Raw genomic sequence first — 57671 nt, 5'->3', positions numbered from 1 at the left:
AAATTGTGTTGCATGGTTTAGGTAATCATACTCACAGCTCTGCGCGTCGTTAATCAGCACAACTAAACTTTCCTCCCACCTTGCCGATGTTTTTTACCACTGAGTCCGTGCGCTTTGCCCCACGATTTTGGGGCTCTACGATCAACTTCTGGTGTGGAAAAATGTCATGATCGCAACGCCCTTGTCAGGCCCGGCGGCTTCGCCGGTGGAAATGGTTTCGCTCAAACGTATCGCACAGCGCGCGGATAGCCTGGCGGTGTTCCTCAGTTGGGCGCTGTTGCCGATTGCACTTGGCGTTGGCTGGCTAAATGACAGCGTGCTGGTGGCGCTAATTGCGGGTTTGGTATTGGCGCTGCTGGCGACGTTTTTCGGCACCGCGCTGCGCGGTACGCTCACGTCGCGGCTGGTCTTATCCGCGCTGTTAATCGGCTGGGCTGGGCTGCTTATTCAGGTTGGCGGTGGCGCAACCGAATACCACTTCTCGGTGTTTGTGTTGATGTCGGCGCTGCTGGCGTGGCGAGATGTGCGCCCGTTAGTAATGGGCGCTGCGGCGGCAGCCACGCATCATGTGTTATTCAATTATCTGCAGGAAAATGATCTGTTTGGCGTGGTGGTGTTTCATCATCCCGGCTGGGACATGGTGTTTTTCCACGCGCTGTTTGTCGTGGTGCAAACCGCGATGCTGCTGGTGATTGCACGCCAGATGGCAGCGGATGCGAGCTCGGCCAGCGAAGTGGCGCAACTGGCGGCACACATTAATCAGCAAGCCGGTTATCTCACGCTGCGTGCCGATACTCAGCAGAGTGAAACGCCGTTCGCGCGCACCTTCAGTACTACGCTTGGGACCCTACACGGCACTTTGCATCAGGTCAGCGACGGCGTCGGTCAACTGCTGGCGGAATCCGACAGCATTCTGGAGCGCAACGCCGCGCTCTCGACGCGTACCGACGAGCAGGCGCAAGCGCTGGAAGTGGCGGCCAGCGCCATGAGCGAAATCAGTATCGCTGCCAGCTTAACCCGGGACAAAGCGCAAAGCGCGTGCGAACTGGCGAGTGAAACCCGCGCGGTGGCGACGCGCGGTGAAGAGAATATCCAGTCGGCGATTCGCTCGATGGAGAAAATCAGCGAAGAGTCGAGAAGGGTGAAGATCATCCTGGAGCTGATCGACGGCATTGCGTTTCAGACCAACATTCTGTCGCTGAACGCCTCGGTGGAAGCGGCGCGTGCTGGTAATCAGGGACGCGGTTTTGCCGTGGTCGCCAGCGAAGTGCGTAATCTGGCGATGCGCAGCGAAAGTGCGGCACGCGAAATCCGTCAACTGATGGATGCCAGTTCCACCAGCACCGAACACGGCACCGTGCAGGTGGAGCATGCGGCGCAAACCATGCGCGAAATTCACAGCAGTATTAGCGGGTTATCGCAGCTGGTGACGGAACTGTCGGCGATGAGTGAGCAGCAGAATTTGAGCATTGAGCAGATTCAGCAGAGCATCAATAGCATTGATCGCAGCGTGCATCATAACGTGCAGCACGTGGCCGAAACGCTGCAAGTGGCGCAGCAGCAACAGCAGCAGGCCAATGCGCTGAAGCAGGCGATTTCGTTATTTAAGTTGGGGTAAGCGTGACCTTTGCAAAGGTCGCCATGAATGGCGACCTTACGTTAGTTACTCTACGCCATTAACCAGCAGCACGCGGTATTTCGCGCCTTTCAGGCGATGCGCTTTGGCTTCCTGATACGCCGGGCTGAAATACCAGCCTTTCGCCGCCTCAGCATCCGGGAATTCGAGCACCACCACGCCTTCCGCTTCCGGGCCTTCCAGCGTTTCCAGGGCGCCATAAAACGCCAGCGGGTTGATGGGATGGTCGCCGCGCGCCTGTCCGGCTTTCTCGGCATACGTCGTCAGCTCGTCCTGGTCTAAGGTTTCGTCCTTAATAAACACCACATATGCAGCCATTATTTCTCTCCTCGCGCCTGGCGTTTGTCTTCAGTGTTGTTATCGAAATCGGCGGCATCATGGCGCTCCAGCAGCTGATCCTGCGGCTCGGCACCAAAGGCGCGATTCACTTTACGCCCGCGAATCACCGCCGGACGCTCGGCAATCTCTTTTGCCCAGCGCACCACATTTTTGTACGACTGCACATCAAGGAATTCGCTGCCGCCATATTGGTTGTTCAGCACCAGATTGCCGTACCACGGCCAGGTGGCGATATCGGCGATGGTGTATTCGTCACCGGCGAGGAAGCGTTGGTCGGCCAGCTGACGATCCAGCACGTCCAGCTGACGTTTAGCTTCCAGCGTGAAGCGGTTGATGGCATATTCGATTTTTTCTGGCGCGTAGTGATAGAAGTGGCCAAAGCCGCCGCCGAGGTACGGCGCAGAACCTTGCAGCCAGAACAGCCAGTTCAGGGTTTCGGTGCGGCCTGCCAGCGAGGTCGGCAGGAAGTGACCGAACTTCTCGGCCAGATAGAGCAGGATATTGCCGGATTCAAATACGCGCTGCGGTGGCGTGACGGAATGGTCGCTCAGCGCCGGGATTTTCGAGTTCGGGTTTACATCGACAAAACCGCTGGAGAACTGATCGCCATCGCCGATACGGATCAGCCAGGCATCGTACTCGGCGTCTTTGGCACCCACCGCCAGTAACTCTTCCAGCAGGATAGTAATTTTCTGGCCGTTTGGCGTGCCGAGCGAGTATAGCTGCAGCGGATGTTTGCCGATCGGCAAGGTTTTGTCATGCGTCGGCCCGGCGGTTGGACGGTTGGTTTTCGCGCCGTTACCTTTGGCTTCCGGGTCCCAGGTCCAGACTTTCGCGGGCTGATACTGATGTTCCGACATAGTGGTTTCGCCTTGTTGTGATTGTATTTTTGCTGCTACTGAGTGTAGCAGCGCGTGATACAGGCGATTTAACCGCGCTGGCGGTGGGACGCAAAGTCCGATTATGTAAAGTTCTCTTGCGTAAACAGCATAAAGTCCACTCTACCAGGCTGATAGGTGTCGGGGATGTCGCCCTCTTCCAGATGCCGCAGCATCAGCGTTAAGGCAAGCTGAGCATGGCGCAGGGTGTTTTGATCGAGGGTGAGGTTCAGCACGCGATCCTGCAACAGTCGGCGTGTGGTGCTGTACAACTCGTGCGTGACGTACAGCACTTTACCGTCGAGACGATGACGCGCCAGCGCTTCGTGCACCTGTGTGTTGCCAATGCCGGTGTTATACAGCCCGACAATCGGCGGCGAGGCGGCCAGCGTTTTTTCTAACAGGCGGCTGATGCGTTCGCGCTCATCCTGACCGGCAAGAATCTCGCGCAGGCGCAGCTGCGGAAAGCGTTCGGCCAGCACCGCCTGAAAGCCCTCAATGCGCAGGCGGTGGGCTGCGTAATCCGCGCGTCCGCTCATCAACACCACTTCACCCGGCTGCGACAGCATACTACCGAGCATCAAACCGGCGGTGCGCCCGGCTTTGTATTGATCGATACCGACGTGGCACAGCCGCGCGGCATCGGGCAGATCGGCGACCAGCGTGATCACCGGCACGCCGCGCGCTTTACAGGCGGCGAGCGCATCGTAGATTAGCGGGTTTTGATGGGCGAAGACGATCAGCGCATCCATCTTTTTACTGCTGGTGGTGATGTGTGCGGCGAGTTTTTCCGGTGCATTTTCCGGGATCAGCGTGCGATGCAGACGCAGGCGGCGATAACCGAGCTGGTCGGCGAGTTTGGCAAAGTCTTGCGCTAATTGCTGAAAGAAGAAGGAGGCGTTGCCGCTGAGCAGCACTTCGATCTGCCACGGATGGCGATGCTCCTCGGGCAGAATGCGTTTTAAACCGGCGTCACGCGCTGCCTGCAGGATTTTTTTGCTCATGGCGGGCGATACGCCACCGCGATCGTTGAGTACCCGGTCAACCGTGGCGACACCGACGCCCAGTTGTTTTGCCAGCTCGGCCAGCGTCACTGCTTTCATGTTGCGTGCATTCCAATAGAGCGGGCCCTCATCCTAACCTTCTCCCGCCAGCGGGAGAAGGGACCGATCGAGCAAGCCGCACCATCCCGTTCCCTCTCCCAGTGGGAGAGGATTAGGGTGAGGGCATCAGCGCGCACTCAACTATCCCAACAGCTCACGCTCAATCAGTTCGCGGGTTTCCACCGCCTGATACTTCATCTTCTCCGGATAACCGAACAGCGCCGCCGAGATAATCGACTCGCCGCCAACCTTAAAGGTGCGGTTGGCAAAATTCATCTCGCGCAGTGCTTCAAACAGCGCATCGAAATTCACTTCGCCTTCACCGACCGCCACGTGCTGGTGGATGGTGGCATCCACGCCTGGCGGGTTGACGATATAACGGCAGTGCTTGGTGTGGTTCATGGTATCGGCGATCAGCATATGTGAAAGATCATCGCCGGCGTAATGCAGCATGTTCTTCACATCGCCCACACCTTTGTCGTAATAGAAGGTGTGCGGTGCGCTGTAGATGTACTTCACGTTTTCGCTGCGGAATGACTTCACAATGTCTGCAGTTTCGTTGCTCTGCTCGCAGAAATCCCACGGATGCGCCTGAATCTCGACGCGGATGCCTTCACGTTCGATGATCGGCAGCAGCTCTTCCATCGAACGATAGAACATCTCTTCACAAATTTCTGGCTCGTTGGGATTGCCCGACAGCTCGGTGTTGATCACCTGCACGCCCATTTCGACGGCAATCTCGATCATGCGTTTCCAGTTCTTCACCGCCGCCTGACGACGCAGTTCATTCGGGCCGGACCAGCGATATACGGTAATGAACGAGGAGATCTCCAGCCCGGTGGCATTCAGCGCGTTTTTGTATTCGCGCATGATTTCACGGCTGGCTTTCGGATGTTTATAAAACGGGTTGATCTGCGGGTGCGGCGACTGCTCGATGTACTTGTAGCCCCATTCCGCCACCTGATGCACCATGCGCGTGATGCCGAGATCCCTGATTACATCCACATCAAAAGCGATTTTCATTGTTTTCTCCTGAGCGTTAAGCGGTGCGGACTTTGATGATGACCATACTGATCTTTTTACGCGCTTCATCACGTATTCTGATGTGAAACCATCAGCCGGACCGCTTTGAATACGCACATGAATATCAAACATTCATTCTGAATGGTATTAAGATGAAATGAGTTATTTCATTTTTGCGAGAGCGATCAAAATAATGAGAGATTCTCTATCACTCGAAGCCAATTACTGATGATTTCTGTGCGGGATGATTGGTGATTTACCGCAGGTTAGGGCATTATTTTTGATAATTTATTATCATATCATTCAGGAAGTTGCGCATGAGTAAAATCACCATGACCGCGATTGCCGCCGCCGCAGGTGTTGGCGTGGCGACCGTCGATCGCGTGTTAAACCGTCGTGCACCGGTGCGCGCCGCAACGGAGCAGAAGGTGCTGGAAGCCGCTAATCGCCTCGGTTATCGCATCGGCAATGTGCCGCTGCTGAGCGGCACCGTGCCTGCCACCAGCGTGACGCTGCGCATGGGCTTTATCCTGCTGTCAAAATCCTACTCGTTCTATCATTCCCTCACCGATGCGCTGCGCCAGCATACGCAGCCGTTTCATCCGGCAGGCAGCGAACCGCTTTTTACCTGGCACGACATTGATGATGTGGAAGCGGTGGTGGCCTCGCTGTATGCGCTGGCCGGGCAGGTGGATGCGATTGGCTTAGTTGCGCTGGACCATCCGCTGATTCGTCACGCGATTGAAAACATATCGCGTCAGGGCGTGCGGGTTTATGCGCTGTTTTCCAACTTTTCGCCGTGCGGTCACGCCGGTTATGTCGGTCTGGATAACCAGAAAGCCGGACGCACCGCCGCGTGGATTGCCACGCATCTGTTGCATCAGCCGGGTTCGGTCGGCGTGCTGGTGGGCGACCATCGCTTTATCTGTCAGGAGAGCAATGAGATCAGTTTCCGCTCCTATCTGCGTGAACAGGACAGCGCGCGACGCGTGCTGGAGCCGCTGAAGACCAACGAATCGATTGATGGCGGCTACCGTTCCACGCGTCAGTTACTGGAAGAACATGCCGATTTGGCGCTGATCTTCGCGCCTTGCGGCGGCATTGAGGGTGTGATTCATGCGTTGCGCCAGCATCCGCAGCGTAAGGTGGCGTTGATATGTCACGGTCCGGTGAAAGAGGGCGAGCTGGCGCTGATTGATGGCACCATTACGGTGATGATCCGCAACCGCATCGACGAAATGGCCATGCGTCTGGCGCAGATGGTGCAGCAGCATCATGCGCAGCCGGGCGATCATTTCTCCCAGATCATCCTGCCGTTTGATATCGTCACGCGTGAAAACCTGTAGGCCGCGTCGTTGCTGTGTTTGATATATTTTCTATCATTTTTATGATGCGAAATACTATGATCGCTATCAAAAAATGAATGTTTCATGGTTGTTGATGATGAAATATTTATTTGATACTTGCGCCATCCACTACCGCAAGGAACGATCATGACTATCCATATTGCTAACGCGCCCTGTAGCTGGGGCGTTGATGACCCGAAAAATCCCTTCCTGCCGCCGTGGCAGAAAGTCCTGAGTGAAGCGTCGCAGGCCGGTTATAAAAGCATTGAGCTGGGCCCATGGAGCTATCTGCCGGTTGAGCCTGCCGAACTGCGTCAGCAGCTGGAAGCGCACGACTTGTCGCTGGTGGCGGGCACCATTTTTGATGATTTGGTGAGTGAAGCCAATTTTCCGGCGATGGTTGAGCTGACGCACAACATCTGTCGCAACCTGTCTCTGGTACCGACCGCGACCAAAACCCATGCGGACAACAAACCCGCACCTTATCTGGTGATTATCGACTTCGGTAATCCAGAACGCGCCAAATACGCTGGTCAATCCGCCAAGGCGCCGCGCCTGTCAGCTGAAGCGTGGCAGCGCATGATGCAGCACATCACCACGCTGAGCCAGATTGCCTGGAACGAATACGGTGTGCGTGCGGTGATCCATCCGCATGCCGGTGGCTGCATTGAGTTCGCCGACGAGCTGCAACAGCTGGTGGAAGACATTCCGCATGAAGTCGCTGGTTTGTGCCTCGATACCGGCCATCTGTACTACTCCGGCATGGATCCGATTCCTTACCTCAGCCGCTACTGGGATCGCATCGATTATCTGCACTTCAAAGACGTTAACGATGCGGTATGGCGCGACGTGATTGCGCGCGGCGTCGATTTCTTTGCCGCCTGCGCAGAAGGCGTGATGTGCCCGATTGGCAAAGGGGCAATTGATTATCCGGCGGTGCGCGCCTTCCTGGCGGAGCGCAATTATCAGGGCTGGATCACCGTCGAGCAGGAGCGCGATCCGCGTGATGCCGACACCAGCCTGCGTGACGTCACCGCCAGCCTGCACTATTTGCAATCGGTCGGATTCTGAGGAGAACAACATGATCAACGGCATTAAGGCTCTGAATCGCTCGCTGCGCTGGGGCATGGTTGGCGGTGGCGGCACCAGCCAGATTGGTTACATTCACCGTTCGGCGGCCACGCGTGATAACAACTTCACGCTGCTGGCAGGCGCATTCGATATCAACGCCGAGCGCGGCCGCGCCTTTGGCACTTCGCTAGGTATCGAAGCCGATCGCTGCTACGCAGATTACGAAACCCTGTTTGCGGCAGAAGCGGCGCGCGCCGACGGCATCGAAGCGGTGTCGATCGCCACACCCAATAACACGCACTTCGCCATCTGCCGCGCCGCACTGAATGCGGGTCTCCATGTGGTGTGTGAGAAGCCGCTGTGCTTCACCGCTGCCGAGGCCGATGAGCTGGAACAGCTGTGTGCTGAGAAGAAGAAAATCATCGGTGTGACTTATGGTTACGCCGGACATCAGCTGATTCATCAGGCACGTGAAATGATTGCCGCAGGTTTACTGGGTGAGATCCGCATCATCAACATGCAGTTCGCGCACGGCTTCCATAACGAAGCGGTTGAATTGCAGAACGAAAGCACCAAGTGGCGCGTCGATCCGCGCTTCGTCGGGCCGAGCTATGTGCTGGGCGATTTGGCGACGCATCCGCTGTTTATCGCCGAAACCATGGTGCCGCATCTGCAGATCAAACGCCTGCTGTGCAGCCGCCAGAGCTTTGTCAAAACCCGCGCGCCGCTGGAGGATAACGCCTTCGTGATGATGGAGTACGACAACGGCGCAGTCGGCACCATGTGGGCATCGGCGGTGAACTGCGGTTCGATGCACGGTCAGATGGTGCGGGTGATCGGCGAGAAAGCCAGCCTGGAGTGGTGGGATGAGCAGCCGAATCAGCTGCGCTATGAAGTGCAGGGCGAGCCGGTGCAGATTCTCGAGCGCGGCATGGGTTATCTGCATTCGAGTGCGCTGGCTGACGACCGTATTGGCGGCGGACATCCGGAAGGATTGTTTGAAGCCTGGTCCAATCTCTATCGCCGTTTTGCGCTGGCAATGGATGCCACCGATCGTGGCGATCAGGCATTCCTGAAAGACTTCTGGTATCCGGGCGCGCATGCCGGTTTGATGGGCGTGCGTTGGGTGGAGCAGTGCGTGAAGTCTGCGGATGCGGGAGCCATATGGATAGCGTGTTGAATGGGCCTTGCTCATGTGCGGAGCAAGAGGGCGTTAATGACTCAATCTTCCGCGGTCGCTTTTAGACCCTCGAAATTGCAGAATTCACTGCCAATTTAAATAAAAGTTAACTCGATTTTTTGAATGATTTTTCACCCCTCTACGCGCTCTTTATCAAGAGCGCAAATTCATTCTCCCCAGATTAAATAATCACTAAACGTGCAATTAACGCAACGTAATATAACGGTTTTATTTCTGTAATAGTTAAGCCGGCGTTATAAGAAGCGTATAAATAATAACCGTCTTTGTTTTGATGGTGTAAACATCATCTCGCGTTTTTTAGCCTTTCCGGCGGCAATTGCAGACATATCTTGAGGATACTGAGTTTTGTCTTGATCGAACAAAATACTGTCTTAGGTGTTTTTTTAGATCTTTAGATCGTTAAAATACAAATGTTAAGTTTTTTATTCTAAAAAAAGATCTTAAAAAAGATCAAAGATCTGTAAATTTACCCTCGCGCTAATTTTTTTAGGGTTATATTTCAAATTGAGCACGAATAATCAAAAAAACTTTCAATAGGTCGAAAGTTGTCATTTACTTAAAGCGGTCGAAGGGCTCCAACATTACTTCGATTAATGTTTTTTTCTGCTATGGAAATGAAAGTTCATTGCTTTAGCAGAGACATTTTTGATGACGATTTTTGAGGTTTAATCATGAAAAGCAAGTTCGCAGTATTGGTTGCAATTACGGCTTCTCTTGGATTTATTGGCACGACAACTGCTGCTGATGGCACGATTAATTTTACGGGTACAATTACCGATAACGCTTGCACGGTAGATACTGGCTCTGCCAACCAAACCGTGAATCTGGGCACCGTTTCGAGCAAAACCTTCACCGGAGCCGGTGTCACCGCGGCACCGACTCGCTTCAACATTAATCTGACAAGTTGTCCTGCTGCGGTAACCTCGGCCAGCGTACGTTTCGATGGCGCAACCTCTGCGGGAAATAACCAAATCCTCGCTCTGAACTCAGGGCAAACTGCCACCAATGTGGGTGTCGCGCTGTATGAGCAAGACAGTTCCACTCTCATCCCTATCGCCAGCAAATCGGCTGATCGTCCAATCACGGCAGCCGGCCCTAATGTACTGACCTATATAGCGAAATATTACGCTACGGCCACGCCAGTTACTGCGGGTACAGCAAACTCCACGGCGACCTTCACCATTGCTTACAACTAAGTAGTTTCAGAGCCGCGTCATGCGGCTCTTTCTTTCGTCACGGAGAGAGATGGATGTTTAAAAAAAGTCTTTGGCCATTGGCCATGGCACTTTTGTGCCTGTCGCCTATGGCTCAGTCTGGTGTGCAGATTGGCGGCACACGTCTGGTTTATGACGGTAAAAACAAGCTGGCCGCGATAAGTGTGACTAATCCAGACGATCGTCCCTATTTGATTCAATCCTGGGTTAGCAGTCAGGAAGAGAGTGATACCGCTGATGACACTTTCATCACCACGCCCCCGCTCTTCCGCCTTGAGCCTCATAGCCAGAATTCGGTGCGCGTTATCTACAGTGGTCACACGTTGCCAGACGATCAGGAATCCGTGCACTGGTTGAATATCAAGATTATCCCCACGGTCAATCGTCAGGCCACTAACGATCTCGTTATCACCATTAAAAACAAGATGAAGTTATTTTACCGGCCCGCAGAGTTAAGCGGCGATCCCACATTGGCTTTTACCAGGCTCAAATTTCGCCAGCGTGAGGGCAAACTCGCCGTGTTTAATCCCACGCCTTACAGCGTTTCGCTCTACGACCTGACCGTAAACGGTTCAACTATGACCAAACCGCCGATGGTGTTGCCTTCACAGGAAATCGTTCTGGGCCAAAAAGTGCATGTTGGCAATCCGGTGAGCTGGCGAGCGATTAATGATTTCGGCGGCATTACAGCAGAACAAACATTAAAAGTGGGCACCGATTAAAGGAGAGGGCCATGTCGATGAGACAAAATATACCTTTAACGCTGAGGCCTGCTTTTCAGCGCACCTTACTTAACATGTTAATACTGGCTGCAATATCCATTAATGATGTGGTTGCAGAGGATTATTTTGATCCTGACACGGTGGAACGACACAGCGGCCAGCGTGCAAATCTGGATCTTTCCACTTTTAGCCACAGTGGGGGGCAAGCGGCGGGCGTTTACAACGCCGACGTTTACCTGAACGACAATTTTGTTGGATCAAAAAGCATACGCTTTGAACCCGGTGCGAAGGGTCTGCAGCCCCTATTAATGAAAGCCGATTTTATGCGCTGGGGCGTGAAAGAGAATGCGACACCGGCTTTCATGAAAATCTCACCTGCGCAGGAAGTGACGAATATCGCTGCCATCATCCCGCAGGCGCAAACCCGCTTTGATTTAAGCCAGCAACGCTTAAATGTCTCCATTCCACAAGAATATGTGCGACAAAACGCACAAGGGTATGTTGGCCCAGAGGAGTGGGACGATGGTGTCAACGCGCTATTTGTGAATTATGGCTATTCAGGTGCCAATAACTGGAGTGATTATCGTCAGGGAAGTGATAACAACGCGTATCTCAATTTGCGTAGCGGTATCAATCTCGGGGCCTGGCGCGCGCGCAATTACACCACCTATAGCCATAGCCAGGGTGATGATAAGTGGAACAGTATTAATACCTACGTTCAGCGTGACATCAAACCCTGGAAAAGCCAGCTGGTATTGGGAGAGAGCTATACGCCCTCAGAGGTATTCGATAGCTTCCCCTTTCGGGGAGCTCAGCTCTACTCAGACGACAATATGCAGCCCGAAAGCTTACGAGGATTCGCACCCGTTGTACGAGGCATTGCGCAGAGCAATGCGCAAGTTACCATTCGTCAGGACGGTAACATCATTTGGCAAGCCTATGTGCCACCCGGACCTTTCGCCATAAACGATCTTTATCCTACCTCGGCCAGTGGCGATCTTGAGGTGGTAATAAAAGAAGCGAATGGCAGCGTCCGACAGTTTTTTCAGCCATTTTCTGCGGTGCCTATCATGCAGCGTGAAGGGCGTTTCAAATATGCTTTCACGGCCGGGCAATATCGTTCAACCGGGGGATCGGCAAAAAAGCCGGGCTTTATACAAGGCACAGGTATCTATGGTTTGCCTTATAGCTCAACCGTTTATGGTGGATCTATCCTGTCGGGTGATTACACGTCAGCATCGGTTGGTGTGGGGAAAGATCTGGGGTTATTGGGTTCGATTTCGCTGGACGGGACATTCGCCAATGCCCGTTTAATGGAAGAAACTCATCGCGGTGGCTCATTTCGTTTTCAATATGCAAAAGATGTCGCAATGAGCGGCACCACTTTTACTCTGGCAGGCTACCGTTATTCCACCTCTGGATATTACGATTTTAATGAAGCTAATGGCTATTACGCGAATACACTGCCGCCGGGTTTCCGGGGTAATCCCAACAACCGTAATGAAGTTGAACAAGCCCGACGCGAATGGCGAAACTGGCGTTATAGCCATAACAGACGCAGTAAATCCCAACTCAACGTTAATCAATCGTTGGGTGATTATGGCAGCCTTTTTCTCTCCGCTTACCAGCAACAATATTGGGGCGTGACAGACAAGGAGCGCAGTTTGACGCTGGGCTATAACACCAGCTTTAACGCCATCAATTACTCCTTTAACTACAGCTATTCACAGACGCCGTTCTACACCAACCACGATCAAATTTTTTCGCTGGCGGTGCAGATTCCCTTCGACCGATTTTTATCCAAAAGCTGGCTGAACTTCTCGGGCAGCACCGACAATCACGATAAAACCACTGGCGCGGTGGGGTTGTCAGGCACTGCACTGGCAGACAATAACCTGAGCTATAGCGTGCAGCAGGGTTATACCAATCAAGGGGTTGGCGTCAATGGCAATGCGTCAGTTAACTATAAAGCACGCTTTGGCGAATACCAGGCTGGCTATAACTATTCGCGTAATACCCGACAACTGAATTACGGCGCAATGGGCGGCATCGTGGTGCATCCCTATGGTGTGACTCTGAGCCAGCCGTTGGGTGACACCATGGCCTTAGTGCGTGCTGAAGACGCAAAGGCAGTTCGCGTGCTCAACCAAACCGGCGTGCTGACTGATGGCAGAGGTTATGCCGTCGTACCCAACGTAACACCTTATCGCCGCACCTCGCTTTCGCTTGATGCCAATTCGCTCGGCGATAACGTCGATCTGCTGAGTGACAGCCAAACAGTGGTGCCTACGCAGGGGGCCGTAGCATTAGCCAATTATCCCACGGTATCGGGGGCAAAAATGGTCGTCACCTTGCATGGGCGTCAAGTGCCGTTCGGCGCACGTGCCAGCGTTGCCAACGGCGAAACCCTTTCGCATGGCATCGTTGATGACAAACAACATGTTTACCTCAGCGGCGTGCCCGCAGCGGGCGTGGTTAAGGTGAACTGGAAGGGCGGCGAATGTCAGGCTCCGTTTACGTTAGGAAAGGCTCAGTTTGGTGTCAATTCTGTGACGGCACAGTGCCGCTAAAGGAAGCATTTATGCGTTTATTTCTTTTATTACCGAGCATTTTTTTCATTGGGTTGTACGTTAACTTTGCGCAGGCTTATACCTGTACCACCACCACAGCCGCGACGACAGTTTCTCCACCAGCGATAGTGATTCAACGCGATTTACCGGTGGGATCGTTAATTGGCAGCCAGATCACTTCGGGTGCGGTGAACACGTTTAACTGTACTAACACGGCCCCCGCGTTGACTTTTCAAAGTGTGGGCGTAAAAGGCACCGGTAGCTATGTCACGACCATTGGGGGCCGGCGAATTTACAGCACCAATATTGCGGGGATTGGCTTTGCTATCGGTGCCATCTCAGTGAACAATTGCAGTAACTCAAGTGGCTGGGTTGATGGAACCGAAACGGGAGATGGTAATGCGAACAATAGGTTGCTGTGTTCGGTCAATGGATTAATGGGGGGACAACCTCTGCGCGAGCAAGCGTTGCTACAGTTCTATAAAACCGGTCCAACCGGATCGGGGATGGTCACCGCGCAGCAGGCAGGATCGTTTATTTTGCGCAACAACCAGGCGCTCTGGCATTCACCGGAATCGACTATTCTTATGAATGGTTTTAGTGTCACAACGCTGGCGTGTTCAGTCAGTAATACTGCCATCGCCGTGAATATGGGCAATGTGGATAAGCGTGCGTTCAGTGGGACGGGCAGTTCACCCGATGCCAGCTTTACGCGTAATTTTACCCTTCCGCTTAACTGTAATGCCGGCACCCGCATCAATGTGAAGATTGATGGAAATGCCCAAAACTCCGCCAATGGGGTATTAAATCTGACATCAGGTGCCAATACGGCAAGTGGAGTGGGCGTGCAGCTGCTGTTTAACAATGCGCCTGTGCAACTGGGCGCTAATATTGTTGCCGGAACTTCGGCCAGCGCGGGGAATTATAATATTCCGCTTCAGGCGCGTTATTACCAAACGACCGCAACCATTACACCTGGCACAGCTAACAGTTCCGCGACTTTCACTCTGACCTATCAATAAATAATTTTCCCCCTGGCGGGGGAAAATTGTCAGTGATGACTCACCGATAGATCACTTCAACAGCTTTAATATGACCCGATGATTGCACGCTGACATTGCCGAGTTGAAACGGCAGCGTCTGCTGTTGCTTATTGAATCTAATCTGACGCACTTTATCGACACCATTCTGGCTACATTGCACTGCGGCATGCTGGCTATTGGTCGTCGTCGTACAGGCAGGCTCAACTATCGCACCGGTAAAAGAAACGGTACCGCCCTCAGCCAGAACGGCTTGGGCAAATAGCAAACCAGAAAATAATACGAATGCTGTTTTCATCGGTCTTCTCCTGGTGGTGGCATAAAGAAGAACGACAAGTTAGGACCAAACTTTAATTAAAAATGGCGATAGTGAAAAAATATCCCCCTTAATGCGATCGCAGGTCGCTTAGAAAGCGCTGCGCGCGCGGGTGCTGCGGCTGGGTGAAGAACTGTTCTGGTTGTGATTTCTCCAGAATCTGTCCCTGGTCCATAAACCAGATGGTATCCGCCACCTCACGGGCAAAGTTCATTTCGTGGGTCACGCACATCATCGTCATCCCTTCCTGCGCCAGACCGCGCATCACCGACAATACTTCGCCGACCATCTCCGGATCGAGCGCCGAGGTCGGTTCATCGAACAGCATCACCGGCGGCTTCATCGCCAGCGCGCGGGCAATCGCCACGCGCTGCTGCTGGCCGCCGGAAAGCTGCGCCGGATAAGCATCGGCTTTATGCGCTAAGCCCACACGCTCCAGCAATTCACCCGCCTGACGACGCGCTTCGCTGCGCTTCACGCCCAGCACTTTCATCGGCGACATCATGATGTTCTCGGCCACCGTCACATGCGGGAACAGGTTGAAGCTCTGAAACACAAAGCCGATGCGCGTGCGCAGCTGATTGAGGCGCGTGCTGCTGCCGTGAATATCGGTGCCATCAAACACAATCTGGCCGTCATCGATCGGTTCTAAACGGTTAACGGTGCGGATCAGCGTCGATTTGCCCGAGCCGGAAGGGCCGCACACTACCACCACTTCGCCGGGATTAATCTCGGCGCTCAGGTTGGTCAGCGCCTGATACGCGCCGTACCATTTATTAACCTGATTAAACATGATCATCGGTCCCATGCGGTTTCCTTATTGCGAAGAGGTTTTAGTCAGCATCACCGCGGGCGCCACGCTGGACGTTGGCTGCGGTGCTTGACGACGTTTCTGCGCAATGTGCGCTTCGAGTTTATTGGCCAGCCAGGTGAGGCTGAAGCAGATGAGGTAGTAGCTCAGCGCCACAATGGCGAACACCTGAAACGGTTTGGTCAGCAGCTGATTGCTAACCTGATTGGCGGCAAAGGTCAGCTCCGGCACGTTAATCACGTAACCCAGCGTACTGTCTTTGATGATCGACACCAGCTGGCTGACCAGGCTGGGCAAGGTGTTGAACAGCGCTTGAGGCAGGATCACCAGACGCAAAGTTTTCAGGTGGCTCATGCCGAGCGCGCGTGAGGCTTCGTATTGGCCGTGCGGCAGCGCCTGAATGCCACCGCGCACGATCTCGGCGATATAGGCACTCTCATAAATCACCAGCGTACACAGCATGGTGGCGAAGCCGCTGATGTTGTGGCCGATCAGCAGCGGCACACAGAAGTAGGTCCAGAACACCACCATCATCAGCGGGATGCCGCGCAGCAGATAAACCCAGCCAGTGGCGGGCCAGCTCAGCCAGCGCCACGGCGACAGGCGCGCCAGGCCCAGCAGCACACCAATCGGAAACGCCAGCAGCACCGCCAGCACCGAGATCAGCAGCGTACAGAGCACGCCGCCAATCGGACCGTTCGGGTATTGGCCCATCAACAGCAGCATGCCGTTGTCATGCAAAATGGTGAACATCTCAAACATCGCCATTACCTCGCATAGACGCGCTGGAAGCGGCGGGCCAGCAGTGCGCCAAGGCCCATCAGCAGCAGGGAGAAGAACAGATAGCCCACGGTCGCCACGATGTAAGATTCGAAGGTACGGAACGTTTGGTTCTCAATATCGCGCGTTACATAGGTGAGATCCGCCACGCCAATCACCATCGCCAGGCTGGTGTTTTTAAACAGCAGCACCGTGTGGTTGATCATCGCGGGCATCGCATTGCGAATGCCCTGCGGCAGAATCACGCCGTGCATGGCGCGCACGTAGCTCATGCCGAGTGCGCGCGCAGCTTCGTTCTGCCCGTCGGGAATGGCGCGCAGGCCGCTGCGGATATCTTCGGAGAAGTACGCCGCCTGACACAGGCCCAGCGCGGTGAGGGAGAACAGGAACTCGGCGTTGTAGTTGTTGATCCACATCTGCAGCGCTTCCGGCAGCAGCGTGGGAATGGCGAAGTACCACATCATCAACTGGATCAGCGTTGGCACATTGCGGTGATAAGAGACATAGGCTTTGACCAGCCCAACCGCGATGCGGTTTTCAGTCAGGCGAATTACCACCAGCAGCAGCGCCAGCACCATCGCCAGCAGCCAGGCACCCAACGCCAGTTCAAGGGTGATCACCGTTCCGTCAACGATCATCTGGCCGTATTGGCCGGTTATCACACTGCTGAAATCGAGAGCCATTCTGTTACCTCATCATCGCCTGCTACGCGCTGTGGTCGCCCGGTCGCATGGTGGAAAGACCGCCCGGCACCTGCAATGTCGGGGTGATTTCGATGTTGCCGATATTTACCGCCAGCGGTGCCGCGAGCGCGAAAGCGACGCAGTCGGCGATATCTTTGGCCTGCGGCAATTCAAAGCCATCAATGAAGCGGCGGCGCGCCTCTTCGTGATCGCCCGACACGTTGCCGAAGATATCGGTGGCGACGCGGCCCGGACAGATTTCGGTGATGCGCACGCGCGCGCCGTAGCAATCGACGCGTAGCTGGCGCGAAAGGGCATGCACGCCGGCTTTAGTGGCGTGATACACCGAGTTACCGTTGAAGTTGTAGATGGCAGCAATCGAGGTGATGTTGAAGACGTGGCCACGATCGCGCGCCACCATGCCCGGCACCAGCAACCGACACAGATGCAGCACCGCGCGCAGATTGACGTCTACCTGGGTTTCAATCACGTTCTCATCGGCATCGAGGATCGAGCCCGGATGCGACAGGCCAGCGTTATTCACCAGAATGTCGATTTCGAGATCCTGGCATAGCGCGGTCAGCGCCTTTATGTCACTGACATCCACCGCGTGCGGAATACAGCCGGTACGATCGGCCAGCGCTGCCAGCTGCTCTTTACGGCGCGCCACCGCGTGCACGGTGATGCCCTCCTGGCACAGGCGTTCAACGATCGCTTCGCCCATTCCCGCCGATGCGCCGGTCACCAGCGCGGTTTTGTAATCTGAAAATGGCATCTGCCTCTCCTCGTTATGGCGTCTTTTGACTGTATGCAGTTATGCCGCAAGGGCATAAGACATAAAAATTTTGAGGCAATAAGCGCCCCTTATAACCCCGCAGGGCTGCCATTCATGGCGACTGAAACATCAACACGTCCTCGCCATACTCCACCGCAGACAAATGCTCTGCCGCGAACGACTGCACCGTGCCGCTATCCGGGCTGATCACCGGCACATACAGCGGGCCAACCTGCACCAGCGCCACCACCGCACCGGCCTCGATGTGCTGGCCGGGCGCGACAAAATCCTGCGGACTATGCGGATGGCGGCGCAGCAGCGTGCCGGGCATCGGTGCGCCGATGCGTTGCGTGATGGGGGGGATTTCTGCGGCGGGAAGCGTGACAGGCGCGGGCGTGGCTGGCGTGGCGGCGAAGGTCAACCGCACTGACCAGTGCTTGCCATCGAGCGCCAGGCTGTTCAGCCCGGAGGATTGCATCTTGCGCGCCAGCGCACGCAGCGTCGGCAGCGGTATTGCGGTTTTATCCATGGAATTCCCGTCAAAGCGAAACACGCCCGCCGGAGCGGGCAAAATCGTAATCTAGCGCGTTCGCAATACGGGCAGTAAGAGGGTTTCGCTTTGCGGCAATAAGCGGGACTTATCCCACCAACGTCAAAGGATGATTCTCAACGTTGCGGCGCGACATCAGCGACAGCAGGATCGATTTCACCGCTTCGGCCGGCTGTGACAGCGGCAGGTGATCCGACATGCAAAACGACAGCGACACCTGCACATCCGGATCGACGATCTTCGCCATCCACGCATCGCCGCTTTTCAGCATCGCGCGCGCGGCGGATTCCGGCATGATTGTGGTGCCGAGACCGGCGCTCAGAGCGGCATTCAGCGTAGTTTGCGACTCGATCTCGCATTTCACGCGGTACTGCAGATTGTTGTGTACGAAGGCATCGTCGAGCACTTTGCGCATGATGTTGTAGACGCGCGGCAGGAACAGATCGTATTGCGCCACCTGCGCCAGCGGGATCTCTTTCACCGGCTGTGCGAGGCTGAACGGACAGACGAAGTAGAGATCCTCTTTCATCAGCGGCATAAAGCGCAGACCGTGAATGGTGCGGTGATCGTAAATCACCGCCATATCCATGCGGCCATTCATGATCAGTTCGCTTAGCGTGGTGCCGAAGTTCTCATTAAAATAGAGCACGATGCCGGGATGCTGCTGCTGCACTTCCATCATCAGCGGTAATGCGAGGTTTTGTGCCGCGGTGCCCGGCGCTAAGCCCACTGAGACGCTGCCGCTTAGTGACGCGCCGACCAGCTCAATGGCGCTTTGTGCCTGCTCGCACTGGCGTAAAATCGCCTGCGCGTGGGAATAGAGGGTTTTCCCGGCTTCGGTCGGCGTCACGCCGCGCTTGGTACGAATGAGCAGTTGCTGATTCACTTCCCCTTCCAGCGTAGCCAGCTGCTGGCTCAGCGCGGGCTGGGCAATATGCAAAATATCGGCGGCCTGGGTCAGGCTGCCCACATCAACAATTTTAACAAAGTACTTCAGGCGACGAAGATTCATGAACGCTTCCTCCAACAGAACGCATAGCGGGTATCAAGCAAACTTGATGCCAAAATAGGCTTTCGCGAATGAACTCAGACAGGAGGGTAGAGCCACAGTGCCTCCTACGGCAGGTGCTGAGTTGGACAGTTGCCGAGACGGCGAGGGTAAAACAGCGACCTTTGCACTGGTATGGTGCGATTCACTCATTAGATTTGGCGATGATGGGAGTGAGTAAACCGGCGGTGCGCGCTGCTAACCGGCACTCAAAGTAACACTCTATTAACATTGCGTCAGGCGCTGGCGCGTGACCTGCCGCGCATTTCCACATCAGGCTCGCCACCTTTATGGCGAAAGTGTGCGGTCGGTTCAGTCATCGCTTTGTGTTATATCACCACAACAAAGCACTATTAACCGCCGCTTCGGGCAAAAACCTATCCTCTGGTAAACGTCGTGTTTGCAGCTTGCTGCAAGCCTTTCATGCTGACACTGAGCCAGGATTAACCCATGCCCGAGATAGCCGATCGATTAAAGAATGTGACCGTTTCTGCCTCCGTTGCCATGACCCAAAAGGCCCGCGATCTCGCGGCGCAGGGCATTGATGTGGTGGCGCTTTCTACCGGTGAACCCGATTTCCCTACGCCACCTCACGCGATTGAAGCCGCTTATGCCGCTGCGCGCGCCGGGGATACGCGTTATCCGCCCACCGACGGCACGCCGGCGCTGCGCAAAGCGATCCAGCTGAAGTTCAAACGCGATAATCAGCTCGATTACGACGTCAGCCAGATCCTCACCGCCGGCGGCGCTAAGCAGATCATTTTTAACGCGATCCTCGCGACCATCAATCCAGGCGATGAAGTGGTGATCCCTACGCCATCGTGGATCAGCTATGCCGATATCGTCAGATTCGCTGGTGGCGTACCGGTGGCGCTACCCTGCACGCAGGAGAACGGCTTCAAACCGCTGCCGGCCGATTTAGACGCCGCCATCACCGACAAAACCAAATGGTTGTTGCTCAACTACCCGAGCAATCCCACCGGTTCGGTGGCGAGCCAAGCGGAGCTGCACGCGCTGGGCGAGGTGCTACTGCGCCATCCGCAGGTGTGGATCATGACCGACGATATCTATGAACACCTGATTTATGACGATGTGCGTTTTTACACGCTGGCGCAGGTTGAGCCGCGCCTGGTTGACCGCGTGCTGACGGTGAACGGCGTGTCGAAAGCCTGGTCCATGACCGGCTGGCGATTGGGTTTCTGCGGCGGCCCGGCGCCATTGATCAAAGCGATGAGCAACGTGAATACCCAGAACAGCGGCGGTGTTTGCACCTTAACGCAGGCCGCGGCGGTGGCGGTGCTGGAGGGCCCGCAGGATCTGCTGCAGGAGCGCGCGCGCATCTATCGCCAGCGCCGCGATTACGTGCTGGAGCGCCTGACGTCGATTGATGGCCTGCGCTGCCACAAACCGCAGGGCGCATTTTATCTGTTTGTGAATATCGCGGGCTACATCGGTAAAACCAGCGCCGGTGGCCGGCTGATCACCAACGATGCCGATTTTGTGCTGGCGCTGATTGAGGAGCAGCACGTGGTGACGGTGCAGGGCGCGGCGTACGGCATGAGCCCGTTTATCAGGTTGTCGTATGCCACGAGCATGGAGCGGTTAGAGACGGGATGCGATCGCATTGCGGCGTTTTGTGGTGGTTGTGTTTGATTCATTGAAATAATTATCGCGCCGTTGCGGAGAGATGCAAAAACTGTAGCGGCGCAATTTATTGCGCGATAAATCGCGCCGCTACGTATCGGTGCGATGGATAAGCAGGCCGCTAATCAATGACCACCTCCGCCGCCGGGGCGACCTGATGACCGCTGGCTTCGATTTCGCTGCGCACAATGGTGGCGAGCGCCAAGGAACCTGGCGTGTCGCTGTGAACCAGAATCGAGCGCGCACGCACCGCTATCTCTTCACTTTCAATCGTCGTCACCGTGCCGTGCTGCAAAAACTGGCGCACGCGGGCGCGCAGCGCGCTTTCCTCGTTGATCACCGCACCGGCAATGCCGCGCGGCACCAGACGGCCTTGCGCGTCATAGGCGCGGTCGGCCAGGAACAGCGTCAGCGTTTTCAGGCCAGCCGCCTGCGCCGCGACTTCAATGATCGTATCGGGCTGGGCGAAGATGATCAGCTCGCTATTGATGCGCGCCACTAACTCCATCACCTGTTGCGCCAGGTCGGCATCGCGGTTGACGATGTTGCCCATCGCGGCGTGGAAACTGAAGTGGGAAACGTGGGTGCCTTCCGCGCGGGCAATCGCCGTCAGCGCGCCGAGCTGATAGGCCACCTGCTGACAAATCTCTTCGGCGCTAAACGGCAGTTCGCGGCGGCCAAAACCCTGACGATCCGGCAAGCCGGGATGCGCGCCAATGCCCACGCCATGTGCCTTCGCCAGCCGCACCATGTTGGTCATGATCGCCGGATCGCCAGCGTGGAAACCGCAGGCGATATTGGCGGATGACACCACTTTCATTAGTGCGGCGTCATCGCACAGCTGGTAAATGCCGAAGCCTTCGCCCATATCGGAATTCACATCAATCTTCATGTCTGGTTTCCTTGTGCGGATTAAACGGTAAGCGCTTTACGCAGTGGCTGGCAGCTGAAGCGCAAACGGCTCAGCCAGCGCGCCACTTCCTGTTCGATGGCGATCGCTTCATGCACATCGCTGTGGATCAGCTGGATCGATTGGCCCGGCAGCACTTGCCCAAGCCGCCACAGATCCTGCTCGATCACGCCAGCGATCTTCGGATAACCGCCGGCGGTATTGGCATCGCTTAGCTGGATGATCGGTTCACCACCCGGCGGCACCTGCACAATGCCGGGGATCAGCCCGTACGATCGCATCTCAACGGTTTCTGACGGGAAGATAGGATCGCCTGATAGCCGATAGCCGGTGCGATTGCTTTGATTTGATACCTGCCAGGATTGCTGCCAGAAGCGCGCGGCATCGGCGGCAAACAGTGGGTATTCGCCGGAGGGAATGGCGCGCAGCTGAATGTCTCCGGCGCTGTTGCGGGGAAAACTGGCGTGTAATGCGCTGTCTGGCGGTTCAATACCGATGCCGCTGCGCGGAAGTGCCGGGCCGCGATTTTCGCCGAGTGCCAGCCGATCGCCACGCTGCAGCGGACGTCCTTCAACGCCGCCGAAGCCACCGCGCAGCGCGGTACTGCGCGAGCCAAGCACCAGCGGCACATCAATGCCGCCAGCAACACACAGATAGCCACGCGCGCCGCTGCGCGGGTAACGCAGCTCCAGCACTTGCCCGGCACGCACGCTGCAGCCCCACCACGGCGGCAGCGGCGTGCCATCCAGCGTGGCGCGGCAATCCGCGCCGGTCACCGCGATGCTGCTGTTTTGCAGAAAACGTACGCGGAACGGGAACAGCTGCACTTCAATTGCCGCCGCATTTTCGTCGTTGCCGAGGAGTAAATTACCGGCACGCAGCGCCAGCGGATCCATCGCGCCGCTCACCGACACGCCGATGTGGCGATAGTTGAAGCGACCTAAATCCTGCACCGTGTTGAGCGCACCGCTCTGTTCGATCTCAATCACAGCTCAATCCTCTGCGGCAGAAAACGGATGCGATCGCCCGGTGCCATCAGCGCGGGCGATGCGGCCAGCGGGTCAAACACCACCAGCTCGGCAAAACCAATCGCATTCCAGCCGTTCGGGCCGGTCAGCGCCGAAACGCCCGCCTGCGCGCCACCGATGGTGACGGTGCCTTTCAACATGCTAAGCGACGGCACTTTCTTGCGCGGTGTCGCCAGCAGCGGATCCAAGCCGTGCAGATAGCCGAAGCCCGGCGCGCTGCCCAATGCAAACACCGTGTATTCGCTTTGATGGTGCAGACGCACCACCTCGCGTGGGCTCAAACCGGTATGGCGGCACACCGCCTCGAGATCGGTGGCGTGTTCACCGCCGTAATGCACCGGAATTTCAATCAGTTTGCCCTGCGGACTGATCGCCTGCGCCTGATCCCATGCGGCATGCAGCTGCATACGCACGGCGATTTCATCAGCTGGAATATGGCGGAACAGTACCAGCAGATTGGTGACGCCGGGAATCAGCGCTTCAATCGCTTCATCGGCATGCAGCAGGCGCGCCAGCGACCAGATGCGGCGCTGCGCCGGGAGATCGAAACCGCCTGGCGCTTCCACCAGCCACGCGCGTGCGCCGATGGTGGAGAGCTTGATAGCAGAGGAGCAAGCCAGCGCGGGAACGCTGGCAGGCTGGAGAGCAGAGTGCGACGTCACGGGCATGGTTATTCCAGCGGTTCAAATTTCAGACTGGAGAGCGGCTGTACGCGCTCTTCGCGCACCATTTTGTATTCGGTGTTGGGCCCAATCCACGTATCCCAGATTTTGTCGATGGTGCCGTCATCGTCCATCGCCTTCAGGCTGCTGTTGACGCTGGCCAGCAACGCCGGTTCATCACGCTTCATGCCGACACCAATCGGCTCCAGCGCCATCGGTTCTTTGATCATCGCCAGATTGATGCCGTCTTTTTTTGCCTGCGAAATGGTTTTGATGCCGGTCATGGTGTTGGTGACGAAGCCCACCGATTTGTTCTGCTCCAGCGCGAGGAACGCGGAGGCTGAATCCTGGAAGGTCACCGCTTTGCCGCCTTTGATATGGATTGATTGCTCAGAAGTGGTGCCTTTGGTGGCGCTGATGCGTTTGCCCTGGAAATAGCTCAGCGGCTTGTCAGCCAGCGGTGCTTTGACCAGCAGCATCTCTTTGGCGACGTAATAGGGATCGCTGAATTGAATCTGGTTGCCGCGCGTTTTGGTGTAGGCCAGATTGGCGATCAGCACGTCGGCGCGGCCGGTAGCAATCACCGCAATACGCGCTTCCACCGAGGTGGGCACCAGCGTCAGTTTGACGTTCATCTGCTTCGCCAGCGCGTTACATAGATCGATATCCATGCCCGCCAACTGACGTGTTTTCGGATCCGGAGAAGAGAAGGGCGGCACGTCCGAATAGACCGCGCACTTTAGCTCGCCGCTGGATTTGATGTTGGCCATCATGTCGGCATGCGCAGCCGAAATAGCCAGCAGCGGCAGCAGTGCCAGCCCGATGGTGGTAAGTCTTTTCATGGTCATGTGAACTTCCTCAATGATGAATACCACGGCGTCACCGGGACGGAGCGCCTGCGTTCTCGCTTTTCTGGACTATATCGGCTTTGTTTTCAGGCGAAAAAGAGGGAAACCCTGTCGTGCAATAGCAAAAAAATATGGCTAAGCGGCGCATAAGTTCTTTCTATTCGGGCAGAGCAAAAAAGTGTTATCCAGCGCACACTTTTCTCGCCAGGCTGATTGCAAGTCCTCTCGGCAATCCCGCCGATTGCATGTGGTAGAGAGAAGTGAAAAAGCATGAATGCCCGATTAGGCGTGTTACTGAAGATACTGGCCGCGCTGTGCGCCACCTTGATGCTGGCGTGTGTGAAGGGGCTGAACGGCGCCATTCCCACCGGCGAAGTGATTTTTTTCCGCAGTTTTATCGCGCTGTTGCCGCTGCTGATTTGGTTGAAAATGCAGGGCGACGTGCTGGAAAATCTCAAGACGCGTAACCTATCTGGTCACTTTATTCGTGGCTTCTCCGGCACCGGCGGCATGTATTTTAACTATCTGGCGCTGGTCTATATTTCGCTGGCCGATGCCACCGCGCTGAGCTATGCGGCGCCGCTGTTTACCGTAATCCTGGCGGCGATGCTGCTGAAAGAGCTGGTGCGGGTTTCACGCTGGGTCGCGGTGGTGGTGGGATTATCCGGCATTTTGATCATGCTCTCTTCCAGCCTGAGCACCAGCGGCGCGCTGTTTTCCCATGGGGCCAGCAACGCGACGACGAGTATTGGTGTGGCATGTGCGTTGCTGGCGGCGCTGTGCTCCGCGACTTCTAACGTGCAAATTCGCTTCCTCAACGGCATCGAGAAGCCGGGCGCGATCGTGTTCTATTTCTCACTGATGACTACCGTAATTGGCCTGGCGACGGCGCTGTTTGGCTGGAGCAAACCCAGCGCGTTACAGCTGCTGTTGCTGGTGGGCTGCGGCATGTTTGGGGGTCTGGCGCAGATTCTGGTGACGCTGAGCCTGCGTTACGCCGATGCGTCACTGCTGGCACCGTTCGATTACACCACGCTGGTGTGGTCGATGCTGATTGGTTATCTGTTCCTGAACAGCCTGCCGGGCAGCACCACCTTGCTGGGCGCATCGATTGTGGCGCTGGCCGGGATATTTGCGGTGTGGCGTGAGAATCGCCAGCGCAAACTGGCGATGGTGAGCAGTACGCCTTAACGTTGTGCAGTAAATTGCGCTGCGACAAATAGGTGCACGCATCGGTAGCGGCGCGATTTATCGCGCAATGAATTGCGCCGCTACACATAGGTGCACGCATAGGTAGCGGCGCGATTTATCGCGCGGTTTTGTTTCTAACGAAACACATCATCAATGATTTCAACCTGCTTGGTGCGCAGTGTTTCATCCAGCCAGCTGCGTTCGAGTGAGCCGGTTTTCGCCAGCTCGAAGTTGTGTTCATCAACGATTAAATACGCCTGCGCCGCTTCGAGAATGCGCGCTGCATCCTGGCGAGGAATCACAATCACACCATCCGCATCGCCCAGCACGATATCGCCCGGTGAAACGTGAATTTTACCGCAGGCAATTGGCACGTTGATCTCGCCCGGACCATCCTTGAACGGGCCGCCCGGCGTGTGACCGGCGGCGTAGATGGGGAAGTCCATGCGTGACAACCCTTCGATATCGCGGACCGGTCCGTCCAGCACAATGCCTTCCATACCGCGCTGTCTGGCATAGGTCGCCATCACTTCGCCCATCAGCGACTGACTGCGATCGCCCTCGTTCGACAGAATAATCACATCGTTTCGGCCCGCCATATCCAGCGCTTTGTGCAGCATCAGGTTGTCACCGGAACGCGCTTTAACCGTCACCGCCAGGCCACACATGATCGGTTGGCGCGGCGCGGTTTTCAGGCTGATCTCGGCCGACAAGGCGGGCAAACGGCTCATGCAATCCGCCACCACCGCAGCCGGTAACCGGCGAAAAGCTTCCAGCAGCGGTTCGGCATCGGCGGGACGACGTAAATAGATTCGGTTTCCTGCGCTCATGGTTATTTTCCTGTAGGGATTGATTTAATTAATCGCGTTGTGTTCCTGGATAAATAATTAAATGTAAAAGTAAGCGTTTTTATTTTTGGTTGTGATGAGTCATTACTTCATTGAATAGGGTGTTCAGCTAACAAGCTGAATCATCGGATGATTACTGGCATATGATTAAGCTTACGCGATTACGCAGATGTTACGCAGAGGATGTTACGGCTAACCAAGACAGGATCACGAATTATTATTTCGGATGAATTTAACTCACTGATAATTAATTTTATTGGATTTTATTATGGGGAGATAAATTAAAAGTATTAGCTGAGTCTTTAATTTATTTTCAGAAGCGTCTCTCAAATCTAAGACGTTAAGTACATCGGCAAGCAGAAATCATGATGAAAATCATCTCTCAAAATATAACTTCCAGTTTATATGGTGACGATATAAACTACAGTTTATGAGAGGCAATTTTGAACAGTTGGGAAGTCGAAATTACTTTGCTCTTTGCAGCATGGCTGCAAGAACAAGATGATGAAATGGTTGAAGATGTGTTGTCGAGCCTCGAAGTTCTGAAAGTGTTTGGCCCAATGTTGGGGCGACCGGATGTCGATACGGTCACCGGTTCTCGTTTTGCCAACATGAAGGAACTTCGCGTCCAAAGTAATGGAAGGCCGATTCGCGCATTTTTCGCGTTTGATCCCGCAAGGAAAGCTATCGTGCTGTGTGCGGGGGATAAAACTGGAGTGAATCAGAAGCGTTTCTACCAATCGATGATCAAACTAGCCGATAAAGAGTACATGCAGCATCTGGAGGAATTAACCAATGCCAAAACTTGAAGAGCTGATCGCACAGCGTTCTCCTGAGTCCCAAGAGCGCATTAAAAATAAGGCAGACCAAAAAATTCTGGAGATCCGCCTGCGTCAGTTGCGTGAGGAGCTGGAACTTTCACAGGTGCAGCTGGCTGAAAAGATGGGTATCTCGCAACCTGCTATCGCAGCGATTGAGGCGCGAGGTGACGAGATAAAACTTTCCAGCCTGAAAAAATATGTAGAAGCGTTAGGCGGTAAGTTGAGTCTGAATGTTGAACTTCCCACCGGAGATGGTCGGATATTTCAGATCTGATGTGGGGGAAGATGTCGGTGAGAAACTGGCATCTTTTTCAGAACGCAGAAAAGCAAAAACCCAGCCATAAGCTGGGTTTTCAGAATGTTGGTGCCCGGACGCGGAATCGAACCACGGACACGGGGATTTTCAATCCCCTGCTCTACCGACTGAGCTATCCGGGCAACGGGGCGCATTAAACCCTAATGGCTTACAGCCGTCAACGGCTTTCGTCAAAAAAGCGGTGCAATCGTGATTGATTGCTTGCTTTTCAGACAAGGTGAACAAAAAGGCTACGCCAGCGCACCATTTTTACGGCACAGCGCGATACCAAGTACATCTTCCGCCAGACGGCGCGCCGTCGCGACATCCTGTACGTTGCGTTTCACCAGCAGTTTGCTCAGGCAACCTTCCAAAATCAATTCCATCTGATCGGCCACCATGCTGGGATTATCCAGCGCTAGATCGACCAGAATTTCATGGGTGAATTGCCAGGAACTGCGCTTTTGCTGTTCGGCTAGCTGATGCACCGGCTGATCGGGTTGCGGATAGAAGCTGCAGGCGGCGATAAACAGGCAGCCGGGAAAACGACCTTTGCTGACGTGCTCACTCAGCACTTCGTAGCGGGCTAACAGCTTTTGTTCGGCGCTGAGGTGTTCATCAAGCTGCACCTGACGACGCCAGCTGTCAATCTGCTGGCCGTGATAGCGCAGCGCGTCATACAGCAAAGCATCACGATCGGGCCAGAAACGCGTGAGTTGTTCCGCTTCAAGACCGGTTGCACCAGCCAGCTGAGTTAGGGAAGTGGTGGCGGCCAGGCCACTTTGTTCGAGCACATTCAACGCATGCTCGAGTATTTGTTCACGTTGCAAGTGACTCTCCTCTGGAATGCGGGCCCGCTCGCGGACGAACGGGCAGTGTCCTGCTGACAGTGTCGTTTAACGTGACACATTCTGCAAATGCGCGCGGAAATCGGCGGCGTTGAGGAAGCCGGTGACGCGCGAATCGGGGATCTCTTTGCCTTGCGCATCGAAGAACAGAATGGTGGGCAAACCTAAAACCTGCAGATGCTGCAACAGCGCGTTGTCCTGCGCGTTATTGGCGGTGACATTGGCTTGCAGCAGTTGTACCTGACTTAGCGCGTTACGCACGCCCTCATCGCTGAAGGTGTATTTCTCGAACTCTTTGCAGGCCACACACCAGTCGGCGTAGAGATCGATCATGGTGATACGGCCTTGCGCCTGCTGCAGCGCGCTGTCGAGCTGCTCGCTGCTATTGATGGTGTGGAACGGCAGATGCGCCACGGCTTGCGCGCTGTTGCTGCTGCCAAACGCCCAATCCTGTAGCGGGCGCGCACTGACCAGCGCGGCGGCGAGCATGATGATTTGCAGCACGCGCCATTTGCCGCTGGCGCGCAGGCTGAGGCTGAATGCCCAGGCAAAAAACGCCACGCCGAGCAGGCTCCACAGACGGATGCCCCACAGATCGCCAATCACCCGTTCCAGCAGGAATACCGGCAGCGCCAGAATCACAAAGCCAAAACCCTCTTTGACGGTTTGCATCCACGGCCCACTTTTTGGCAGCAGCTTGTTGCCAAACATCGTCACGGCAATCAGCGGCAGGCCCATGCCGAAGGCATAGAGCCACAGCGTACCGGCTCCGGCCCACAGATTACCGCTCTGCGCGATGTACAGCAGAATGGCGCTGAGCGGTGCGGTGGTGCAGGGCGAGCAGATCAATCCGGCCAGTGCGCCCATCATAAATACGCCCGGCAGCGAGCCACCTTGCTGGCTATTGCTCCACAGCGTGAGGCGCGTTTGCAGGCTGGCAGGCAATTGCAGCGAGAACAGGCCAAACATCGACAGCGCCAGCACGATAAACAGCGCCGACAAGCCAATCAGCACGTAAGGATGTTGCAGCGCCGCCTGGAAGCGTAATCCGGCCGCTGCCACAACCATGCCGAGCACGGTGTAAGTCAATGCCATACCTTGCACATACACCATCGCCAGCGCGAACAATCGCCCCATCGAATAGCGGCGCGGGCCTCCTAAAATGATGCTGGAGATCAGCGGATACATCGGCAGCACACACGGCGTGAAAGCGACGCCAATACCAATCAGCAACGCCCAAAGCGGTGAAAACGGCAGCGGCGTGCTGTGATTGGCGGGCTGCGCGCTGACCGCAGACGCAGCCTGATTGGCGGCAACCGCGCTCAGCGGCACCGCGCGGGTTTCCGGCGGATAGCAGAAGCCCGCAGCCGCACAGCCCTGATAGGTCACGGTGACGGTCGCGCGCCGGCAGCGGCCTGGTGCAGCGTGATCGGCAGTTGCAGATCCTGCGGATAGATTTCACTTTTGCCGTAGAACTCATCTTCATGCGGCTGGCCCGGCGGCAGCGTGAGTGGAGCAATTTGCGCTTTTTGCGGCGTGACGTGGATTTGCTGGCGATAGAGGTAGTAGCCATCCTTCACTTTCCAGCTGAGCGTCAGCTGATTGCCTTGCTGAGTGAAATCGAAGCCAAACGCCTGATCAACCGGCACAAAGCGGCTGTTGTTGTTCGGGGAGAAGAGTGAGGCTTGTGCCGAAAGGCAGAAAACCAGCGCCAGGCAAAAGCCGGCAAGGCGAAAGAGTCGTGCAGCCATAGCGAATGAGTGAGCTCCGGTGGCGAATAGGCCGCGATAATAACACGACCGCTTCGCCACGAGGTTTTCAGGATGTAAACGCGCTACAGAATCAGGCTGCCAAACAGGAAGCCAAACGCCACCGAGAAGGCAATCGCTAACACGCCCGGAATAATAAAGGAGTGGTTAAACACAAACTTGCCGATACGCGTTGAACCGGTGTCATCCATTTCCACCGCGGCCAGCAGCGTAGGATAGGTCGGCAGCACGAACAGCGCGGAAACCGCCGCAAAGGACGCGACGGCGGCCAGCGGCGAGACGCCCAGCATCAACGCGGCAGGCATCAACGCTTTGGTGGTGGCGGCTTGCGAATAGAGCAGCGTAGAGGCGAAGAACAGCACCAGCGCCAGCATCCACGGATAACCTTGCAGCATATCACCGGCTAACGCCTGGATATCGTTGAGGTGCGCTTTGACAAAGGTATCGCCCAGCCATGCTACGCCCATCACGCAGATACAGGCGCTCATGCCCGATTTAAAGGTGCTGGCGCTGAGGATTTCACCGGTATCGACTTTACAGGTCAGGCAGATCAGCGTGGCAACGGTCAGCATAAACACCACGATGGCTTCGTTGCGCGGCAGCACGGGATTGCTGATCAGGCCAACGCTGTCGCTAATCGCGGTGGCGTAGAGCACCACGGCGGCGATGCCGATCAGGAACAGCAATACGGCACGCTTCGCGCCCGGTTTGATGTCATAAACCTGCTCACCGCGCAGTTTCACTTCACCTTTCGCTAAACGCGCCTGATATTTCTCATCATCCCTGAGCTCCTTGCCGAGAAAACTGGTGATGATGGCGGCGCAGAAGATCGCTGCCATGGTAGAGGGAATCGCCACACCCAGCAGCGCCAGATAACTCACGCCATGCGGTTCAAGGATTGAAGCGAAGAATACCACCGCCGCCGAGAGCGGCGAGGCGGTAATGGCAATCTGCGAGGCGACGACTGCAATCGACAACGGACGCGACGGGCGCACGCCTTGCTCTTTCGCCACTTCGGCAATCACCGGCAAGGTGGAGAAGGCGGTGTGGCCGGTGCCGGCCAGCAGCGTCATGACATAGGTGACCAGCGGCGCAAGGAAGGTGACATAGCGTGGATGGCGGCGCAGCAGGCGTTCTGCCAATCCCACCAGATAATCAAGACCGCCGGCGATCTGCATCGCGGCAATTGCGGCAATCACCGCCATGATAATTTCGATTACATCAAAGGGAATCGCGCCGGGTTTCAAGCCGCAAATCAGCGTCAACGCCAGCACACCTAAACCGCCCGCGAACCCAATACCGATGCCGCCCAGACGTGCACCGAGCCAGATTGCCAGCAGGACAATAACCAACTCCACTACTACCATTCGTTCCACTCCCTGAGCCGCGGAGAAATCCCGACTCTTAAAGTTGTAGCCGCCAAAATGAAAAAAGCACGCCGCATTGTATATGGGCGTGCTGTTGGCAACTTGATCCGGAACGGATTACTGTTCGTTTTCGTCGGTGTAGCGTTTGGCTTTGTACGCCGGATGCATCAGGTTCTGAATGGAGAAAATGTCATCCAGTTCGGTTTCCGTCAGCAGGCCGCGCTCCAGCACCACTTCACGTACGCTCTTACCGGTTTCGGCGCAAATTTTACCGACGATATCGCCGTTGTGGTGGCCGATATACGGGTTGAGGTAAGTTACGATACCAATCGAGTTGAACACGTAAGCTTCACACACCGCTTTGTTGGCGGTGATGCCGTTGACGCATTTTTCCAGCAGGTTGAAGCAGGCGTTAGTCAGGATGCTGATCGATTCAAACAGCGCCTGGCCAATCACTGGCTCCATCACGTTGAGCTGCAGCTGACCCGCTTCTGACGCCATAGTGACGGTGATGTCATTGCCGATCACTTTGAAGCACACCTGGTTCACCACTTCTGGCACCACCGGATTGACTTTGGCGGGCATGATTGATGAACCGGCCTGCAGTTCAGGCAGGTTGATCTCATTCAGGCCGGCGCGCGGACCGGAGGAGAGCAGGCGCAGGTCGTTACAGATTTTCGATAGTTTCACGGCCAGGCGTTTCAGCGCCGAGTGCACCATCACGTACGCGCCGCAGTCGGAGGTGGCTTCAATCAAATCTTCTGCAGGCACCACCGGCAGATTACTCACTTCCGCCAGACGCTGTACCGCCAGCTGCTGATAGCCATCCGGCGTATTGAGACGTGTGCCGATGGCGGTGGCGCCAAGGTTCACTTCCAGCAGCAGTTCAGCGGTGCGCAGAATGCTGCGAGTCTCTTCATTCAGCAGCACGTTAAACGCGTGGAACTCCTGGCCAAGCGTCATCGGCACCGCATCCTGCAGCTGAGTACGGCCCATTTTCAGAATGCTTTCGAATTCAACCGCTTTGCGCTGGAAACCTTCGCTCAGCTGATTGATGCCGTCGAGCAGCTTCAGGATCGAAGCGTACACCGCGATACGAAAACCGGTTGGATAAGCATCGTTGGTGGACTGACACTTGTTCACGTGATCGTTGGGATTGAGGTACTGATATTCACCTTTCTGGTGGCCCATCAGCTCCAGGCCGATGTTGGCCAGCACTTCATTGGTGTTCATGTTGACCGAGGTGCCCGCGCCGCCCTGATAGACGTCAACCGGGAACTGATCCATGCATTTACCGTTGTTCAGCACTTCATCACAGGCCTGAATAATGGTGTTGGCGATATTGCGGGGAATGGTCTGCAACTCTTTGTTGGCGAGCGCGGCTGCTTTCTTCACCATCACCATACCGCGGACAAACTCCGGTATGTCGCTGATTTTGTTATTACTAATATAGAAGTTTTCAATCGCACGCAGAGTATGAACACCGTAGTAAGCGTCTGCCGGAACTTCGCGCATGCCTAACAGGTCTTCTTCGATACGAATGTTGTTCGCCATGATTACCTTCTTGTTATTGCTGCCTGGTTACTGCCGGGCGTCGGGATGGACGGGCGGCAAACAACGTGCAGGTGAAGCGATTATATTGTCGTGGAATGTCAGCGCCGACATATTATCCATCTTCGCACTGACGGGCACGATCATATTCTGATGTTACAGAATTGTTTGTGCACAGATCACTTTACGGGCTTTTGCAGGCCCAGCGGTAATAACGATATGTGATGTACTTCGCAATTTTAAGTCAGTGGGAAAAAAATGGCAGGATCGGTTGAAAATGCCGGTGCAAATGCCCATCTCTATCAATACTGTCACATAGACCCTCCCTTTCTGCTGCCTGGCCATTTGCGGGGCAGCTCCAACTCACAGGAGAACTCGGTGCGCTGGTTACCGTTCGTGATTTTTTTTGTTTTGGCCTGGATTGAGATCTCTATCTTTATTCAGGTTGCGCATGCGCTGGGCGTGCTGCTCACCATGCTATTGGTGATCTTCACCTCGTGTATTGGTGTGTCGCTGGTGAAAAATCAGGGCATGAAGAACTTCCGTTTGATGCAGGAGAAGCTGGCGCGTAACGAAAGCCCGGCGGCTGAGATGACCAAAAGCGTTTCGCTGATTATCTCCGGCTTCCTGCTGCTGTTGCCCGGTTTCTTCACCGACTTCCTCGGTTTACTGCTGCTGTTGCCGCCGGTGCAGAAGCATCTGACGTTGAAGCTGATGCCGCACTTGCGCGTATGGCGCGGTCCGGGCGCCGGTCCGGATGCGGGTTTCACCGTGGACGGTGAATATGAGCGCAAAGATCAGGACCAAATAGGTCATGACAAAGACCATTAGATAATCAAGGCGGCGCAAGCCGCCTTTTTGTTGCTTTTTTCGCCGTCTGTTGCAGAAACGAAAATATTTATATTTTTTGCCCTTGAAAGCCCACTTATTGCCCCTATCTCTTCCAGCACGAGGCTGGAAGCCCTGCTGTCCGGCTCAACCCCAAAAATGAATGATTGGACTTTCTAAAGGAGAGCTATCAAATGAAAATTCGTCCATTGCACGATCGCGTTATCGTCAAGCGTAAAGAAGTCGAAGCTAAATCAGCGGGCGGCATCGTGCTGACCGGTTCAGCTGCCGGTAAATCTACTCGCGGTGAAATCCTGGCTGTTGGCAAAGGCCGCATCCTGGAAAACGGTGAAGTTAAGCCACTGGACGTAAAAGTGGGTGATCTGGTGATTTTCAGCGAAGGCTACGGTGCTAAAACCGAGAAAATCGACAACGAAGAAGTTCTGATCATCTCCGAAAGCGACATCCTGGCAGTTGTTGAAGCGTAATTTACGCGCAATTCACTGAACGAAACGAATTTAAGGGATATTTGAAATGGCAGCTAAAGACGTAAAATTCGGTAATGACGCACGCGTAAAAATGCTGCGTGGCGTAAACGTACTGGCAGATGCAGTAAAAGTTACCCTAGGCCCGAAAGGCCGTAACGTGGTTCTGGATAAATCTTTTGGTGCACCGACCATCACCAAAGATGGTGTTTCTGTTGCGCGTGAAATCGAGCTGGAAGACAAGTTCGAAAACATGGGCGCACAGATGGTGAAAGAAGTGGCCTCTAAAGCGAACGACGCAGCAGGCGACGGCACCACCACCGCAACTGTACTGGCTCAGGCCATCATCACCGAAGGCCTGAAAGCCGTCGCTGCGGGCATGAACCCGATGGATCTGAAACGCGGTATCGATAAAGCCGTTATCGCCGCCGTTGAAGAACTGAAAACCCTGTCTGTGCCTTGCCAGGATTCACGCGCGATTGCACAGGTTGGTACCATCTCTGCTAACTCTGATGAAACCGTGGGCAAACTGATTGCAGACGCGATGGACAAAGTGGGCAAAGAAGGCGTTATCACCGTTGAAGAAGGCACCGGCCTGCAAGATGAGCTGGACGTGGTTGAAGGTATGCAGTTTGACCGTGGCTACCTGTCTCCGTACTTCATCAACAAGCCAGAAACAGGCGCAGTTGAGCTGGAAACCCCGTTCATCCTGCTGGCTGACAAGAAAATCTCTAACATCCGCGAAATGCTGCCAGTGCTGGAAGCCGTTGCGAAAGCCGGTAAGCCACTGCTGATCATTGCAGAAGACGTGGAAGGTGAAGCTCTGGCAACGCTGGTGGTGAACACCATGCGCGGTATCGTCAAAGTGGCTGCGGTTAAAGCACCTGGCTTCGGCGACCGTCGTAAAGCGATGCTGCAGGATATCGCTATCCTGACCGGCGGTACCGTGATCTCTGAAGAGATCGGTATGGAGCTGGAGAAAGCTACCCTGGAAGATCTGGGTCAGGCAAAACGCGTTGTGATCAACAAAGACACCACCACCATCATCGATGGCGTGGGTGATCAAGGCGCTATCTCTGGCCGCGTAACGCAGATTCGTCAGCAGATCGAAGAAGCAACCTCTGATTACGACAAAGAGAAACTGCAGGAGCGCGTAGCGAAACTGGCAGGCGGCGTAGCCGTGCTGAAAGTGGGCGCAGCAACTGAAGTTGAAATGAAAGAGAAGAAAGCACGCGTTGAAGATGCCCTGCACGCGACCCGTGCTGCGGTTGAAGAAGGCGTGGTTGCCGGTGGTGGTGTGGCGCTGGTTCGCGTTGCAGCGAAAATCGCCGCATCTGGCCTGAAAGGCGATAACGAAGATCAGAACGTGGGTATCAAAGTTGCGCTGCGCGCAATGGAAGCCCCGCTGCGTCAGATCGTTTCCAACGCCGGCGAAGAGCCTTCAGTTGTTGCTAACAACGTGAAAGCAGGCGACGGTAACTACGGTTACAACGCGCAGACTGAAGAGTACGGCAACATGATCGACTTCGGTATCCTGGACCCAACCAAAGTGACCCGTTCTGCGCTGCAGTACGCTTCATCGGTTGCGGGCCTGATGATCACCACCGAAGCGATGGTGACTGACCTGCCAAAAAGCGACGCACCTGATTTAGGCGGCGCTGGCGGTATGGGTGGCATGGGCGGAATGGGCGGCATGATGTAATTGCCCCTGACTGCTTAAGTCATCTGGAAAACCCCCGATCGGAAACGGTCGGGGGTTTTTCTTTTGCTGGGGAACAAGGTATAAGTAAGGGCGCAATACTTCGGCTTTACGGGTTTAGGGCAATGAATGTTCAGAAAAAAAGTGCGCTTTTCTGCTACGCTGCCGCCCGACACTGATGATAATAAATGGGGATTACAATGCGGATTAACCTCTTGCTCGGTCTGGCAGTCGGAACTTTACTGCTGGCGGGCTGTAGCAGCTCCAATCAACTGAGTGCTGGCGGCGAACGTGTGACCTTCGTCGACCAACAACCCGCAAGTCAATGTCAGCTGCTGGGAACGCTTACCGGCTCTCAGAGCAACTGGCTGAGCGGTTCAGGCGGTGAAGGCAGTTCACTGCGTGGCGCAGCTAACGACCTACGCAACCGCGCGGCAGAAATGGGCGGCAATGTGATTTATGGCGCCACCAGCCCGACGCAGAATCTGCTGTCAGCTTTCGCACCGCTCGACAGCAAAATGACCGGCCAGGTGTATAAGTGCCCGTAAGTTGCAGTTGTAAAAAAAGCCGCTGATGCGGCTTTTTTTATGCCTGACGCAGCTGCAAATCCAGCGGCGTCTTGCTTGGCTCGCCGCCAATCTCGCGCGCCAGTTTCGGCACAATATAACCGGAAACCATCGGCAGCAGCTGGCGCATCAGCCCACGTGCTTCCTCATCTGACACAAAGAAGTGCGCCGCGCCTTGCACCTTATCCAGCACGTGCAGGTAGTAGGGCAGAATGCCAGCATCAAACAGCGCATTACTGAGATCCGCTAGCGTCTGCGCATCATCATTCACATCACGCAGCAACACGCTCTGATTGAGCAGCGTCACGCCGGCACGCTTCAGCATCTGCATGCCGTAACGCAGCTCATCATCAATTTCCTGCGCATGGTTGATATGGCTCACCATCAATACCTGCAGGCGCGTGTCCGCCAGAATCTGACACAAGCTTTCGGTGATACGCGACGGGATTACCACCGGCAAGCGGCTGTGAATACGCAGGCGTTTGAGATGCGGGATTTTCTCCAGCGCGCCCACCAGCCATGCCAGTTCATGATCTTTCGCCATCAGCGGATCGCCGCCGGAGAATATGATCTCGTCCAGTTCCGGATGCGTGGCGATGTAGTCAATCGCTGCCTGCCAGTTGCGCTTGTTGCCCTGATTATCCTGATAGGGGAAATGGCGGCGGAAACAGTAGCGGCAGTTGACCGCACAGCCGCCTTTTACCAGCAGCAGCGCTCGGTTTCTATACTTATGCAGTAAACCCGGCACCACGCTGCTTTGTTCATCCAGCGGATCGGTGCTATAACCTGGCGCATCGATAAATTCCTGACGGCTGGTGAGCACTTGCAGCAGCAGCGGGTCGGCCGCATCGCCTTTTTTCATGCGTGCGATGAAGGCGCGCGGTACGCGCAGGGCGAAAAGCTTGCGCGCATCCGCGCCTGCAGCCAGATCAGCATGCTGATCAAGAGATAAAAGTTGCAGTAATTCAGCAGGTTCGGTGACAACATCAGCTAGTTGCTGCAACCAATCTTCTCTGACGGGGGGATTTAGGGTTACAATGTGTGCCATTTTTTTGGCTATTTACCAGTTCAATATTTACAGAGGGCCTTTATGGCGACTTATCTTAGCAACGATTTCCGTCCCGGTCTTAAAATCATGTTCGAAGGCGAGCCATATGCCATCGAAGCCAGTGAGTTCGTTAAGCCGGGTAAAGGCCAGGCATTTGCGCGCGTTAAAATGCGTCGTCTGCTGACCGGTTCTCGCGTTGAGAAGACCTTCAAATCTACTGACTCTGCCGAAGGCGCAGACGTTCGTGATATGACGCTGCAATACTCTTACAACGACGGCGACTTCTACTACTTCATGCACCCGGAATCTTTCGAGCAGTATCAGATCGAATCTAAAGTGCTGGATGACGTGACCAAGTGGCTGCAGGACAATGCGGATTGTATCGTTACCCTGTGGAACGATAAAGCGATCGCTGTTCAGCCACCGAACTTCATCGAAGCGGAAGTTATCGAAACCGATCCAGGCCTGAAGGGTGATACCGCAGGTACCGGCGGTAAGCCCGCTACGCTGTCGACTGGCGCGGTAATCAAAGTGCCATTGTTCGTACAGATTGGCGAAGTGGTAAAAGTAGATACCCGCTCTGGCGAATACGTTTCTCGCGTAAAATAATCGTCAAATCAGGCGCATCATTGATGCGCCTTTTTTCTCACTGTGTGTCTCCCTTCTCTTTTTTCATCCGTCCAATCCGCAGTTTTACAGATCAAGACTATGCTTTAAGAGCTGTACTTTTACTGCAACCAAAAAGGATATGGCTATGTTAAAGAAAAGTATTGTCGCGATTTTTTCCGTGCTGGTGCTCTCATCCGTTCTGACCGCTTGTAACACCACGCGTGGTGTTGGCGAAGACGTTTCGGCGGGCGGCAAGGCAATCCAGCGCAGCGCACAGTAAGATAGTCCGGTGCGAAAGCGACTTTCGCACCGGTCCTCTCTATTTCTGCTCCACCCAAATCAGCTCATCCACCGGGAATCCGGCACTTCTGGCCTGTTCAACCAGGCGTTGCTTAACATTTTCATCCAGCTGCGGCGTACGTGACAGAATCCACAAGTAGCTACGATTCGGCCCGCACACCAGCGCATAGCGATAGTCAGGATCCAATGCGATCACGTTGTAGCCGCCATAGAACGGGCCAAAGAACGACACCTTCAGCGCGGCGCGCTGTTTATCGCCGGTGAAATAGGCTTTGCCAACGCTCTCTTGCCAGCGCTGTTTCTGCTGATTGTAGCCGCGGTTGATCACCTTCAAGCCGCCGTCCTCGCGCGGACTATAATTAGCGGTAACCTGTTGTAATCCTCGCTCAAAGCGGTGATCGAGTCGGGCGATTTCATACCATTGGCCGAGATAGCGCTGACTGTCGAAACCTTCTACTACCGTGACACCTTTAGGCGGCGCGGTTGAGCAGGCAACGGAGAGAAAAGCGCTCAGGCTGGCAAGCAGGGTTTTCCATGGGGACATTGTGGGATTCCTTTACGATTTTAATGGGTTAAGTATAGCTTCCCGCTAGCAAATTGCTGCCTGCGCCCGCTGCCGTTGTTTGCCATCGGCATTGCGGGTAGACTTCCACCCCTTATCTGTATGAGGAGTCATCAACATGAGCGAAACGGCAAGCTGGCAGCCGAGCGCACCCATTGCCAATTTGTTGAAACGCGCCGCTATCATGGCGGAAATACGTCGTTTCTTTGCCGATCGCGGCGTGCTGGAGGTCGATACCCCGGCGATGAGCCAGGCGACCATCACTGACATCCATCTGGTGCCGTTCCAGACGCGTTTTGTTGGGCCAGGCGCAGCCGAAGGGCGCGATCTGTGGCTGATGACCAGTCCGGAATATCACATGAAGCGCCTGCTGGCGGCCGGAAGTGGTCCGATTTACCAGATGGGTCGCAGCTTCCGTAATGAGGAGGCCGGGCGTCACCACAATCCCGAGTTCACCATGCTGGAGTGGTATCGTCCGCACTACGACATGTACCGCCTCATGAACGAGGTGGACGATTTGATGCAGCAGGTGCTGGAGTGCGACAGCGCGGAATCCCTGTCGTATCAGCAGGCGTTTATCCGCCATCTGGAAGTCGATCCGTTATCGGCTGATAAAGCGCAGCTACGCGAAGTGGCGGAGAAGCTGGGCGAGGGCGAGTTGGCCAATCGTGAAGAAGACCGCGATACGCTGCTGCAGCTGCTGTTTATGCTGGGCGTTGAGCCGAAGATTGGTAACGATAAGCCGTGCTTCGTCTACCATTTCCCTGCGACGCAGGCCGCATTGGCGGAGATCAGTACGGAAGATCACCGCGTCGCCGAGCGCTTTGAGGTCTATTACAAAGGGATTGAGCTGGCGAACGGTTTCCGTGAATTAACCGATAGCCGCGAGCAGCGTCAGCGCTTTGAGCAGGACAATCGTCGTCGTGCTGCGCGTGGCCTGCCGCAACATCCTATCGATACCTATCTGCTGGATGCGCTGGCGCACGGTATGCCTGCCTGTTCTGGCGTGGCGTTGGGCGTGGATCGTTTGATCATGCTGGCGCTGAAAGCCAGCTCGCTAAGCGAAGTGATCGCCTTCCCGGTCGATCGCAGCTAAATCATCAGGGCGCGCAAGCGCCCTTATGGCGTGGTGGTGGCGGGCGCGGTGACTTCCGGGAATTCCTGAATCGTCACCGGCAAGGTCATTTTCTTTTCATTACGCAAGATCTGCACGTCAATCACCGAGCCCGGCCGAATTTCTGCCACCTGATCCATGGTTTCCTGTGCCGAGAGCGCCGGTTTACCATTCACTTCCAGCAGCACGTCATTGGCCTGAATGCCGGCGCTATCGGCGGGGCCATTCGGCGTGACGTCACTGACGATAATGCCCTGAACGCGATCAAGATTACTGCCCTGGCCGTGCAGCGGCGGCAGTTCGCGCCCGGTGATGCCGATGTAGCCGCGAATCACCCGACCATCACGAATCAGCTTATCCATGATTTTGCTCGCCAGCGCGGTGGGAATGGCGAAACCAATTCCTTCCGGCGTTTCGCCATCGCTGCTTTTATCAAACGTCAGGGTGTTAATGCCCATCAGTTCACCAAGCGAGTTAATCAATGCGCCGCCCGAGTTACCCTGATTGATCGAGGCATCGGTCTGCAGGAAGTTTTGTCGTCCGGATGAGCTCAGACCCACGCGTCCGGTGGCGCTGATAATGCCTTGCGTCACGGTTTGGCCGAGGTTGTATGGGTTGCCGATCGCCATGACGACGTCGCCGATGTGCGCGATACGTTTGGCGTTGATGGGGATAACCGGCAAGTTGGAGGCGCTGATTTTCAGCACCGCTAAATCGGTCATGGCATCGGAACCCACTAAGGTGGCTTCGAAGAAGCGTCCATCCTGCAGCGCGACGATGATTTGGTCGGCGTTATTAATCACGTGTTTGTTAGTGAGGATGTAGCCTTTGCCGTTCATGATGACGCCGGAACCCAGCGTGGTGATTCCGCGATTATTGTTGCCGTGGGCGCTGCGGTTATAGACGTTAACGACCGCGGGCACGGCACGTCGCACACCCTGATTAAAACTAACGGGTGCTTCATCGTCGCTGTTGTCTTGATCAAAGGTGACGTTGCTGCCCATACGCAGCGCAGGGATCGCGACGAGCAGTAAGCCAGCCACGATCAGGCCCATCACCACAGAACGCAAAAGTTTAAGAAACATGGTGTTATTTCAAGCCAGGTGAGATCGCAGGGCAGAATAGCATGAGAAAGGCGGACAAACACCTGCTTGTCCGCCTGTTGCGAGGATTATCGCAGAAGCAGGTAAATCGTCTCTTCGCCGCGCACCACGTTCAGTGCCAGCACCGGCGGTTTGCCTTCCAGCACTTTGCGCATTTCGGCAATAGAAGCGACGCGATTGCGGTTTACGCCGATGATCACATCATCTTTCTGCAAACCGACTTGCTCCGCTGGCGTGCCTTTTTCAATGGCATCGACTTTCACGCCTTTATCACCGGTTTTGGTCGCGCCGTCGCTCAGCGTTGCGCCTTGCAGTGCAGGCGACATCAGCTGCGCGCTGGCGGTGGTTTGCGCACTCTGTTCCAGCGTGACGGTGACGTTAACCGGTTTGCCTTCACGTAGCAGGCCGATTTTCACATCCTGGCCCGGCGGCGTGGTGCCGACTTTCACACGCAGCTCAGCAAAGCTGGTGATTGGCTTATCATTGATGGAGGTGATGATATCGCCGGCTTTGATGCCCGCTTTTTCGGCGGCTGACTTCGGCAGCACTTCCGAAACAAAGGCGCCGCGCTGCGCATCAACGTTAAACGCTTTGGCGATATCGGCGGTCATTTCCGTGCCTTTGATACCAAGCTGACCGCGCTTCACTTCGCCGAACTGAATCAGCTGCTGCGCCAGGTTCATCGCCATATTGGCGGGAATGGCAAAGCCAATGCCGATGTTGCCGCCGCTTGACGCCAGAATCGCGGTGTTGATACCAATCAACTCACCATTCAGGTTCACCAGCGCACCACCGGAGTTACCGCGGTTAATCGCGGCATCGGTCTGAATGAAGTTTTCCAGTCCTTCCAGATTCAGGCCGCTACGACCGAGCGCAGAGATGATGCCCGAGGTGGCGGTTTGACCCAGACCAAACGGGTTACCGATGGCCACGGCAAAATCACCCACTTTCAGCGAATCAGAGTCGGCGATTTTCACCTGTGTCAGATTTTTCGCGCCTTCAACCTGGATCAATGCGATGTCGGTTTGTTCATCGTGACCAATTAACTTAGCGTCATATTCGTTGCCGTCACCCAGCTGCACGCTGATTTTATCGGCGTTGCTGACCACATGGTTATTGGTGAGGATATAGCCTTTAGCGGCATCAATGATCACGCCAGAACCCAGACCTTCAAAAGGCTGCGGCTGCGATTGTCCCGGTGCCTGACCAAAAAAGCGTTTCAGTGGTTCAGGAATATCCTGCGCCTGCTGACCGCTGTCGGTACCTTCAACACGCACGCTCACTACTGCGGGCAGAACTTTTTCCAGCATCGGTGCCAGGCTTGGCAATGCTTGTCCCTGAATCTGGGCGGGAAGAGTTGCCAGCGCACTCGGCGCCGCAGCCAAACTCATCCCGATACCTAAGGCTAATGCGCTTAACAGACGTGCTTGTTTTTTCATTGCTACAACGCTCTCGCTGCGAAAGGGATAAAAGAAGTGTGACAGTAGTTTGTGGTTTGTGTTCGAAAACAAAAAGGGCACAGCTAAGCTGTGCCCCAAAAGGATTAATTACGCGGAGCGCGGTCGCTGCCACGTAACAGGCCGGATGCGCCTTCAGAGTAATCACGCGGCATCTGCACCGGCGCCTGATCGTTATCCGCTTCGGCTTCCGTTAACTGGTAGGCAAACGGATTTTTCTCGCCGGGCAGATTTGGCAGCAGGTCGTTAGACCCTTTCGCCATGTGCTGATACAGCTGGCGGTAATCATGCGCCATATTGTCCAGCAGCTCGGCGCTGCGGGCGAAGTGGTTGGTGAGCTCCTCGCGGTAATCCGCCAGCTCAGCCTTCGATTTTTCCAGTTCATACTGCATGCTACGCTGCTCACGCAGCTTCTTGTTGCCAAAACGCATGACGACTGCGCCGACAATAATGCCAATCACTAAACCAATCAGCCCGTATTCCCAGGTCATAATGACTCCCGTGTAATTTCCGTTGTTTCGTAGGGCATTGCTTCTGTTGCAACATCAACTTCAATAGCAGCCACTATACCCAATAATCTATTGGAAGTGGAACTATCGGGCTGCATCGCTTAGTGTAGAGCGGCCTAATTTTCGTCAACCGACCCGTGAATCGGACTTTTTCAGGGATTCTGAGAGAACCATGCAAACCTCATCTCCGCTTGCACGCTACGAGCAGGCGCTGTCGCAGGGCGAATTTCGCCCGGATGACGTACAACGAGAAGCGATTACCCGCTTAGATACCATCCAGCAAGGATTGATTGCCCGCCAGCAACAGGTTGAACCGGCTGCCAAAGGTCTGTTGGGCCGCTTGTCTAAGATAATGAATAAAGAGAAAAGCACCCGCGAAGCGCCAGTGCGCGGCCTGTATATGTGGGGCGGTGTGGGACGCGGTAAAACCTGGGTGATGGATCTGTTTTTTCAGTCAATTCCTGGTGATCGTAAGCTGCGCCTGCATTTCCACCGCTTTATGCTGCGTGTCCATCAGGAACTGACGCAGTTGCAAGGCCACAGCGATCCGCTGCTGATTGTCGCCGATCGCTTTAAAGCGGAAACCGACATTCTCTGTTTCGATGAGTTTTTTGTCTCGGATATCACCGACGCCATGCTGCTGGGCACGCTGATGGAAGCGCTGTTTGCGCGTGGCATCTCGCTGGTAGCCACCTCGAACATTCCGCCGGATGAGCTCTATCGCAACGGCCTGCAGCGCCCGCGTTTCCTGCCTGCCATCGAACAAATCAAGCGTCATTGTGAAGTGATGAATGTGGACGCCGGTATCGATTACCGCTTGCGCACCCTAACGTCGGCGCATTTGTGGAACTTCCCGCTCAACGAGGCCACGCACAGCGAAATGGAGCGCATGTTCCGCGCGCTGTCCGGCAAAGCGCGTGAAGACGCGCCGGTGCTGGAAATCAACCATCGCCAGATGCCCACGCTGGGCGTGCATGAAGGCGTGCTGGCGATCAATTTCCTGACGCTGTGCGGCGAAGGGCGCAGCCAGCACGACTATATTGAGCTCTCGCGCCGTTTTCACAGCGTCTTGCTGTATGATGTGCCGGTGATGATTTATAAGACCGAAGATCAGGCGCGCCGCTTCCTTGCGTTGGTCGATGAGTTCTACGAACGCCACGTGAAACTGGTTGTCGCGGCTGAAACATCACTGTTTGAAATTTATCAGGGCACACGCTTGAAGTTTGAGTATCAGCGCTGCTTGTCGCGTTTGCAGGAGATGCAGAGCGAGGAGTATTTGCGTCTGCCGCATCTGCCCTGATGACGTGGCATAAATCGTAGGTTTTAGATGCAAAAAGGTTCGATCTTTGAGTTCGACTTCTCTATAATCTTGCGACCCCACGTTACAGCATCGGTTTTCTTTCCCAAGAACTCGATGTGATCCGGTAACTCACTTGAAGGGGTGGCTTGCTGGGCAAAATGGTCGTGTGAGCCTCAATCGTTTACTTAGCGTTTGGGATTTCACCAACGTGTAACTTTTTATTTGGGTAAGCTTTTCAATGAAAACTTTTACAGCTAAACCAGAAACCGTACAGCGTGACTGGTATGTTGTTGACGCAACGGGCAAAACCTTGGGTCGCCTGGCGACTGAACTGGCGCGCCGTCTGCGTGGTAAGCACAAAGCGGAATACACTCCGCACGTTGATACCGGTGATTACATCATCGTTCTGAACGCAGAAAAAGTTGCTGTAACCGGCAACAAGCGTACTGACAAGATTTACTATCACCACACTGGCCACATCGGTGGTATCAAGCAAGCGACCTTTGCAGAGATGATCGAGCGCCGTCCTGAGCGTGTGATTGAAATCGCGGTTAAAGGCATGCTGCCGAAAGGCCCACTGGGTCGTGCTATGTACCGTAAACTGAAAGTTTACGCAGGCAACGAGCACAACCACGCGGCGCAGCAACCGCAAGTTCTTGACATTTAATCGGGATTATAGGCAATGGCTGAAACTCAAAACTACGGCACTGGTCGCCGCAAAAGCTCTGCCGCTCGCGTCTTCATCAAGCCGGGTAGCGGTAACATCGTAATTAACCAGCGCTCTTTGGAGCAGTACTTCGGTCGCGAGACTGCACGCATGGTCGTGCGTCAGCCGCTGGAGCTGGTTGATATGGTTGGTAAATTTGACCTGTACATCACCGTTAAAGGTGGTGGTATTTCTGGTCAGGCTGGTGCGATCCGTCACGGTATCACACGCGCTCTGATGGAGTACGACGAGTCTCTGCGTTCTGAACTGCGTAAAGCGGGCTTCGTTACCCGTGATGCGCGTGAAGTTGAACGTAAGAAAGTCGGCCTGCGTAAAGCACGTCGTCGTCCGCAGTTCTCCAAGCGTTAATTGTTTGCTGCTTCGGCAGCGGCAGTTGGCTCAAAAAACCCGCTTCGGCGGGTTTTTTATTGCCTGCATTTATGATTTTTTCCCACGAAAAACGCGAGCTTTACCCGCATTTTGCCCGCAAATCATCACGCCCGCCCCACAAGCTGCTTAAAATCTGGTAAACTCACTGTCACTTTGCGCCTGCAAGACGCAGCGTTGTGCATGTCGTTCCTGTCCGGAAGACCGGTCGATGCTCCTGACGCTGACGGTAGGCGAATCTGATGAGCCGGTGAGTCGCCGCGTGGTTGGCTATTCGCAGTATCTTTTTGTGAACAAACTTGGAGGTTTTCATGGCTGTCGCTGCCAACAAACGTTCGGTAATGACGCTGTTTTCTGGTCCGACTGACATTTTCAGCCATCAGGTACGTATCGTACTGGCTGAGAAGGGCGTCAGCGTGGAGATCGAGCAGGTTGAAACGGATAACCTGCCGCAGGATCTGATTGACCTCAACCCGTATCGCACCGTACCGACGCTGGTCGACCGTGAACTGACGCTGTATGAATCACGCATCATCATGGAATACCTCGATGAGCGTTTCCCGCATCCACCGCTGATGCCGGTTTACCCGGTAGCGCGCGGTGAAAGCCGTCTGATGATGCACCGCATTGAGCAGGATTGGTACAGCCTGATGCGCACCATCGAAACCGCCAACGGTGCCGAAGCCGATGCAGCGCGCAAGCAACTGCGCGAAGAGCTGCTGGCGATTGCACCACTGTTCGCACGCACACCGTTCTTCATGAGCGAAGAGTTCAGCCTGGTGGATTGCTATCTGGCGCCGCTGCTGTGGCGTCTGCCGCAGATGGGCGTTGACCTGTCTGGCGCCGGTTCTAAAGAGCTGAAAGGCTATATGACGCGTGTGTTTGAACGTGACTCTTTCCTTGCGTCACTGACGGAAGCAGAACGTGAAATGCGCCTGCAAGCTCGGGGCTAATGTATGGAAATGTCGCAACTAACGGCGCGTCGTCCTTACCTGTTGCGGGCGTTCTACGACTGGTTGCTGGATAACCAGTTGACGCCGCATTTGGTGGTCGACATCAATCTGCCAGGTGTGCAGGTGCCGCTGGAATATGCGCGTGATGGACAGATCGTTCTGAACATCGCGCCGCGTGCGGTAGGCAATCTTGACCTCGCCAATGATGAAGTGCGTTTCAACGCGCGTTTCGGTGGCGTACCGCGTCAGGTTTCTGTGCCGATGGCTGCAGTTCTGGCGATTTATGCCCGAGAAAACGGCGCTGGCACCATGTTCGAGCCGGAACCGGCTTATGAGCTGGCGACGGACGAGCAGGAAGGTAGCGGTCAGGAAGAGACAATGATGTCTGTGATTGATGGCGATCGTCCGGATGATGCGACTGATGACGATCACTCGCCAGATGATGAGCCGCCGCCGCGTGGCGGACGACCTTCACTGCGTGTGGTGAAGTAAAACGTGCAATAAAAAACGGGCCGATTGGCCCGTTTTTTTATGCCTGCGCGTCTTAGTAGACGTCGCGCAGGTAGCGTTTATCTTTCTTCAGCTGATCAACGTAAGCCGCCGCGCGCTCGCTGGACAAGCCACCGAACTGACGAACCACTTCATACAGCGCCGCATCAACGTCTTTTGCCATGCGAGATGCGTCGCCACACACGTAGAAGTAAGCGCCATCCTGCAGCCAGGCGTAAAGCTCAGCGCCTTTCTCCAGCATGCGGTTCTGCACGTAAATCTTCTCTTCCTGATCGCGCGAGAAGGCCAGATCCAGATTAGTCAGCAGACCTTTCTCCTGCCATGCCTGCAACTCTTCCTCGTAGATATAATCATGTGCCTGATGCTGGTCACCGAAGAACAGCCAGTTTTTACCTTCTGCGCCCGTTGCCTGACGTTCCTGCAGGAAGGCGCGGAACGGTGCGATACCGGTGCCTGGCCCAACCATGATCAGCGGCGCATTGCCGTTTGACGGTACACGGAACGCTTTGTTTGGTGAGATGAAGATCGCCGGCTTTTCGCCGCGACGTACACGTTCAGCCAGATAAGTTGAGCACACGCCTTTACGCTCGCGGCCGCTGCTGTGATAGCGCACGGAAGCAATGGTCAGATGTACCTGATTTGGGTGGGCTTTCGAGCTCGACGAGATGGAGTAAGCGCGATGCTGTAACGGACGCAGCATGGCAACGAATTCCGGCACCGACAGGCTGCGCGTCAGCTCGAGCTGCAGCAGATCCAGCGTGTCTTTGCCCCACAGCCAAACGGCAAGGGTATCTTTATCGTCGTGCTGCAGGACGTGACGCAGTTCCTGGTTGGTGGTGTGCTGGCCAACCCACTCAATCAGTTTGCGTGATGGCTCGGAAATTTCGAACTGATAAGTCAGCAGATCGCCGAGGTTGCGATCAAAGCTGGGAACTGGCGTTTCGTAATCTGCTTTCAGCTGAGTCAGCAGCAGTGAAACCAGTGCTGCGTCGTTCACCGGGATCACACCCAGCGCATCGCCCGCTTCATATTTCAAACCGCTGTCGGTGAGATCAAACTCGAAGTGACGAATATCTTTCGCCGACTCTTCTGCCGAAAGACGCTTGTTAGTCACCAACGCAGCCGCATATGGGTTTTGCTTATTGCTGCCCGGAATGACCGGCGCTTCTGGCGCGCTTTCTAATGCTGTACCGCTGCTGCCTGCACTGGCGGCGAATTGCGGCATCGCCGTACCAATCCACGCGCTGGATGGCTCTTCGAAGTCGATATCGCAGTCGATACGATCGGCGACGCGTTTTGCACCGAGCTGCTCAAGACGCATATCGATGAATTTACCTGCCTGGCAGAAACCGTCGTAGCCGGTGTCGCCAATCGCCAATACCGCAAAGTGCATCTGCTCCAGACGCGGCGCGGTGCTGGCTGAAATCGCGTTCCAGAACAGCTGGGCGTTGTCCGGCATTTCGCCTTCGCCGTAGGTCGAGGTGACGATCAGCACGTGACGCATGGTAGCGAACACATCCAGATCCACTTCGCCCAGCGCTTGAACCACCGGCACCAAACCTTTGGCGCGTGCGGCTTTAGCGGCCGTTTGCGACAGCGCTTCAGCGTTGCCGGTCTGTGAACCGAACAGGATGTGCAGCTGCGTATTGGTGCTGGCACCTGCAGCCGGTGCGCTCTGCTTGTCTTCTAATACCAGCAGGCGCGAATGGAGACCGGCGAGGAAGCCCGCCAGCCAGTATTTCTGCTCACCGTTAAACGGTGCATCTTCAGGAATGTAAGGAATTTTCATCGGTAAGGCTCAATCCTGTTCAAAATTTTATCCCTGTCATACTTCAGGTTACAGATGCGTTTGCCGCCTTTCTGCACCTTGAAGTAGTGAGGGAAAGGTCAAAATTACACTTGTTCATTGGCGCTGTAATCAGGAAAGTTTCCCGACCGCAGCAGCGATTTCTGGCAGTGCAGCACGCGCAAACAGCTCTTCAAAATCAGGCAGATGACCAAGCACTTCACGGTTGCAGGCATCCTGATAGATGATCCAGCCGTAAGTCGCCAGGCTGTCCATCGAGCGAATGTTGCGCTGCGTTAATGCCGCTTTGTAATCTGACATTCGTTTCGCGGCGATCAGGCTTGCCAGCTCGTCATCACTGTAACTCTCAATCGCCGAGCGTGCATGACGTTGCAGCTTGCTGATGAGCGTGAAATCTTCGGTCATCAGCAGATTACGTACCGCTTTTTCTACTGCTGGATCTTCCACCGCCGTGCCTTTCGGCAGTTTGCCCAGCGCCAGCTGCTGCGCGAGGCTGAGAACGGTGTAATTGTTCAGCAGAACAAACATCTCCAGCGTATCGGTCGCGCCATAAGCCGGAACTGCGCCGTTGGCAATGGTTTTACCGTCACGCCACGCTGATTTGAACTTCGCAACCTGATGCGCAGCCAGCGAGGTTGACAGCTCTTCAAGCAGGTCTTTACGTGATTTGGCTTTCAGGATTTCAGTGCCATCCTGATACAGCAGCAGCGAACGCGGCATCACATAAACAAAGTGGTGGCACTCGGTTTCCCAGTTATCCAGCAGCCAGGCCGCGCGTGGCGATTGGGTTGCTTCCAGATGCCAGTTCAGCATGGTCAGCACCGCTTGTTTGTGCACCTGCGCCATTTCATCTTCATCAGCGATAGAACCAAACAGCACCGAATCACCTGCTGCGTGGGCTGCCAGCGATCCATACGGATCGTACTGGTAAGCGAAACCGCCGCTCATGCCGTTGCCAAAGCCTTTACCAAAAGTGCCAAGGTTGAGGATGGCGCCGTTGGTCATGTATTCGCAGCAGAAGTCACCAACGCCTTCCACTACCGCGGTTGCGCCGGAGTTACGCACGGCGAAGCGGTCACCCGCCTGGCCCTGAACGAACAGACGGCCGCCGGTGGCGCCAAACAGCGCGAAGTTACCGATCAACACGTTGCCATCGCTATCCTGTGCGCCGCCGCCTGGTGACATCACCACCAACTCGCCGCCGCACTGGCCTTTGCCGACACCGTCGTTACAGGTGCCGTAATGCTTCATCTGCATGCCGTCGTTGCAGAACGCGCCGAACGACTGGCCAGCAGAGCCGCTGGTGTTAATCAGCACGGTGGCTGGCGCCAGATAGTGACGACCGCGATCGTCTTTCAGCACCGCTGGCAATGCAGCCAGCTGCTCTGTCGAGAGTTCATGGTTCAGCATGCGTTCGATATCGATCGCCAGCTGACCACCGACGCTTTTGTTACGGTTGTTCAGCGTGATGCCCGCGCCCAGCGCGATTTCACGGCTTGCCGCGCCAACCAGCTGCGTTTTCAGCTCGCTGACCCAGCCATCATCCAGCTCAAAGTCTTTTTCCAGATACACCGGCTTGGCAATTTTCTGCTCTGGCACTACGGTCAACATCGCACGCAGATCCAGTTTGCCGACTTCCAGCGGGTGATCCATCAAGTGCAGCAGATCCGAACGGCCACGCGCTTCACGCAGAGACCGCAGACCGAGGCGGGCGAGGAACTCACGCACTTCCTGCGCCACGTTGATGAAGTACTGCGCCAGCTGACGCGGATCACCATCAAAGGCTTCGGCGTTGGTGGTTAAACCGGCCGGGCATTTGACGTTACAGTTTTTCGCCATCACGCATTTCAGCATCATCAGCGCGGTGGTACCGAACTCGAAGCTATCGCCGCCGAGCAGGGCAGATTTGATCACATCGCTGCCGGTTTGCTGCGCGCCGGAGCAGCGCAGCTGCACTTTGTCGCGCAGGCCGTTGGCACACAGCGCCTGATGCACTTCAGCGATGCCGATTTCCGCGACGCGGCCGGTATATTTCAGGCTGGTAACGGACGCTGCGCCGGTGCCGCCGGTGTTACCCGCGACGTTAATGACATCCGCGCCGGCTTTCGCCACGCCGACGGCGATGGTGCCGATACCTTCAGAGGAAACCAGTTTGACGATGACGCGCACGCGCGCGGCTTTACAGTCGTGGATCAGCTGCGCCAAATCCTCGATGGAATAAGTGTCGTGGTGCGGCGGCGGTGAAACCAGCTCAACGCCCGGCGTACCGCCACGCGCTGCGGCAATCTCAACGGTCACTTTTGGTGCCGGCAGCTGGCCGCCTTCACCGGGCTTCGCGCCCTGACCGATTTTGATCTCCAGCTCTTCCAGCATTGGATCAGCAAGATAAGCCGCCCACACGCCGAAACGCCCGGATGCCAACTGCTTGATACGTGACGCGCGGATGGTGCCGTGACGTGAATAGTGCTCGCCACCTTCACCACAGTTACTCATGCCGCCAACCATGTTAGTACCGTGCGCGACAGCTTCGTGCGCCGGCGCAACCAACGCACCGTGGCTCATCGCACCGGAAGCAAAGGTACGGGTGATTTCGTGGGCTGGCTGAATCTCTTCCAGCGGCAGCGATGGCAGCGCGGTGAAGATCAGCGACAGATAATCGGCCGCTTTGCCGTAAGCGGTGATGTGCAGCACGCCATCCGCCACGTTGCTGCTTTCGATATCGTCGGTGAAACGGGTTTTCAGTGCCCGTGCCAGCGCTTCCAGGCGCTCGCTTTCTGGTTTCAGGCCAGCAATGGCATCGATCAGACGCAGCTCAAACTGGTTCAGGCTGCCGTTCACTGCTTCACATTTCAGGCCACGCGTAGCGAAACCGTTGTTCACCAGCGAGTAGCGGCCCAGTTTGCGGCCGAATTCGGCTTCGCTGTCCACGTGGGTCAAATCGCACGGCAGCGCGAGGATGTCACGTAGCGCCGCCGGACGGCGTTTACGCTCGGCATGCATCAGGCTGGAGAACTGACGATAATCTGGCGTGATGGCAAAGCTGTCGATCACATCATTTGGGATGCGCTCGAAGCTGCTGTCTTTAAAGGCTTCCGCTTTGATGTTGAACGCATTATCCAGTTTGGCCAGCGTCATCAAACGAATAAAGTTGTCCTCTTCGCGCTCTTTGTTAGCAAAGCGAATCGGTTGTTCCGTCATATCAATGAAGGTACGCACCGCGATGGTGCCGTATGAGTGGCCCGCGCCTTCAGCACGCTCTTTGAACAGGCCGAGCAACGGCACTTCCGCTTCGCCCTGAATTTTTAATGCGCTTTGATGCCAGTCTACTGCCATCTGGGCGATCGCCGGGAAGCCCGCGCCGCCAACCGGCGTTTTGATATTCGGGAAATACTTTTTCAATACCGGATCGTCGGTATTCAGGAAGTTCGGCTCGAAGAACTCGCCGCAGCTGTAGCTCTCAACGGTACACAGGCCGACTTTACCCATGGTTTTCATCAGCGCTTTTTCGGCTGCTTTGGCATAGCGTTTAAAGGCTTTATTGCCTTCTTCGCCTTCACCGAATTTCTCTTCCGCACGCATCTGCACGCCGAGTGGGTAAACGGCAGAAGCACCGAAGCCCAGCGTCGCCGCGATATGGTGTGAAGAGATGCTTTGACCACTTTCGACCACCAGCGAAACATCCAGACGCAGACCTTCCTGCACCAGACGTTGGTTGATCGCCGACACCATCAGCAGCATCGGGATCGCTGCGTGAGTTGAAGAGATATGACGATCGGTGATCACCGCGATGCCGCCTTGCTGGCGTGCGAAATCCACTACCTGCTGGGCTAAGTCATCAATGGCTTTTTCCAGCGCGTTGGCGTTGGCCGCACGGCTGACGATATCTTTGCCGACCACCGGCTCATACAGCATCTCGAAACGCGCATAAGGAGCGACGGTTTGCTCGCGCAGGCGCAGCATGTCGAGGTGCGTCAGGATTGGCGTCGGAACAATGATTTGCTGACCTTTGCTGCGGCCGAGATGCGGCTTCGCACCCAGCGCCACACGCAGCGTCATGCCGTCCGCTTCACGAATGGAGTCGAGCGGCGGGTTGGTAACCTGGGCAAATCGTTGTGAGAAGTAGTGCGCCATGCCGCCTTCGTGGTCAGACAGGCCGTTGATGGCGTTGCCGTAACCCATGGCTGAGATCTTCTCAGCGCCGGTTTGCAGCATCGGATCCATCATGAATTTGAAGCTTTCCTGGTTGTAGTAGTAGGCGACAAAACGTTGATAGGGTTTTGAGGTCACCACGATAACGCAGCGGCGAGCCGAGCTGCTCTGCCTGAATTTCTGGCAGGTCGGCGAGATCGATACGCGCTTTGCTCAGCAGTGACAGATAATCTTTTTCAGCGGCCAGTTTTTCCAGCGCTTCAACCGTGGTGTAAGAGCGTTTCTCTTTGTGATCGTAATAGAGCATGCCGCCCGCTTCGATACGGCCACGACGCAGCACGCTTTCCGGTGGGAAGGCGATCTGGCCCGCTTCAGACATCGCACCGATGTACTCCGCGGTTTCAACGGAACGCAGCGGACGCAGACCGAGGCGGTCAAGTCGCGCGCCGATCACTTCACCGTTACCGAAGATCAGCGCAGCTGGGCCATCGTTCTTCTCTTCATATAAAGAGAAGTACTCGAGCATGGCGCGCACTTCGTTCGAGAGCGAGGTATCGTTCTCCCACGCTGGCGGCATCATCGAAACTACGGCGTTGATCAGGTCGAGGTTATCTTCCATCAAACGGCTATGGATGCTCTGGTCGAGACGCGAACTGTCGGACTGACCTTTTGGACGCACGATTTTTTTACCGCGCGCCAGCATCAGTGCCGCTTCGGCAATGCGGTTTTTACGATCGGTGTTCAGCTCGCCGTTGTGCGCCATTAAGCGGAATGGCTGCGCCATGGTGGTATGCGGATCGGTGTTGGTCGAGAAACGGGTGTGGAAGAACAGCCCGCGCACCTGATGATCGGCATCGGTCAAATCTTTGAAGTAAGGAATCACTTCGTTGGAGTTCAGACGCGCTTTAAATACCTGCGTGCGCGAAGAGAGCGACAGCGGATAGAGGCCGCCGAATTCGCTTTCGGTAAAGGCGCGCGCTTCGATATCCAGCAGCGCGCGATAAATCTGGCGCTCGAATTCGAGTTGTTCAGTCACTTCCTGCGGCGCGGCAAAAATCCACTGCACAATCGGCAGCTGGAATTGCAGGGCGGCCGGGCGCGTCACGCTGCCGTCCAGCGGCATATCGCGTTTCACTAATACCGGGAAGTTATGCGCCGCCAGCGTTTCTTCAACCAGACGCTCAGCATTTGCACGCAGCTCTGCGTCTTTTGGTACAAAGAAGTTACCGACGCCAAAACGGCCGGCTTCCAGCGCCAGACCGGTGACCTTGCGGAAGAAGTTCAGGGAGAGATCGACGTTCACACCCGCGCCATCGCCCACGCCTTCGGCAGACATGCCGCCTCGGTGCGGAACCGTGCACAGCGCGCTATGGGCCATCCGCAGAATCTCATGAGTCTGCTCGCCGTCCTTACGGGTAATGAAACCTACACCACAGCTGTCACTGCCAGCTGATGGGTCATACAAACCATAGGGATTCGGTTTTTGCGTGGACATTGAGAGTCTCCTTAAACTTCTTTTGACATTACCTGCATTATTTCGTGTACCGCAGCGTGACAATGTAAGCCAGCGCGGCGGTATCAATTCTTGTGCCGCTCAGTAAAGAGCAGGCGTCGCAGCACCGAGCAAGGGCTCTCAAGACACTGTTGTCACGTCCTTAATGAGCTGCTCTTTTTATTCCGGTCTCTTTCGGGAGATAGCTTGCATCCAGAGGGAGGCTTCTTGCTGCATAGATATGCCGAGACACAGGCCCACCAGGAAAGCTTCCAGTGGAATTCCAACTTATCGGGAAAGCGAACTCAGGTCAAATAGCCAGCTTTGATGCGGGTAATAGGCTTTCTTGTCACTTAATTAAATGATTAATAAGAATTTATTGCGTAAATTTATGTCAATATCCCGCTGCGCATTCCCCCAGGAAGTGTGAGCCGTCTCACTGTGACCCAGCCCTCTAATATCCAAACAATGCTGGCAGAAAGGGTTATAACAGCATTTAATGCTGTTAGGGGCAGTTGATACACAGCATGTATCTGTTTTTCTTATGGCGTCATATTTGAATCAAAATGGCGCTGCCATTAGTAAAATTAATCACACAAAGCATGCGTAGAAAGTCATTTAAATTGAATGGGTATGCAATAAAGAGGTGCAACCATCAGGATGAATGGCTGCCAGGGTGCTGATTAGCACCGGATGTTGAGGAAAGGTTCGCAAAAGCGCGGCCCTCCAGATTATTCAGTTGGCAGAATTAGTCAAGCGCTTTGCGCATATAGAAGGGAACGTCGGCGAAATCACGCTGCGATGCACCATTACAGGGCATAACCTGCGCGATATGGCCGGGTGAAGCGGGGCAGCGCAGCGATAATTACGCTATCATGAGCCAGATTTCGTTCAGGGAGCTCGTAATGAAACAGATTCGTCTTTTAGCGCAGTACTACGTTGATTTGATGGTCAAACTCGGCCTGGTACGCTTTTCGCTGCTGTTAGCCTCAGCGCTGGTGGTGCTGGCGATGGTGGTACAGATGGCCGTCACCATGGTATTGCGTGGGCATGTGGAGAGCATCGACGTCGTCCGCTCCATCTTCTTCGGTCTGTTGATTACGCCCTGGGCCGTCTATTTCCTCTCAGTGGTGGTCGATCAGCTGGAAGAGTCGCGCCAGCGCCTGTCGAAACTGGTAGATAAGCTGGAAGAGATGCGTACGCGCGATCTCGAGCTGAACCAGCAGATGAAAGAGACCATCACCCAGCTTAATCAGGAAATTAACGACCGTATCAAAGCCGAGCAGGCGCGCGAGCAGGTGATGGATAAGCTGCGCGAAGAGATGGCACGACGCGAGCAGGCGCAAATTGAGCTGGAACAGCAATCCTCCTTCCTGCGCTCATTCCTTGATGCGTCACCGGATTTGGTGTTCTACCGCAACATTGATAAGCAGTTCTCCGGCTGTAACCGCGCCATGGAACTGCTAACCGGCATGAGCGAAAAGCAGCTGATTGGCCTGACACCCCGCGATATCTACGATGACGAAGCCGCGACCAAAGTGCTGGAAACCGATGAGAAGGTGTTCCGCCACAATGTGTCGCTGACCTACGAACAGTGGCTGCAATATCCCGACGGGCGCAAAGCCTGTTTCGAAATCCGTAAAGTGCCCTATTACGACCGCGTCGGCAAACGCAGTGGCCTGATGGGCTTTGGCCGCGACATTACCGAGCGTAAGCGCTATCAGGACGCGCTGGAGAACGCCAGCCGTGAGAAGACCACCTTTATTTCGACTATCAGCCATGAGCTGCGTACGCCGCTGAATGGCATCGTCGGGCTGAGCCGCATCCTGCTGGATACCGATCTCAATCAGGAGCAGCTGAAGTACCTCAAAACCATCCACGTGTCGGCCATCACGCTGGGCAACATCTTCAATGATGTAATTGAAGTGGACAAAATCGAACGCCGCAAAGTGCAGCTGGATAATCAGCCGCTGGATTTCACCGGTTTCCTCGCCGATCTGGAAAACCTCTCCGGTCTGCTGGCGCAGCCAAAAGGACTGAAATTTGTCATGGCGCCGGAGCTGCCGCTGCCCCATAAAATTTCGGCGGATGGCACGCGTCTGCGTCAGATTCTGTGGAACCTGATCGGCAATGCCGTGAAATTTACTCAGCAGGGCGAGATTGTGGTGCGCGTTGCCTATCGTCAGGATGAAACGCTGCACTTTGAAGTGCAGGATTCCGGCATGGGCATTCCGCAGGAAGAGCAGGATAAGATCTTCGCCATGTATTACCAGGTGAAAGATCAGCACGGCGGCAAGCCGGCGACGGGCACCGGCATCGGTTTAGCGGTCTCGCGTCGTTTAGCCCAGGCGATGGGCGGCGATATTAGCGTGAGTAGCGTCGCGGGGCAGGGTTCCTGCTTCACCGTGGAGATCAACGCGCCACGCGTCGCTGAGGAAGTGGAAGACGACAATCTGGATGACAGTATGCCGTTGCCGGCGCTGCACGTATTACTGGTGGAAGATATTGAACTCAACGTGATTGTTGCGCGTTCGGTACTGGAGAAGCTGGGTTGCAGCGTCGAAGTCGCGATGACCGGTACGGACGCGCTGGCGATGTTTGATCCGCAGGAGTTCGATCTGGTGCTGCTCGATATTCAGCTTCCGGATATGACGGGCCTCGACGTGTCACGTGCCATCCATCAGCATTACGCAGATGTGGCGCTGCCGCCGCTGGTGGCATTGACCGCCAATGTGCTGAAAGACAAAAAAGAGTATCTCGATGCCGGCATGGATGATGTGTTGAGCAAACCGCTTGCTGTGCCAGCGCTTACGGCGGTGATCAAGAAGTTCTGGGATTATCAGCCGGAGCTGGAAGAGATCGCCACCGAATCATCAGACGCGCAGTCGCGCACGCTGTTAGATGTGGCGATGCTGGAGCAATACATTGAACTGGTTGGCCCAGGATTGATTACCCAAAGCCTGACCATGTTTGAGCAGATGATGCCGGGCTACCTCGAGGTGCTGGATTCCAACATGATGGCGCGCGATCAAAAAGGCATTGCTGAAGAAGGGCACAAGATCAAAGGTGCGGCAGGTTCGGTTGGCTTACTGCATATACAGCAGTTGGCGAAGCAGATTCAGTCGCCGGAATTGCCAGCGTGGTGGGACAACGTGCAAGAGTGGGTCGATGAGTTAAAACAAGAGTGGCTGAAAGACGT

Annotated in this window: 50 protein-coding genes, 1 tRNA gene and 2 pseudogenes (1 of these 53 running past the window's edge); 25 read left to right on the top strand and 28 right to left on the bottom strand. The window is 55.3% G+C overall.

All coding sequences use genetic code 11. The annotated features are described in order from the left end of the window. Positions 1-166: 166 nt before the first annotated feature. Positions 167-1618 carry a methyl-accepting chemotaxis protein gene (locus Q3H59_RS18150; protein WP_309836178.1) on the top strand — a complete coding sequence of 484 codons (1452 nt, stop codon included), beginning with the start codon at positions 167-169 and terminating at the stop codon, positions 1616-1618. 45 nt (positions 1619-1663) lie between these two features. Here Q3H59_RS18150 and Q3H59_RS18145 read toward each other — a convergent pair whose 3' ends face one another. From Q3H59_RS18145 to Q3H59_RS18130, 4 genes are all read right to left on the bottom strand, one after another. Continuing rightward, on the bottom strand, positions 1664-1954 hold the full coding sequence (locus Q3H59_RS18145; RefSeq protein WP_309836177.1) for a DUF1330 domain-containing protein: 291 nt from the start codon (positions 1952-1954) through the stop codon (positions 1664-1666). Next, complete coding sequence (yghU, locus tag Q3H59_RS18140) at positions 1954-2835, bottom strand: glutathione-dependent disulfide-bond oxidoreductase (protein ID WP_309836175.1); 882 nt, start codon at positions 2833-2835, stop codon at positions 1954-1956. Before yghU ends, Q3H59_RS18145 begins: the two co-directional genes overlap by 1 nt. A gap of 101 nt (positions 2836-2936) precedes the next feature. Then, positions 2937-3956: a LacI family DNA-binding transcriptional regulator gene (locus Q3H59_RS18135; RefSeq protein ID WP_222211658.1), complete on the bottom strand. Its 1020-nt coding sequence runs from the start codon at positions 3954-3956 to the stop codon at positions 2937-2939. A gap of 141 nt (positions 3957-4097) precedes the next feature. Further along, positions 4098-4979, bottom strand: coding sequence for a sugar phosphate isomerase/epimerase (locus tag Q3H59_RS18130; RefSeq protein ID WP_309836173.1), 882 nt, complete (start codon positions 4977-4979; stop codon positions 4098-4100). Between the two features lie 317 nt (positions 4980-5296). On the opposite strand from Q3H59_RS18130, the gene Q3H59_RS18125 reads away from it, so the two are divergent. From Q3H59_RS18125 to Q3H59_RS18095, 7 genes are all read left to right on the top strand, one after another. Next, complete coding sequence (locus Q3H59_RS18125; protein ID WP_309836171.1) at positions 5297-6325, top strand: LacI family DNA-binding transcriptional regulator; 1029 nt, start codon at positions 5297-5299, stop codon at positions 6323-6325. A gap of 147 nt (positions 6326-6472) precedes the next feature. After that, positions 6473-7396: a TIM barrel protein gene (locus Q3H59_RS18120; RefSeq protein ID WP_110868105.1), complete on the top strand. Its 924-nt coding sequence runs from the start codon at positions 6473-6475 to the stop codon at positions 7394-7396. Positions 7397-7406: 10 nt separating this feature from the next. Next, positions 7407-8576 (top strand): Gfo/Idh/MocA family oxidoreductase, encoded by a 1170-nt coding sequence (locus Q3H59_RS18115; RefSeq protein WP_309836168.1) that lies wholly within the window; start codon positions 7407-7409, stop codon positions 8574-8576. A gap of 692 nt (positions 8577-9268) precedes the next feature. Then, positions 9269-9793: a fimbrial protein gene (locus Q3H59_RS18110; protein WP_101762319.1), complete on the top strand. Its 525-nt coding sequence runs from the start codon at positions 9269-9271 to the stop codon at positions 9791-9793. 53 nt (positions 9794-9846) lie between these two features. Next, on the top strand, positions 9847-10533 hold the full coding sequence (locus tag Q3H59_RS18105) for a molecular chaperone (RefSeq protein ID WP_309836164.1): 687 nt from the start codon (positions 9847-9849) through the stop codon (positions 10531-10533). Between the two features lie 11 nt (positions 10534-10544). Then, positions 10545-13103, top strand: coding sequence for a fimbria/pilus outer membrane usher protein (locus Q3H59_RS18100; RefSeq protein ID WP_309836163.1), 2559 nt, complete (start codon positions 10545-10547; stop codon positions 13101-13103). Between the two features lie 11 nt (positions 13104-13114). After that, positions 13115-14125 (top strand): fimbrial protein, encoded by a 1011-nt coding sequence (locus Q3H59_RS18095; protein WP_309836161.1) that lies wholly within the window; start codon positions 13115-13117, stop codon positions 14123-14125. A gap of 40 nt (positions 14126-14165) precedes the next feature. Here the strand turns inward: Q3H59_RS18095 and Q3H59_RS18090 are convergent, their stop codons facing one another. The 7 genes from Q3H59_RS18090 to nac all read right to left on the bottom strand — a co-directional run bounded on the left by Q3H59_RS18090 (position 14166) and on the right by nac (position 19070). Continuing rightward, complete coding sequence (locus Q3H59_RS18090) at positions 14166-14441, bottom strand: hypothetical protein (RefSeq protein WP_101762315.1); 276 nt, start codon at positions 14439-14441, stop codon at positions 14166-14168. 88 nt (positions 14442-14529) lie between these two features. Beyond that, a complete protein-coding gene (locus Q3H59_RS18085) occupies positions 14530-15267 on the bottom strand; it encodes an amino acid ABC transporter ATP-binding protein (protein ID WP_101762314.1) in 738 nt (245 codons plus the stop codon). 9 nt (positions 15268-15276) lie between these two features. Beyond that, the gene (locus Q3H59_RS18080) at positions 15277-16032 is read right to left on the bottom strand and encodes an amino acid ABC transporter permease (RefSeq protein WP_309836159.1); all 756 of its coding nucleotides are present in this window, start codon (positions 16030-16032) and stop codon (positions 15277-15279) included. A 5-nt stretch (positions 16033-16037) separates the two neighbouring features. After that, positions 16038-16733 (bottom strand): amino acid ABC transporter permease, encoded by a 696-nt coding sequence (locus Q3H59_RS18075; protein WP_061718311.1) that lies wholly within the window; start codon positions 16731-16733, stop codon positions 16038-16040. Between the two features lie 22 nt (positions 16734-16755). After that, positions 16756-17508 (bottom strand): SDR family oxidoreductase, encoded by a 753-nt coding sequence (locus tag Q3H59_RS18070; RefSeq protein WP_137385023.1) that lies wholly within the window; start codon positions 17506-17508, stop codon positions 16756-16758. 112 nt (positions 17509-17620) lie between these two features. Next, positions 17621-18037, bottom strand: coding sequence for an acetyl-CoA carboxylase biotin carboxyl carrier protein subunit (locus Q3H59_RS18065; RefSeq protein ID WP_309836156.1), 417 nt, complete (start codon positions 18035-18037; stop codon positions 17621-17623). A 109-nt stretch (positions 18038-18146) separates the two neighbouring features. Then, positions 18147-19070: a nitrogen assimilation transcriptional regulator NAC gene (gene nac, locus Q3H59_RS18060; RefSeq protein WP_049851333.1), complete on the bottom strand. Its 924-nt coding sequence runs from the start codon at positions 19068-19070 to the stop codon at positions 18147-18149. 486 nt (positions 19071-19556) lie between these two features. On the opposite strand from nac, the gene Q3H59_RS18055 reads away from it, so the two are divergent. After that, complete coding sequence (locus Q3H59_RS18055; protein ID WP_309836152.1) at positions 19557-20759, top strand: pyridoxal phosphate-dependent aminotransferase; 1203 nt, start codon at positions 19557-19559, stop codon at positions 20757-20759. A gap of 112 nt (positions 20760-20871) precedes the next feature. Here Q3H59_RS18055 and Q3H59_RS18050 read toward each other — a convergent pair whose 3' ends face one another. Genes Q3H59_RS18050 through Q3H59_RS18035 form a run of 4 tightly spaced genes read right to left on the bottom strand, consistent with a single transcriptional unit; the run spans position 20872 to position 24198 of the window. Further along, positions 20872-21642: a 5-oxoprolinase subunit PxpA gene (locus Q3H59_RS18050; protein WP_309836150.1), complete on the bottom strand. Its 771-nt coding sequence runs from the start codon at positions 21640-21642 to the stop codon at positions 20872-20874. A 20-nt stretch (positions 21643-21662) separates the two neighbouring features. Next, positions 21663-22649: a biotin-dependent carboxyltransferase family protein gene (locus Q3H59_RS18045; protein WP_101762308.1), complete on the bottom strand. Its 987-nt coding sequence runs from the start codon at positions 22647-22649 to the stop codon at positions 21663-21665. Then, a complete protein-coding gene (gene pxpB, locus Q3H59_RS18040; protein WP_192412580.1) occupies positions 22646-23356 on the bottom strand; it encodes a 5-oxoprolinase subunit PxpB in 711 nt (236 codons plus the stop codon). The genes Q3H59_RS18045 and pxpB overlap by 4 nt, the downstream gene beginning before the upstream one ends. Before the next feature lie 2 nt (positions 23357-23358). After that, positions 23359-24198, bottom strand: a complete 840-nt coding sequence (locus Q3H59_RS18035; RefSeq protein ID WP_309836147.1) for a transporter substrate-binding domain-containing protein — start codon at positions 24196-24198, stop codon at positions 23359-23361. A gap of 270 nt (positions 24199-24468) precedes the next feature. Here Q3H59_RS18035 and Q3H59_RS18030 point away from each other — a divergent pair, with 270 nt between their 5' ends. Next, positions 24469-25389, top strand: coding sequence for a DMT family transporter (locus Q3H59_RS18030; protein WP_309836146.1), 921 nt, complete (start codon positions 24469-24471; stop codon positions 25387-25389). Between the two features lie 134 nt (positions 25390-25523). On the opposite strand, the gene Q3H59_RS18025 is transcribed toward Q3H59_RS18030, so the two are convergent. After that, a complete protein-coding gene (locus tag Q3H59_RS18025) occupies positions 25524-26219 on the bottom strand; it encodes an RraA family protein (RefSeq protein ID WP_101762304.1) in 696 nt (231 codons plus the stop codon). Positions 26220-26680: 461 nt separating this feature from the next. Here Q3H59_RS18025 and Q3H59_RS18020 point away from each other — a divergent pair, with 461 nt between their 5' ends. Beyond that, positions 26681-27046, top strand: a complete 366-nt coding sequence (locus tag Q3H59_RS18020) for a type II toxin-antitoxin system RelE/ParE family toxin (protein WP_192412568.1) — start codon at positions 26681-26683, stop codon at positions 27044-27046. Further along, on the top strand, positions 27033-27332 hold the full coding sequence (locus tag Q3H59_RS18015; protein WP_176970147.1) for a helix-turn-helix domain-containing protein: 300 nt from the start codon (positions 27033-27035) through the stop codon (positions 27330-27332). The genes Q3H59_RS18020 and Q3H59_RS18015 overlap by 14 nt, the downstream gene beginning before the upstream one ends. An 88-nt stretch (positions 27333-27420) precedes the next feature. Here Q3H59_RS18015 and Q3H59_RS18010 read toward each other — a convergent pair. The 5 genes and pseudogenes from Q3H59_RS18010 to aspA all read right to left on the bottom strand — a co-directional run bounded on the left by Q3H59_RS18010 (position 27421) and on the right by aspA (position 32891). Next, a tRNA-Phe gene (locus tag Q3H59_RS18010) sits at positions 27421-27496 on the bottom strand. Between the two features lie 108 nt (positions 27497-27604). Then, the gene (locus Q3H59_RS18005) at positions 27605-28183 is read right to left on the bottom strand and encodes a transcriptional regulator (RefSeq protein WP_101762303.1); all 579 of its coding nucleotides are present in this window, start codon (positions 28181-28183) and stop codon (positions 27605-27607) included. Positions 28184-28249: 66 nt separating this feature from the next. Then, a pseudogene (locus Q3H59_RS18000) lies at positions 28250-29952 on the bottom strand (protein-disulfide reductase DsbD). 83 nt (positions 29953-30035) lie between these two features. After that, positions 30036-31337, bottom strand: coding sequence for an anaerobic C4-dicarboxylate transporter (locus Q3H59_RS17995; RefSeq protein WP_110868091.1), 1302 nt, complete (start codon positions 31335-31337; stop codon positions 30036-30038). A gap of 117 nt (positions 31338-31454) precedes the next feature. Beyond that, complete coding sequence (aspA, locus tag Q3H59_RS17990; RefSeq protein WP_101762300.1) at positions 31455-32891, bottom strand: aspartate ammonia-lyase; 1437 nt, start codon at positions 32889-32891, stop codon at positions 31455-31457. Positions 32892-33266: 375 nt separating this feature from the next. On the opposite strand from aspA, the gene Q3H59_RS17985 reads away from it, so the two are divergent. From Q3H59_RS17985 to Q3H59_RS17970, 4 genes are all read left to right on the top strand, one after another. After that, entirely contained in the window at positions 33267-33719 is a 453-nt protein-coding gene (locus tag Q3H59_RS17985) for an FxsA family protein (protein WP_192236087.1), read from the top strand. A 191-nt stretch (positions 33720-33910) separates the two neighbouring features. Further along, positions 33911-34204, top strand: a complete 294-nt coding sequence (locus Q3H59_RS17980) for a co-chaperone GroES (RefSeq protein ID WP_101762298.1) — start codon at positions 33911-33913, stop codon at positions 34202-34204. Between the two features lie 46 nt (positions 34205-34250). Beyond that, positions 34251-35903 carry a chaperonin GroEL gene (gene groL, locus Q3H59_RS17975; protein WP_101762297.1) on the top strand — a complete coding sequence of 551 codons (1653 nt, stop codon included), beginning with the start codon at positions 34251-34253 and terminating at the stop codon, positions 35901-35903. Between the two features lie 197 nt (positions 35904-36100). Beyond that, entirely contained in the window at positions 36101-36448 is a 348-nt protein-coding gene (locus tag Q3H59_RS17970; RefSeq protein ID WP_008104416.1) for a DUF4156 domain-containing protein, read from the top strand. A 37-nt stretch (positions 36449-36485) separates the two neighbouring features. On the opposite strand, the gene epmB is transcribed toward Q3H59_RS17970, so the two are convergent. Next, entirely contained in the window at positions 36486-37514 is a 1029-nt protein-coding gene (epmB, locus tag Q3H59_RS17965; protein WP_309836141.1) for an EF-P beta-lysylation protein EpmB, read from the bottom strand. Positions 37515-37556: 42 nt separating this feature from the next. On the opposite strand from epmB, the gene efp reads away from it, so the two are divergent. Both efp and Q3H59_RS17955 read left to right on the top strand, forming a co-directional pair. Then, positions 37557-38123 carry an elongation factor P gene (efp, locus tag Q3H59_RS17960; protein WP_034826669.1) on the top strand — a complete coding sequence of 189 codons (567 nt, stop codon included), beginning with the start codon at positions 37557-37559 and terminating at the stop codon, positions 38121-38123. Between the two features lie 145 nt (positions 38124-38268). After that, positions 38269-38403 carry an entericidin A/B family lipoprotein gene (locus Q3H59_RS17955; protein WP_007886592.1) on the top strand — a complete coding sequence of 45 codons (135 nt, stop codon included), beginning with the start codon at positions 38269-38271 and terminating at the stop codon, positions 38401-38403. Positions 38404-38442: 39 nt separating this feature from the next. On the opposite strand, the gene Q3H59_RS17950 is transcribed toward Q3H59_RS17955, so the two are convergent. Next, positions 38443-38967: a lipocalin family protein gene (locus tag Q3H59_RS17950; RefSeq protein ID WP_101762294.1), complete on the bottom strand. Its 525-nt coding sequence runs from the start codon at positions 38965-38967 to the stop codon at positions 38443-38445. A 136-nt stretch (positions 38968-39103) separates the two neighbouring features. Between Q3H59_RS17950 and epmA the strand changes: the two genes are divergently transcribed. Next, positions 39104-40081, top strand: a complete 978-nt coding sequence (gene epmA, locus Q3H59_RS17945; protein WP_101762293.1) for an elongation factor P--(R)-beta-lysine ligase — start codon at positions 39104-39106, stop codon at positions 40079-40081. 23 nt (positions 40082-40104) lie between these two features. Here epmA and degS read toward each other — a convergent pair whose 3' ends face one another. The 3 genes from degS to zapG form a co-directional block, all read right to left on the bottom strand. Continuing rightward, positions 40105-41184: an outer membrane-stress sensor serine endopeptidase DegS gene (gene degS / locus Q3H59_RS17940; RefSeq protein ID WP_101762292.1), complete on the bottom strand. Its 1080-nt coding sequence runs from the start codon at positions 41182-41184 to the stop codon at positions 40105-40107. An 86-nt stretch (positions 41185-41270) separates the two neighbouring features. Then, complete coding sequence (degQ, locus tag Q3H59_RS17935) at positions 41271-42641, bottom strand: serine endoprotease DegQ (protein ID WP_101762291.1); 1371 nt, start codon at positions 42639-42641, stop codon at positions 41271-41273. A gap of 104 nt (positions 42642-42745) precedes the next feature. Next, positions 42746-43150 (bottom strand): Z-ring associated protein ZapG, encoded by a 405-nt coding sequence (gene zapG, locus Q3H59_RS17930; RefSeq protein WP_064737767.1) that lies wholly within the window; start codon positions 43148-43150, stop codon positions 42746-42748. Positions 43151-43340: 190 nt separating this feature from the next. Between zapG and zapE the strand changes: the two genes are divergently transcribed. From zapE to sspB, 5 genes are all read left to right on the top strand, one after another. After that, entirely contained in the window at positions 43341-44468 is a 1128-nt protein-coding gene (gene zapE / locus Q3H59_RS17925; RefSeq protein WP_277974438.1) for a cell division protein ZapE, read from the top strand. A gap of 238 nt (positions 44469-44706) precedes the next feature. Next, entirely contained in the window at positions 44707-45135 is a 429-nt protein-coding gene (rplM, locus tag Q3H59_RS17920; protein ID WP_007886599.1) for a 50S ribosomal protein L13, read from the top strand. Positions 45136-45150: 15 nt separating this feature from the next. Beyond that, positions 45151-45543, top strand: a complete 393-nt coding sequence (gene rpsI, locus Q3H59_RS17915) for a 30S ribosomal protein S9 (RefSeq protein WP_007886600.1) — start codon at positions 45151-45153, stop codon at positions 45541-45543. Positions 45544-45872: 329 nt separating this feature from the next. Further along, positions 45873-46514 carry a stringent starvation protein SspA gene (sspA, locus tag Q3H59_RS17910; protein ID WP_008104394.1) on the top strand — a complete coding sequence of 214 codons (642 nt, stop codon included), beginning with the start codon at positions 45873-45875 and terminating at the stop codon, positions 46512-46514. Positions 46515-46517: 3 nt separating this feature from the next. Further along, positions 46518-47006 carry a ClpXP protease specificity-enhancing factor gene (gene sspB / locus Q3H59_RS17905; protein WP_064737765.1) on the top strand — a complete coding sequence of 163 codons (489 nt, stop codon included), beginning with the start codon at positions 46518-46520 and terminating at the stop codon, positions 47004-47006. A 52-nt stretch (positions 47007-47058) separates the two neighbouring features. On the opposite strand, the gene Q3H59_RS17900 is transcribed toward sspB, so the two are convergent. Beyond that, positions 47059-48813 (bottom strand): sulfite reductase subunit alpha, encoded by a 1755-nt coding sequence (locus Q3H59_RS17900; RefSeq protein WP_101762289.1) that lies wholly within the window; start codon positions 48811-48813, stop codon positions 47059-47061. 129 nt (positions 48814-48942) lie between these two features. Next, positions 48943-54475: pseudogene (locus tag Q3H59_RS17895) on the bottom strand (glutamate synthase-related protein). 902 nt (positions 54476-55377) lie between these two features. On the opposite strand from Q3H59_RS17895, the gene arcB reads away from it, so the two are divergent. Further along, positions 55378-57671: the 5' portion of an aerobic respiration two-component sensor histidine kinase ArcB gene (gene arcB, locus Q3H59_RS17890; protein WP_192412546.1), read on the top strand. 61 nt of this gene lie beyond the right edge of the window; the window shows 2294 of its 2355 coding nt (coding positions 1-2294); the start codon lies at positions 55378-55380; the stop codon falls past the right edge of the window.

Source organism: Pantoea sp. SORGH_AS_0659, from assembly GCF_031453915.1.
GTDB lineage: Bacteria > Pseudomonadota > Gammaproteobacteria > Enterobacterales > Enterobacteriaceae > Pantoea > Pantoea leporis.
This window is presented reverse-complemented; position numbering and strand designations above follow the sequence as displayed.

Coding starts and splice junctions, on each gene's coding strand:
- Q3H59_RS18150 (WP_309836178.1), top strand. CDS start 167: ATGATCGCAACGCCCTTGTCAGGCCCGGCGGCTTCGCCGGTGGAAATG.
- Q3H59_RS18145 (WP_309836177.1), bottom strand. CDS start 1,954: ATGGCTGCATATGTGGTGTTTATTAAGGACGAAACCTTAGACCAGGAC.
- yghU (WP_309836175.1), bottom strand. CDS start 2,835: ATGTCGGAACATCAGTATCAGCCCGCGAAAGTCTGGACCTGGGACCCG.
- Q3H59_RS18135 (WP_222211658.1), bottom strand. CDS start 3,956: ATGAAAGCAGTGACGCTGGCCGAGCTGGCAAAACAACTGGGCGTCGGT.
- Q3H59_RS18130 (WP_309836173.1), bottom strand. CDS start 4,979: ATGAAAATCGCTTTTGATGTGGATGTAATCAGGGATCTCGGCATCACG.
- Q3H59_RS18125 (WP_309836171.1), top strand. CDS start 5,297: ATGAGTAAAATCACCATGACCGCGATTGCCGCCGCCGCAGGTGTTGGC.
- Q3H59_RS18120 (WP_110868105.1), top strand. CDS start 6,473: ATGACTATCCATATTGCTAACGCGCCCTGTAGCTGGGGCGTTGATGAC.
- Q3H59_RS18115 (WP_309836168.1), top strand. CDS start 7,407: ATGATCAACGGCATTAAGGCTCTGAATCGCTCGCTGCGCTGGGGCATG.
- Q3H59_RS18110 (WP_101762319.1), top strand. CDS start 9,269: ATGAAAAGCAAGTTCGCAGTATTGGTTGCAATTACGGCTTCTCTTGGA.
- Q3H59_RS18105 (WP_309836164.1), top strand. CDS start 9,847: ATGTTTAAAAAAAGTCTTTGGCCATTGGCCATGGCACTTTTGTGCCTG.
- Q3H59_RS18100 (WP_309836163.1), top strand. CDS start 10,545: ATGTCGATGAGACAAAATATACCTTTAACGCTGAGGCCTGCTTTTCAG.
- Q3H59_RS18095 (WP_309836161.1), top strand. CDS start 13,115: ATGCGTTTATTTCTTTTATTACCGAGCATTTTTTTCATTGGGTTGTAC.
- Q3H59_RS18090 (WP_101762315.1), bottom strand. CDS start 14,441: ATGAAAACAGCATTCGTATTATTTTCTGGTTTGCTATTTGCCCAAGCC.
- Q3H59_RS18085 (WP_101762314.1), bottom strand. CDS start 15,267: ATGGGACCGATGATCATGTTTAATCAGGTTAATAAATGGTACGGCGCG.
- Q3H59_RS18080 (WP_309836159.1), bottom strand. CDS start 16,032: ATGTTTGAGATGTTCACCATTTTGCATGACAACGGCATGCTGCTGTTG.
- Q3H59_RS18075 (WP_061718311.1), bottom strand. CDS start 16,733: ATGGCTCTCGATTTCAGCAGTGTGATAACCGGCCAATACGGCCAGATG.
- Q3H59_RS18070 (WP_137385023.1), bottom strand. CDS start 17,508: ATGCCATTTTCAGATTACAAAACCGCGCTGGTGACCGGCGCATCGGCG.
- Q3H59_RS18065 (WP_309836156.1), bottom strand. CDS start 18,037: ATGGATAAAACCGCAATACCGCTGCCGACGCTGCGTGCGCTGGCGCGC.
- nac (WP_049851333.1), bottom strand. CDS start 19,070: ATGAATCTTCGTCGCCTGAAGTACTTTGTTAAAATTGTTGATGTGGGC.
- Q3H59_RS18055 (WP_309836152.1), top strand. CDS start 19,557: ATGCCCGAGATAGCCGATCGATTAAAGAATGTGACCGTTTCTGCCTCC.
- Q3H59_RS18050 (WP_309836150.1), bottom strand. CDS start 21,642: ATGAAGATTGATGTGAATTCCGATATGGGCGAAGGCTTCGGCATTTAC.
- pxpB (WP_192412580.1), bottom strand. CDS start 23,356: ATGCCCGTGACGTCGCACTCTGCTCTCCAGCCTGCCAGCGTTCCCGCG.
- Q3H59_RS18035 (WP_309836147.1), bottom strand. CDS start 24,198: ATGACCATGAAAAGACTTACCACCATCGGGCTGGCACTGCTGCCGCTG.
- Q3H59_RS18030 (WP_309836146.1), top strand. CDS start 24,469: ATGAATGCCCGATTAGGCGTGTTACTGAAGATACTGGCCGCGCTGTGC.
- Q3H59_RS18025 (WP_101762304.1), bottom strand. CDS start 26,219: ATGAGCGCAGGAAACCGAATCTATTTACGTCGTCCCGCCGATGCCGAA.
- Q3H59_RS18015 (WP_176970147.1), top strand. CDS start 27,033: ATGCCAAAACTTGAAGAGCTGATCGCACAGCGTTCTCCTGAGTCCCAA.
- Q3H59_RS17995 (WP_110868091.1), bottom strand. CDS start 31,337: ATGGTAGTAGTGGAGTTGGTTATTGTCCTGCTGGCAATCTGGCTCGGT.
- aspA (WP_101762300.1), bottom strand. CDS start 32,891: ATGGCGAACAACATTCGTATCGAAGAAGACCTGTTAGGCATGCGCGAA.
- Q3H59_RS17980 (WP_101762298.1), top strand. CDS start 33,911: ATGAAAATTCGTCCATTGCACGATCGCGTTATCGTCAAGCGTAAAGAA.
- groL (WP_101762297.1), top strand. CDS start 34,251: ATGGCAGCTAAAGACGTAAAATTCGGTAATGACGCACGCGTAAAAATG.
- Q3H59_RS17970 (WP_008104416.1), top strand. CDS start 36,101: ATGCGGATTAACCTCTTGCTCGGTCTGGCAGTCGGAACTTTACTGCTG.
- epmB (WP_309836141.1), bottom strand. CDS start 37,514: ATGGCACACATTGTAACCCTAAATCCCCCCGTCAGAGAAGATTGGTTG.
- efp (WP_034826669.1), top strand. CDS start 37,557: ATGGCGACTTATCTTAGCAACGATTTCCGTCCCGGTCTTAAAATCATG.
- Q3H59_RS17955 (WP_007886592.1), top strand. CDS start 38,269: ATGTTAAAGAAAAGTATTGTCGCGATTTTTTCCGTGCTGGTGCTCTCA.
- Q3H59_RS17950 (WP_101762294.1), bottom strand. CDS start 38,967: ATGTCCCCATGGAAAACCCTGCTTGCCAGCCTGAGCGCTTTTCTCTCC.
- epmA (WP_101762293.1), top strand. CDS start 39,104: ATGAGCGAAACGGCAAGCTGGCAGCCGAGCGCACCCATTGCCAATTTG.
- degS (WP_101762292.1), bottom strand. CDS start 41,184: ATGTTTCTTAAACTTTTGCGTTCTGTGGTGATGGGCCTGATCGTGGCT.
- degQ (WP_101762291.1), bottom strand. CDS start 42,641: ATGAAAAAACAAGCACGTCTGTTAAGCGCATTAGCCTTAGGTATCGGG.
- zapG (WP_064737767.1), bottom strand. CDS start 43,150: ATGACCTGGGAATACGGGCTGATTGGTTTAGTGATTGGCATTATTGTC.
- zapE (WP_277974438.1), top strand. CDS start 43,341: ATGCAAACCTCATCTCCGCTTGCACGCTACGAGCAGGCGCTGTCGCAG.
- rplM (WP_007886599.1), top strand. CDS start 44,707: ATGAAAACTTTTACAGCTAAACCAGAAACCGTACAGCGTGACTGGTAT.
- rpsI (WP_007886600.1), top strand. CDS start 45,151: ATGGCTGAAACTCAAAACTACGGCACTGGTCGCCGCAAAAGCTCTGCC.
- sspA (WP_008104394.1), top strand. CDS start 45,873: ATGGCTGTCGCTGCCAACAAACGTTCGGTAATGACGCTGTTTTCTGGT.
- sspB (WP_064737765.1), top strand. CDS start 46,518: ATGGAAATGTCGCAACTAACGGCGCGTCGTCCTTACCTGTTGCGGGCG.
- Q3H59_RS17900 (WP_101762289.1), bottom strand. CDS start 48,813: ATGAAAATTCCTTACATTCCTGAAGATGCACCGTTTAACGGTGAGCAG.